This is a genomic window from Shewanella sp. BJSY2023SW001, from assembly GCF_047314685.1.
Taxonomy (GTDB): domain Bacteria; phylum Pseudomonadota; class Gammaproteobacteria; order Enterobacterales; family Shewanellaceae; genus Shewanella; species Shewanella indica.
On record NZ_JBKORF010000022.1, the window covers coordinates 57,407 to 115,077 of the forward strand.

The window sequence follows — 57,671 nt, forward strand, 5'->3', positions numbered from 1 at the left end:
ATTGACGATTTGATCGAAATTGAAGAATTGACAGAAGAAAAAGCAGGTGAGCTCATCATGGCAGCCCGCAACATCTGTTGGTTTGGCGAAGAAGCATAGTCGATCAACAGGGGGATTTAACTGATGGCAGAGACAACAGTAGAGAAACTGTCCACTGAAGTGGGAAAAAGCGTAGACCGATTGATCGAGCAGTTTTCCAAGGCCGGTATCAAGAAAGGCAAGGATGACAGTGTCACCGAGGCCGAGAAACAGCAACTGCTGGACTACCTGAAAAAACAACATGGTGCGGACAGTGCGCCCACCAAGATGACATTACAGCGTAAAACCGTATCGACTCTGAGTGTTGCCGGCAGCGGCGGCCAGTCCAAAGACGTCAAAGTCGAAGTACGCAAGAAACGCACCTTTGTGAAGCGTGACCCGGCCGAATTGGCCCGTCAGGCGGAAGAGCAGGCCCGCGCCGAAGCCGAAGCCAAAGCTCAGGCAGAAGCCGAAGCGAAAGTCAAGGCAGAAGCTGAAGCCAAGGCCAAGGCAGAAGCCGAAGCGAAAGCCAAGGCGGAAGCTGAAGCCAAAGCCAAGGCTAAAGTGGCTCAGGATGCCGGAAAAGCCAAAGAAGAGGTTAAGGCCGATCCCAAGACCAGCGCTGAGCAGGAAGCTGCCCGTGTTGAGGCCGAGCGTCTGAAAGCGGCTCAGGCTGAAGCAGTTAAGCGCAAGGCCGATGAAGAAGCCGCCCGTGCGGCAGCCGAAGCCCGTCGCCTGGCTGAAGAGAATGAAAAACGCTGGGCCGAAGAAGAGCGCCAGCGTCTTGAAGCCGAGAAGCGCAGCGATCACCATATCACCACCTCCAAAGTGGCCCGCGCCGCCGAAGATACCAGTGATATGGATGAAGAGAAGCGTGGTCGTCGTTCACGTCACAAGAGTGCCGGTAAGAAACGTACCAAGGACTCCCGTGACGGTCGTGAGCGCAACATCCGCAATCGTGCGCCTCAAGCCATGAGCCATGGCTTCAATAAGCCGGTTGCTGCGGTAAACCGCGATGTACGCATAGGTGAAACCATTACTGTGGCCGAACTGGCGCAGAAGATGGCCATCAAAGCCACTGAAATCATCAAGACCATGATGAAGATGGGCTCTATGGTGACCATTAACCAGGTACTGGATCAGGAAACTGCCCAACTGGTTGCCGAGGAGATGGGTCACAAGGTTGTGCTTATCCGTGAAAACGAGCTGGAACATCAGGTTCTGGCTGACCGTGACGGTGAAGATGTCAAACTGGAGCCTCGTGCGCCGGTTGTGACCATCATGGGTCACGTTGACCACGGTAAGACTTCGCTGCTTGACTATATCCGTCGCACTAAAGTCGCGGCCGGTGAGGCCGGTGGTATTACCCAGCATATCGGTGCCTACCATGTAGAAACTGATAACGGCATGATCACCTTCCTGGATACTCCTGGCCACGCCGCGTTTACCGCTATGCGTGCCCGTGGTGCCAAGGCCACAGATATCGTGATTCTGGTGGTGGCTGCCGATGATGGCGTAATGCCTCAGACTATTGAAGCTATCCAGCATGCCAAGGCCGGCGGTGTACCGCTGATCGTGGCAGTGAACAAGATGGATAAGCCTGAAGCCGATGTCGATCGCGTCAAGAGTGAACTGTCCCAGCACGGCGTGATGTCGGAAGATTGGGGCGGCGACAACATGTTCGTGTTTGTCTCTGCCAAGACAGGTATGGGCGTGGACGAGCTGCTGGAAGGTATCTTGCTGCAAGCTGAAATCCTCGAACTCAAGGCTGTACGTGACGGCATGGCCGCCGGTGTGGTTGTTGAGTCTCAGCTGGACAAGGGCCGCGGTCCTGTTGCTACCATCCTGGTTCAGGAAGGTACTCTGCGTCAGGGCGATATCGTTCTGTGTGGTCTGGAGTACGGTAAGATCCGTGCCATGAAAGATGAAAACGGCAAGAACATCACTGAAGCCGGTCCGTCGATTCCGGTTGAAATCCTGGGTCTGTCCGGGGTGCCTTCTGCCGGTGACGAAGCGACAGTTGTTCGAGACGAGCGTAAGGCCCGTGAAGTTGCCCTGTATCGTCAGGGTAAGTTCCGCGACATCAAGCTGGCGCGTCAGCAGAAGTCCAAGCTGGAAAACATGTTTGCCAACATGACCGAAGGCGAAGTGAAAGAGCTGAATATCGTGCTCAAGTCTGACGTACAGGGTTCTTTGGAAGCCATCGTCGACTCGCTGACTCGTCTGTCTACCGAAGAAGTGAAAGTGAACATCATCGCCAGTGGCGTGGGTGCACTGACCGAGACAGATGCGACTCTGGCCGCAGCGTCCAACGCCATCATGGTGGGCTTCAACGTCCGTGCTGACGCTCAGGCTCGTAAGACCATCGAAAGTGAGAGTGTGGATCTGCGTTACTACAGCGTGATCTACGACCTCATCGACGAAGTCAAGTCGGCCATGAGCGGTATGCTTTCTCCTGAATTCAAGCAGGAGATCATTGGTCTGGCTGAAGTGCGAGATGTGTTCAAGTCGCCTAAACTGGGTGCAATCGCCGGCTGTATGGTGACCGAAGGTATCGTTAAGCGCAGCGCACCTATCCGGGTTCTGCGTGAGAACGTGGTTATCTATGAAGGTGAGCTTGAGTCTCTGCGTCGCTTTAAAGATGACGTTAGCGAAGTTCGCAATGGCATGGAATGTGGTATCGGCGTGAAGAACTACAATGATGTTCGCGTAGGCGACCAGATTGAGGTGTTCGAAACCGTCGAGGTTGCCCGTACCCTGTAACGACAACATCGAAAAGGGCGGCTGAGGCCGCCCTTGTTGATTTTGGGGAAGAATACTATGGCAAAAGAATTTAGTCGTACCCGGCGTATCGCCCAGCAACTGCAACAGGAACTGGCGCAGGTACTGCAGCGTGATATGAAAGATCCTCGTGTAGGCATGGTCACAGTCAACGACGTGGAAGTCTCACGGGATCTGAGTTATGCAAAAGTGTATGTCACCTTCTTTGAAGAAGACCCGGTTAAGGTTGATGAGAAGCTGGCTGCACTCAACAAGGCAGCGCCTTATGCCCGCACCCTGGTTGCCGGCAGAATGAAGCTTAGGGTGATGCCTGAACTGAAATTTGTCTATGACAAGTCTCTGGTCGAGGGGATGAGAATGTCCAACCTGGTAACCGAGGTTATTAATAAGGACAAGGCCAAGCAGCAAACCTTTGGCACCGAATCTCAAGACAAGGATGAGGAAAACAACTGATGGCGCGTCGTCCCAAAGGCCGTTTGGTCGATGGTATCGTCCTGTTGGATAAAGACACAGGCATGAGCTCCAACTTTGCCCTGCAAAGGGTAAAGCGGATCTACAATGCCGCCAAGGCTGGCCATACCGGCGCGCTGGATCCACTGGCGACCGGGATGCTGCCCATCTGCCTTGGCGAAGCTACCAAGTTTTCCCAGCACCTGTTGGATGCCGATAAACGTTATCTGGTGACTGCCAAGCTTGGGCAGCGCACTGATACCAGCGATTCAGATGGTGAAGTGGTGCAAACCCGGCCGGTTGAGTTTTCCATGGCCCAACTGGAACAGGCGCTGGAGCATTTTCGTGGTGATAGCATGCAGGTGCCTTCCATGTACTCGGCGCTCAAGTATCAGGGTCAGCCCTTGTACAAGTACGCCCGGGAAGGTAAAGAGGTGCCTCGGGAAGCCAGGCCTATTCACGTCTATGAGCTCAAGTTCATCTCTTGGGAGAATGACGAGCTGACGCTGGATATTCACTGTTCCAAGGGCACTTACATTCGTACTATCGTAGATGACTTGGGTGAAATGCTTGGTTGTGGCGCCCATGTGATCATGTTGCGTCGTACTCAGGTGGCGGGTTATCCCTATGAACGCATGGTTAGTCTGGCACAGCTCGAAGCCTTGCTGGAACAGGCCATGACCGAAGAGCGGGTGCCTTCCGAGCTATTGGACCCTTTGCTGCTTCCCATGGATACGGCGGTTGCCGACCTTCCAGAGTGCAATGTCCCCGATGCCATGGCCGGATATCTGCTTAATGGTAACCCGGTGCGGGTTGCTAAGTTGGAAGCCGATACTCTGGTGCGGATCACCTTGGGTGACAGCAAACGCTTTATTGGTGTCGGCATGATGAATGACGATGGTTTGCTGGCTCCCAAGCGTTTGGTAGTGTTGCCTGAGGCAAAAAGCTGAGCTTGACTTGCGATCTACAGCCCTTGGGGTTATTATGTCGCGCCCTTGGCTGAGTTAGTGATCGGCTGGGGAAACTATCAAGACTATTTTGGAGAGACACATGTCACTAAGTACTGAAGCGAAAGCGAAAATCCTGGCTGAGTTCGGCCGTGGCGAAAACGATAGCGGTTCTACTGAAGTTCAGGTTGCGCTGTTGACTGCTCAGATCAACCACCTGCAAGGCCACTTTAAAGAACACACTCACGATCACCACTCACGTCGTGGTCTGCTGCGTATGGTTAGTTCTCGTCGTAAGCTGCTGGCTTACCTGAAGCGTACCGACGTTGCTCGTTATACCGCTCTGATCCAGAAGCTGGGTCTGCGTCGCTAATCGCGAACTGTACCAAAAGAAGAGGAGGCCCAGGCCTCCTTTTTTTGTGTCTGCAATTTTAGGGAAGCGTATTTTAGCTCGTCCCTTTTCACTTAATGTCAGTCCTCTAAAACCGATTGATTACAATTCAGCTCAGTTGGCCATCCAATTTGAGGATCCTGGCAGTATGGGGGGCTATGTATTTAGCTTCAAACTCCTCCAGTGACAGCGGCTGACTGAAATAAAAGCCTTGACCTATGGCGCAATGATTTTGCTTCAGCCATTCAAGTTGCTGCTCGTTCTCAATGCCTTCAGCGACAATTTTCAGATCCAATTGTCGCCCCAGCATCAGAATGGTGGAAGCTATTGCGCTCTCTTGCGGAAGATCGGTCACAAAACAACGGTCAATCTTCATGGTGGTGATTGGCAGGTGTCTTAGGTAAGAGAGGGATGAGTAACCCGTGCCGAAGTCGTCGACGGCAATACCAAAGCCTGCCGATTTAAGCTGTTCAAGCTTGCTGATCGCCAGCTCAATGTCATTCATCAATGAGGTCTCGGTGATCTCCACCTCCAACAGTTCGGGCCTTATTTGATAGCGCAGGGCCATCTGTTTGATATCCGGTACCAGGCTGGCGTCGGCAAACTGTTGTGAAGCGACATTGACAGCGATTGGAGGACTGAAGTTATAGCGTTTTTGCCAGCGCCGCAGTACCCGGCAGCTTTGCTCTATGACCCAGCGGCCAATAGGAATGATGATCCCGGTTTCTTCGGCAACCGGAATAAAGGACATGGGGCTTATCAAACGGCCGTCTTTTTGCCAGCGGATCAGTGCCTCACATCCCACCAGTTCACCGGTCTCGATATTAACTTTTGGTTGAAAGTGCAGCAGAAATTCGTTGTTGCGAATGGCATCGTGCAGCGAGGCTTCGGTGCGCAGTCTCACCGCCGCCCGCTCTGTCATCTGCTGCTTGAAGAAGGCCCATTGGTTAGAACCGGCTGCCTTGGCGCTGTACATGGCGATATCGGCGTGACGAATAAGATCTTCGGCACTCAGGCCATCTTCGGGATAGATGGAGATGCCTATGGATGCGGCCGGGTGAATGGTATGTTCATTGAGTTGCACCGGGGTGTTGAGCTGGATTAACAGCTTGTCTACAAAGTCGGCCGCCTGAGTTGGTGATTGAATCTCATCGGCCAGGATCACAAATTCATCCCCACCGAGACGGGCTACAGTTCCCTTGTCTCCGACCACCCGTTCCAGAATCCGGGCAATTCTTGCCAGAAACTGGTCACCCACCGCATGCCCCAGTGAGTCGTTGACGTTTTTGAATCTATCGAGGTCGATAAACAGCAGGCTGAAGTTGCGTTTATGTACCCGGGCACGCTGAATGGCAACGGCTATAGTTTCCAATAACAAGGTACGGTTGGGCAGGCCGGTGAGAGGGTCCCGGGTCGCCATTTTGCGCAGCTTGCTTTGGGTCTGGCTGAATTGTTTAAGGATCTGATTGAATTTGGAGGTTACCAGTCCCAATTCGTCATCTTTGTGGTTGGCTGATACCGGCAGCATGTTTTCATCCGGTGACTCAGGGTCAATTTTGTCTATTGCTTCACTGATCCGGGCGATGGGTTGGGTCAGGAAACGGTGGAACACTATGGACAGCACCAGTGTCAGAAACAACGCCCTGGCCAGGGTGGCGGCAAAACTGAACTGCAGTTGGCTGATCAGGCTTTGGGTCAACTCTCGGGTATCATAATTGATGGTGAGCGTGCCTATCAGTTGCTCTTTTTCCGCGCCTTCAAAATAAAAAGGACGTTGCAGTGGCCTTGATATCTGCTTGAGATCGCCAAACAGTTTGAGACTCAAATGTCCAAAAGTATCAGAAGGCTCAGGACGGCTGCTGCCGAGATTGACGAATAGGGAGTTGTCATCCAGGGTGATCCTGGCTGAACCGACATGCTCCACTTTCATCACGCCTTCCATTGTCTGACGCGCCAAATTGTCATCCAATGCCCAGACCGCATTGGCGGCCGGTTGTTCAACTGAGTCGAGTAACTCTTGTTGACTACTGAGCAACGATTGCCTTTCTGTGGTCACTACAATCAAAATTTCAATGATAAAAATAGCAACGGCAAAGAAAAGAGCTGTGAAAACCACCAGATTGGTTTGCTTCCAGGTGAGCGACTTGAACCTGGCGGTATTCATCTGCCTTTTCCTGCTATTATGGGGGCGAATTCTATATTCAAGGCTAGTCCAATTCGGTAGCAATGCAGCAACATGTGATTGATATAGTCCACTTTAGAAAAAAGAAGCGTCTTTGTCATCATCTGGCACTCTTTATCTATTCTAGAGGTTTGCAGTATACTTACGCGCGAAATTCAAGGTTATTAAATTAAGGAATGGGTCAAGTGAATCCAATTGTAAAAAGTTTTGAGTATGGTCAACACACAGTCACTCTGGAAACAGGGGTTATTGCACGCCAAGCCGATGCAGCCGTTCTGGCCAGCATGGGCGATACTACAGTTCTGGTGACTGTGGTTGGCAAGAAAGAAGCAGACCCAAGCCGTGACTTCTTCCCGCTGACTGTTAACTATCAGGAAAAGACTTACGCAGCCGGTAAGATCCCTGGTGGTTTCTTCAAGCGTGAAGGTCGACCATCCGAAGATGAAACACTGATCGCCCGCCTGATTGACCGTCCTATCCGTCCACTGTTCCCTGATGGTTTTACCAACGAAGTTCAAGTGATCATCACTGTGGTTTCTGTTGATCCACAGATCGAGCCAGACATCGTGGCCATGATAGGTACTTCTGCTGCTTTGGCTATTTCCGGTATTCCATTCAATGGTCCTCTGGGTGCGGCACGTGTCGGTTACATCAATGGCGAATATGTGCTGAACCCTGGTGCAGAGCAGCGTGAAAACAGCCAGCTGGATCTGGTTGTTGCCGGTACCCAGAGCGCCGTGCTTATGGTGGAATCTGAAGCCAAGGCCCTGCCTGAAGAAGTGATGCTGGGCGCCGTGGTATACGGTCACGAGCAGCAGCAGGTAGTGGTTAATGCCATCAATGAACTCAAGGCCGAAGCCGGTAAGCCTGCTTGGGACTGGACTGCTCCTGTTGCCAATGAAGAGCTGGTTGCCAAGGTTAAGGCGCTGGCAGAGGAAGGTCTTACCGCCGCTTACCAGATCATCGCCAAGCATGAGCGCCGCGATGCGGTAGTTGAAGTCAAGAAAGCTGCTATTGAAAAGCTGCTCGAGGAAAACCCTGAACTGGATCAGCGTGAGCTGGACGGCCTGCTGGGTAGCCTGGAGAAGAAAGTGGTTCGTAGTCGTATCATCAAAGGTATGCCTCGTATCGACGGTCGTGAGCCTGATATGGTACGTGCCCTGTCTGTGATGGCCGGCGTGCTGCCACGTACTCACGGTAGCGCCCTGTTCACCCGTGGTGAAACTCAGGCTCTGGTGACCTGTACTCTGGGTACCGAGCGTGATGCACAGAAGATTGACTCCATCATGGGCGAGCGTACCAACCGCTTCATGTTGCACTATAATTTCCCTCCATACTCTGTTGGTGAAACCGGCATGGTGGGTTCACCCAAGCGTCGTGAAATCGGTCACGGTAAGCTGGCATGGCGTGGTATCAACGCCGTAATGCCTTCTGCTGAAGAATTCCCATACAGCGTGCGCGTAGTATCTGAAATTACTGAATCCAACGGCTCCAGCTCTATGGCGTCTGTGTGTGGTACTTCTCTGGCGCTGATGGATGCCGGTGTACCTATCAAGACTTCAGTTGCCGGTATCGCCATGGGTTTGGTGAAAGAAAGTGATGATTTCGTCGTATTGTCTGACATTCTGGGTGATGAAGATCATCTGGGTGATATGGACTTTAAAGTGGCTGGTACCCGTGATGGTGTAACCGCACTGCAGATGGATATCAAGATTGAAGGTATCACCAAAGAGATCATGGAAATTGCACTGCAGCAAGCCTATGGTGCTCGTGTGCATATCCTTAATGTGATGGACCAGGCCATTGGCTCTGCCCGTGACGATATCTCTGACCACGCTCCACGTATCACTACCATCAAGATCAACCCTGAGAAGATCCGTGAAGTGATAGGTAAGGGCGGTGCAACTATCCGCGCGCTGACCGAAGAGACTGGTACTACCATTGAGCTGGAAGACGATGGCACTGTAAAGATTGCTTCAAGCAATGCCGACGCCACCAAGGAAGCTATCCGCCGCATTGAAGAGATCACCTCTGAAGTGGAAGTGGGTCGCATCTACAAGGGTAAAGTTATCCGCATCGTTGACTTCGGTGCCTTCGTTAACATACTGCCCGGTAAAGATGGTCTGGTACACATCTCTCAAATCGCTGAAGAGCGTGTGGCCAACGTATCCGACTACCTGCAACTGAATCAGGAAGTTGCCGTTAAGGTAATGGAAGTGGATCGTCAGGGCCGTGTACGTCTGTCTATCAAGGAAGCACAACAAGCCGCTCCAGAAGCTGCCGAGTAAGCTTTCATTGCATGAGAAAAGGAGACCTTAGGGTCTCCTTTTTTATGGTTAAAACTTAAATTATCTTGGATTTGCCACCGCAGGCGGATAGCGTAGGTACGGCTGTATTGCTATGATTGAGCCTGCATTGGGATATGACAAAGGATGGATTGAATGAGTTTTAATCTGCGCGCCGCTGTGTTTTCTGTACTGGCCGGAGCCAGTTTGCTGACTTCGGGATGCGCTTCCCTGCCGGCGTCTGAAGCCAACAGTGAATTGTTGGTTGCCCCTGTTTTGCCGGACTATAAGTTGGAAGTCACTCTGGCAAAACTCAATGAAATCCTGGCCAGGGCTGAACTCACTACCGAGCAACGGGCTCGTTTTCATTATGACCGCGGCGTTATATACGACAGCGTGGGCTTGAGGATCTTGGCTCGCATCGATTTTCATCAGGCGTTGAAACTGCAACCCAACTTAGCTGATGCCTATAACTTCCTCGGTATTTATTACACTCAGGAGGGGGAGTTTGAGAGCGCTTATGAGGCCTTTGATGCGGTTCTTGAGTTGTCTCCTGAATATGATTATGCCTTCCTCAATCGTGGTATTGCACTTTACTATGGCGAGCGCAAACAGCTGGCTGCCAAAGACATGGAAAGCTTTTATCTCAAGGATGAAAGTGATGGTTACCGGGCGCTGTGGTTATATCTGATCGAATATGAGCTCTCCCCCCAGGAAGCGCTGGCAAGGTTGCAGTTTAATCGTACCCGTTTGGATGACAATGCCTGGGCGACAGTGTTGGTCGACTATTACCTGGGAGCGGTTGATGAATCTCGGGTGTTTGCCATGGCCAAGAGCGGCCTGACTCACCCCAAAGAGTATGCAGAGCGCTTGTGTGAAACCTACTTTTATCTGGCTAAGGTGGCGGCCGAACAAGGCGATAAAGATAAGGCTGCTGATTATCTGCGCCTGGCATTGGCCACCAATATCTATGATTTTGTCGAGCACAGATATGCCCGAATGGAACTGGCATTGCTGGAGCAAACGCCGGAACCTGTGCAACAGACGGCTAACTGATCTACCTTTATCTGACAATCAAAGGCCTTGCCTAGCCAAGGCCTGAGTGAGGCGCTATAATTTGCGCCTTTTTCAAGCGTCATAAGTGTACGGAAGAACATGTCAGGTATTAAAGTCGAAGTGGACAAGCGCCGCACCTTCGCCATCATTTCTCACCCTGATGCCGTCCAGCCTTTCAACGCTTAAAATCACCTTTCATTGCACACCACAATCACATCTCTACGTACTGAATTTAAAGGCTTTTTGTCTTTTTCTCGTTTCTTTGCTTTTCAATGATGTTCAAGCGTAACCTCGGAAAGTGTGTACAAACTTGAGTACAAATTCCGTTTTAGAGGCCTTTTGCGAAAATTCCATGACACAAACCTGGCTGTAGGCCTTGTGGTTACTGGGTTTGGCGTAAAAAGTACTACCGTTAAAAAGAGTCTCTTTTTTTGGTAAATGTTTTCTTCTGTACCAAATTACAAAATTTAATGAGGGAGTTTATTGTTGGTGTGATTTTTGCTTTAGTATTTGTTTTTGAAGATGCTTGAAGCGAACCAATACGGTTATTTCTAATTGAGATATCAGACTTACCTTCAAATTTAGTTGCTGTTTACACCATCATTTTGCACTTGTTTTTCGACTTGTGTGTACAAAATTTCCTGTAACTGTGTACAAACTTCCTCTTTGTTGCACTTATCTTCTGGCGATTTGACGCGAGTTCTTCTGTAGCCCTTGCTGTATAAGGGCTGAGCTACAAAAGTACTTAGGGAGTTTGATGCGTCAGTTGGCGATTATCAGCGAGAGTATCGCTCTTTTGTCGATGACAAAAATCTCCTTCTACTTATATGTAATTATGTATCTGGTCATGGCTTTTGATATGTAATGGCTAATCAAATTTGTGTTCTTTGAGTTACTGTGATATGTTTTTGTATATAATTATTCTTAATTGATGCATTAAGGCGTATCGAAATGAGCTATGTAACAGAGCAGATACTAGAAAGTCTTCGAGAAGCTCGGGTACGAAAGGGGTTTAGCCAGAGAGAGTTAAGTGCTCGTTCGGGTGTGCCTCAAAGCCATATTTCGAAAATCGAGTCTGGCAGTGTTGATTTAAGAATATCCAGTTTGATTGCACTTGCCCGTGTACTAGACCTAGAGCTATTGGTTGTGCCTAAAAAGTCTGTACCTGCCATCAAGTCGATCATTCGAAGTGGCCAAGGTATTAACGGCATTAGCGATGAGGGTGAGTCAATGTCGCCCGCGTATCAGTTAGAGGAAGACGACGATGACTAACCATGTCTCTACGCTCAACGTGTTGCTGTACGGTGAACCCATTGCCACTATCACCAACGTGGGCAATGACAGAACGCTTTTTGCCTTTATGGATTCGTACATTCATGACGAATCGCGTCCTGTGTTAGGACTTGGCTTTAAAGATTCGCTAGGTGGCCTGCTGACTAGCTTCAAACCGACCCAAACTAAGTTAACCCCGTTTTTCTCTAACCTTTTGCCAGAAGAAACCATGCGAAATTACCTGGCAGAGCGTGCCGGTGTGAACCCCGCGCGGGAATTTTTTCTATTGTGGGTGCTAGGGCAGGATTTAGCTGGCGCGATCACGGTTGAACCGGCGGATGGTGAAGCGCTGCCGCCTAATGTGCATCAAGGCATTGACGATGAAACGAAAATTGAAGCGCCGATGCGCTTCTCATTGGCGGGTGTGCAGTTGAAGTTTTCAGCTGTGCAACAGGCTAACGGCGGCTTGACCATTCCAGCAACTGGTAAAGGTGGCTCTTGGATTGTGAAGTTGCCGTCATCTCGATTTGACGCTGTGCCAGAAAATGAATATTCGATGATGGAACTGGCTCGATTGCTGGGGATGGATGTACCAGAGACTCAGCTACTTCCCATTAATCGGATTGCTAATATTCCAGCAGGCATTGGCAAATATGGTGACAGTGCGTTTGTGATCAAGCGTTTTGACCGTGCAGATGGTCAAGATGTTCACATTGAGGACTTTGCGCAAGTGTTTGGCGTTTATCCTCAAGATAAGTACAAAAAAGCCAGTATGCGCAATATTGCTCAGGTTATCGGCATTGAAGGTAAAGACGAAGACATTGCTGAATTTACTCGCCGATTGGTGTTCAATACTCTAATTGGTAATGCTGATATGCATTTGAAGAATTGGTCTGTGATTTACAAAGATAAGCGCACTGCGTCTATTGCACCTGTTTATGACTTTGTTTCAACCATTCCTTATATCCCCGATGATAGTGCATCGCTGAAGGTGAGCCGTAGCAAGAAATTCAGCGATTTCACGCTGGATGAGCTATCACACTTAGCGGCTAAAGCCATGTTGCCTGAAAAATTGGTGTTAGATACTGCAAAGCAAACTGTAGCTGGCTTCCATGAGGTATGGGCAAAAGAAAAAGCGCATTTACCCCTCACTAGGTCAGTGATTGAAGCCATCGAAATGCACTTACGAAGTATACCGCTACGCTGAATTCCTAGTAGCTAGAGCGTGCATACCGATAAAGATGGTTTAACTTAATGCGATTTTACGGCGCTTTTCGCCGTAAACTGGAAATTTGGTAAACTGCACAATGATACCGGTGTCATGATAAGGCTGATCTTCTGAACAAATCATGCATCTTTCTGACCATCAACAAGTGATGAATCAGGCGATGATAGCTTTACATTGATTTTCAGGAGAATGCAGATGACAGCCGTAGCGCACCAGATAACCCCTTTTCTAACATCTTACGAAGTGATGGCTCGTTACCACATTAGCTATACGACGCTCTGGCGAAGAATAAAAGATGGCAGCTTGCCGCAACCTCGTATCAACCGAAATACACGAAACAAGCTGTGGCACATTGAAGATTTGGAGGAGTATGAGAAGAAAGAGGACTGAGCCTCTTTCTTTTATTTTATTGTCCGAAACGCCAGTTGAATGGAAAGCCTGTCGGCTCGATGATGGTCTCTAGCTGTTGATACCAAACGTCGTAAGCATGACGCATTTCATCCAGGTACTGATATTGGTTGTAGATAGCATCCAACCCTTTTTTGCTGTGGCCAATCATCAACTCGGCAACTTCTTGCGTGGTGATGGCAGACATTCGCGTTCGCATCGTTCTGCGAAGATCATGCATAGACCAATGTTCCATCTCAACACCAAGCGATCTGCGAGCCCAGATTTTCACATTATTAGGAATAGTGGTATCAAAGCCATTTGTGGCAAGCTCTTCTTGTCCGCTCGCGGGAAACAAGTAGGTTGATTTGCTCATCTGCATCGCCAGTTCAATCAGCTCAATAGCTGGCTTAATCAATGGCCGCATGATCGGCGCTCCAATTTTCTCACCTTGTTTGCGGATCTCTATGGGCACTGTCCACATTGCAGATTGCAAGTCAAAGTGATGCTTTTCAGCTTGAATGAGTTCTCCCTTACGACCGCCCAATAGCAGAAGCAATTTTATGTAGATGCGGTTCTTCTCAGTAATTTTTGACTCGTGCAAATAGCGCCAAAGTATCCTGATCTCGTTGTCATTTAGCACCCGAGTTCGTTTGCCTTTCTTACCGCCAACCTTTTTTGCTGTGATCCCAGCGGCAGCGTTAATTTCCAAAATTTGTTCATCAATCAGCCAGTCATAAAACTTGTGCAGCACAGACACCAGACGTTCTGTGTTTGAAGGGGACGATTCCGAAACCTCACGAAGACAGTTTCGCAAGGACAATTCATTGATGTCAGTTAATGGGTACTTGCCAAGTCGGGGCAACAAATATATTTCACTGCTGCGTTTTTGGTAGTGCCACGTTTTCTCCTTTAACCCTTGCTTACCGGCAGAGTCTATCCAATCTCGAAAAATCGATTCGAAGCTTTGGTTAGCGGAATACTTGGCCCGTTCTTGCTGTAGGTAGAGCTTGGGGTTTCGGCCTTGATCAAGTACTGCCCTTAACCTATCCAGCTCATTCCTGGCTTCAGCAAGCTTCATAAGTGGGTAAGTACCTATGTCTACCCGCTGTTGCTTGCCATCGAAACGATAACGAAACTGAAAAACAATTTTGCCCTTGGGCGATACCCGAGCACTTAGCCCATCTCGGTCGGCTTTTACTACGGTTTCTTTTGCTTCTTTATTTAACCTGGCATCGAGCCAGCTAACTGATAACGCCATGTTATAAGCCCAGCCCTAGTTTTGATTTTAATGATTGTTTACGTGATTCTGCTTTGGGTTCTGGCGCTGTACTCTCAGAAGTAACTTCACCATCTGGTGCAAGACCATCCACCGGTACAGATGTCGTGGATAGATTGGGTTGGCTCATGTGAATTAACCCAAAGGTGGCCAGCATCCGCAGACGCTCAGCGCGTTCCCGTGGCGGCGTCTTTTCTAATTCTTTGAGCAGTTCAGGGTGGCTCCCTGGGGGAATGTTGACGACAACTCTCATGATCAGGCCCCATAAAACCAGAAGCCTCGGACGTTCGCCAAAACAGACTGTTCCGGCACGATGATCTTGCTTCGTGAAAAAATCTCCTTGGCCGCTTCCTTATAAGCCATGGCTCCACCTCCGGCGATCAATACCAAGTCCGCATTGATGCTTTCGTCACGCATGGATTGGCGCATGGCTGTAAGAGCAACAGGCGCTACCTTTTTCATGGCAGCATTCAGATAAGGTGAAATATCGACTTTTTCTCCAAATAGCAGCACCTGCAAGTCGCCGGTTCTCATGGATTTTTCAAGTCGATCCATTCCGACTTTGGCACCATGATCTTCTGAAATCAGCTTATCAATCGTTTCCAGTAGCACGGACATTGCCTGAAGACTGGTTCCTGATGAGCTGTAGCGAATTTCTCCGGCCTCAAGGGCAACCCAGTCAACAGAAAAAAAGCCTGGGTCTATGACGACGACGCGACCTTCTTCAATCAAGCCCAAATCACCACCTGTTTGAACCAGATCCATATAGGCACCGGCAGGCTGCGGCAGCACTTTGACGTCATGAACAGTGATGCTGCGCTTAGGCGTCACTTGATGGACACCTTTTAAACGCTGCACAAGGTCAGACTTACGTTGTGGTTCATGAAACTGGGAAACCGGTAATCCAGTGACAACCAAATCGATGGATTCTGTTTCAGCCATTAACAAGGCAGCATGAAAAAGCGCCTTATAGGTTTTTGTGGTCGGATATTCCGGGTGGAGCTCTCGTTCCCAGCCTTGAAGGCGTCCAGCAGGCACACCAGCGGCCCAACGCTCATTATCGACTGACACATACAAACAAGTGTCATCATCGCCTCCACCGATACGCTCTGGCATACGATCCGCAGGACCGGCACCCGCAGGTAGAATAATGGTTTTCGGTTCACTGCCTGATTGGCCAATTGCCAGCTTCAGGTTTGAGTAACCGATATCTACGCCTAGTACAAACATACTTATCTCCTGTGCACTCAAAGTGCTCTAACGGTTTTCAATCAACCGCACTGGCCACGCTTGGGCATTTCCAAGTGCTCTGGCGGTTCACTCAAATGTCATTATCAGGATTCGGTGCACTGGCGGTGGGCAGAAAGGTGACAAATCCTTTCATCTATCTGCCTATTGCATTTTCGCAAAAGTATGAGAATAGGCTCTGTTTGGCGGCGGATGACTGAGCCAAAAAAATCGAGACGCCAAACGTCGTTTGCATTCTGGCCTGAACTCGCCAAACGGTTTGTATCTTCATGACGATACGTCTTTTTAGGCGTTTTTAAGTGAAATTGGGCTATATCCCTTGTCAGGTATGGGATTGCGCGAGTTGATTTATATCGAGACGCCAAACAGTGATTGTGACGGCAGTTTTACGTTTGGCGTTTCGATCCAAAAGCCAAACGGATAGTGGTTTTGGCTTTTGGGGTTAATTGGGTGGGGAAATTGGTTTGGTAGAAATCGTCAATGAACAATGGAAAGCAGAGGTGTCGGATTTACTTCAGCAAGAAACGAACAGGCTAAAAGCACTGGCACGAGCTGAAGTTGATGACTTTTGGGTTACCCATTACAAGGTTCGCGAGAATGCGCCCTTTAAAGACTGGGGCCTGCTTGGTGTCCGTATCAGAGACTTTAAGTATGGCTTTGGCATAGAGTGGTACATCAACAGCTTTCACGGTCAACGAGGCAAGCGCGTGGTCTTTAGCAAGGGACTGCGTATTTCAAAGACGAAGCTGAGATACTCATTTTTGGACTGCCAAGGTCTAGCCAAAGAGTGGGAGTTAGCGCTGGCTATGGAGAAAGAGGAATTTTTCAGTGATATTCGACGCCAGGTTGATAAACTCAACATGCTGCGTCGCAGAGTGAATGCCTACTGAGTTAACTGCGCTACTTAACTCGCGGTAATTGGTCCCAGCGTGTTGTATAAGCGGGAGACAAATACTCTCGCTTCATCGACCAATCTTTCTTCGTACCTTGTCCAGCAAAGAAAACCTTTCCGGCACCGCTTTGGTTAATGGTGTCCAATACAGACATTAACTGTTGGCTATTGGAGCGGGTCGATACGTCATCGAATAGTCCTGGTTGAAACATGCCGGGATCGTAAAAGTCAGATAGCATGACGCCCGCTTTAGCATAACGAAAACCATCCTTCCAAATTCGCTTGAGTAAGTGATTGGCCAGCTCGATAAAATCCCGCGTGTCGCAACTGGGGATTAGCAATTCACCCGATGCAGAGTTGCTGTACTGCGGCTCGTTGTCCTTAAAGGGGCTGGTACGTACAAACACGGTCATCACTTTGGCTTGCTGCTGTTCTTTGCGTAGCTTCTCAGTGGCGCGGGTTGCGTATTCACATACGGCCTCACGTAACAATTCAAATTGCGTTACTTTTGCGCCAAATGAACGGCTACAGACGATTTGCTTCTTAGTTGGCGGGATCTCTTCAAGTTCAATGCACGACTCACCATTGAGCTCTCTGACGGTTCTTTCTAAAACCACCGAAAACTGGTCTCTGATGGCTCTAGGAGAGGCATTGGCTAGGTCTAAGGCTGTGGTGATACCCAACGCATTTAAACGCTTAGAGAGCCGTCTACCAACGCCCCAAACATCATCAACCGGAACTAATGCGAGCAATCGACGTTGCCGATCTGGATTGGTCAGGTCTACAACGCCCTGAGTGGCTGGATACTTTTTGGCGGCATGGTTTGCCAGTTTGGCGAGTGTTTTAGTCGGTGCAATCCCTACACAGACGGTGATCCCAATCCAGTGACCTATCCGCTCTCGCACTTGTTGTCCGAACTCGACAAGGGATATGGCAGACTCAATACCGGTTAAGTCCAAAAACGCTTCGTCAATGGAGTAAACCTCTACTCGTGGTGCCATCTCCTCCAAAGTGCGCATCACTCGACCGCTTAAATCCGCATACAGCGCATAGTTAGACGAAAATGCCAAAATGCCATGGCGCTGCATTTCAGATTTGATCTGAAAGACGGGTACGCCCATTTTAATACCGAGTAACTTAGCTTCACGCGACCGTGCAACCACGCAGCCGTCATTATTCACCGTTACACGTTTTACACCCTAAAATGTTATGAAAAACCTTTCTGAACAAAGCCTGTAGCCTGATTTGTGTAATTCTCATCGATATGAAGCAATAAGTTGAGAATTTTTTAATATGGGGCTCATTAATTCTCAACAATTAAGTGTGGCATAACATTAATGTCTAAAACTTCTCAGTCTCGCATGCCAGATTGGTTCGTAGTCGTCGAGTGGTGATTGTGACAATAAAGATCGAAACTTATGCTTTATCAACATGGCTATCTTAGATAAGTGTGCCAACAAAGTTTGAAACACACTTTTGCCCCTTTATCATTTAGAGTAAAAGCTCATTCATACCTTGTTCATGACAGTTTGACATACATTTGCTTATGTAAGTAATGGGAGTAATGTGTCATTTCACCACTGCTCACGCGAATCTTATAGTGAGCCAGCTCCCCCCAATAATTGCCCTGTGCACGTAGCGAAGGTTATCTACATCTCAATAAGTAATACAATGTCATGCAGGAGGGTTAGATTTTACCAACCCTTTTGCTGGTATCAATAAACATTCGTATATTGATACCAGTTTTCCATATCAAAATGTGGTATCAAAAAAATAGGGTGTATCTTTTATGATACTTAAATAATATGATACCCCCATATTTGATACCACCTATAACAGAGAGTGACCAATGCGTATCTTTTCTTATTGTCGTGTTTCTACAACAGAGCAAACAACCGAGAATCAAATTATTGCTATTCGCCAGAAAGGGTATCAAGTAAATGATGCTCGTACTATCAGTGAAACGATTTCTGGATCTGTTGAAGCTATGAAGCGCGAAAAGTTCAAGATGCTAATCAATCACCAGATGGAAAGTGGCGATATGTTGGTTGTCTTAAAGCTAGACCGTTTAGGCCGAGATAACATAGACGTTCAAAACACAATTAAAATGCTTACAGATAAAGGCATCAAGGTTGCCTGCCTTGATCTCCCCGTAGCAGACCTTTCAAGCGCTGAGGGCAAGCTGATGCTGCAGATGTTTTCAGCCTTTGCGGAGTTCGAGCGAAACCGGATCAGAGAGCGAACAAAAGAAGGGCTCGAGCGAGCTAAAGCTCAAGGCAAGAAGCTGGGTAGGCCTCAAGCCCACGCCACAACTCTTTCAGTTCAAGCAAAGAAAACTGAGGGGTTATCTCAATCTAAAGCAGCAGAAGCATTAGGTTTGGGAATTGCCACCGTAAAAAGGCATTGGAATAAAGTGCATTAGTCTAAATGTAATCTATCAGTTGCGTTTCTACGATGTGACTAGTTTAGTTCTTACAACTTGCCCTAAATCGATTCTGCCCCATTGTGTTAACTCACAAGACTGAGTAGTCTTCAGCTAATTACGTTTGCCATACATGCGCTAATGGATAGGCAAAATACAAGACCTGACCCCGAATATTTTATTTATCTTATTGTTTGCTCATAATATTTTGTGGGGATTCGTCAGGCTCTGCCCCTATTTTTATCAATCGATTTTTAGCTCAAGGCTCTCAAGCTCACATTTAGTCATTGGCCAAAGTACCTTTCGACCAGAGACAAACCTGACTGTATTAAAATCCCATTTTTTTGGCTTCGATCCGGCTATCATCATTACAGTCACTTGAAGGCTTCACCAATTCGGTATTCCAGCTTATGGATGTGCCATTGTGCTCGCCAAGCTACAGCTGTATCAGTAAACGAGCTAAGACTGTTGAGGTTAAGTATCGAGCGCCAAGTCGTGGCACTGTGGCACTGTGGCGCATGTTGTCATCGATTCAACCGGTCTGAAAGTTTACGGTGAAGGTGAGTGGAAAACCCGTAAGCATGGCAAAGAGAAGGGTCGTACTTGGCGCAAGCTACACCTGGCAGTCGATAGTTGTACTCATGAAGTTGTTTCGGCTGAAGTCTCCTTAGTCAATGTCGCTGACAATGAAGTCCTACCCACATTGCTCAACCCGTTGAGGAGAGGTATTACTCAAGTGTCAGCTGATGGTGCCTATGACACTAATGCATGCCATAAGCTACTCAAACGCAAGGGTTGTAAGCCCACTATTCCACCTAGAAGTAATGCAGGGTATTGGGAGGAGGGGCACCCGAGAAATGAAGCAGTTAAAGCGCTCAAAGCTAATCAATTAGCACAATGGAAACAGGATAATGATTACCACGTAAGGTCACTCTCTGAGACTGCGATGTATCGATATAAGCAGCTGATTAGTCCTAAACTTAGCCTTCGTGATTACAACGCTCAGGTAGGCGAAGCTTTGGCTGGCGTAAAAGCAATGAACAAAGTCATAGGTCTAGGTATGCCAATTAGGAAACAAGCTGCCTAATTCGGTACAACCCTTGGGGTAGCTGCGTCTAGGGCCGTGATTTGATGAACAACGCCGCGCTTAGCCGATGAACTCGATGTACCTATAAATTATTTTCTGTAAAAATGATGCATCAGCAAAGCTCGCCTGATAAAAAAATTGCCTGAACAGGAAAATTAGCATTAATAGAAGAGCTTGAATATAAAATGGAAGAGTGATGCTATTTACATAACTTTATGAAGTGTCCACTTTATTATAAAAACCAAATAAAAGAGTGAGTTGATAGCCGATTACCATGTCATTTACAATTGAAGTTTGTATATCTTTACTCATCTCAAACTTTTAACTGACTAACGAAGAAGTAAATACATGGCAGATATTGTAATTAGAGCAAGGAGAAAAATAAAACATGGATTAGTGGCTATGCCCCTGAGATAGGTTGATCATTACCACACCAAGGGCAACCAACAGCATGCCAATCCAAGCTGTCATGTCCAGATGCTGACGATAGAAGAGTGCTGACAGAAGTGTCACTGTAACAATAGCCATTCCAGCCCAGAGCGCATGTACGACACCAACAGGCATTCCCTTCATCGCCTGGCCTAAGAAAATAAAAGCCGTCAAATGCCCCAAAATCACCATGACAGCAGGGAGTGGTCGCGTGAAACCATCGGTCGCCTTAAGCGCCACATGAGATAAGGCTTCAGCCATGACACCCAGTAATAGAAAGATCCAACTCATAATATAAGCCTTAAATTTAAAATGTTCGGCAGAATAAGTCCGCTGCTTTGAACGAAGTAATGATTTGTTGCGGCTATTATATTGATATTGACTCAGATGATAATCGGGTCAAATAACAAATCACTTTTACCCATTCGTAATAAAGATAGGTAGCCCAAAATAAAAAAGGTGTCGCCACAAATGACCACACCTTCTTCAGTCAGATCTTATTAGTTAAAATAAGTTACTGGTTTAAGTTTAATTACTTGCCCAGATGCTCGGCATGAAAACGCAGATGGTTTTCGATAAAGCTTGAGATAAAATAGTAGCTATGATCATAACCTTCACGATAATTAAGCTCTAAAGGGTAACCCTTAACCTTAGCTGCAGCTTCGAGCACTTCGGGCTTCAACTGCTCAACAAGAAAGTTATCGGCGTCACCTTGGTCTACCAGAGCCGGTACAAATTGGGTCGCCTGGCGCATCAAGACGCTGGCATCATATTCCATCCATGTCGCCGAATCTCGGCCTAAATAGGCAGTCAACGCCTTCTTGCCCCAAGGACAATTAATCGGGTTACTGATCGGGCTAAAGGCCGATACTGACTGGTATGCATCAGCGTTACGCAGCGCGATAACTAACGCACCATGCCCGCCCATTGAGTGGCCCGCAATAGAACGTTTATCACTGACAGGGAACATAGATTCAATCAGTTTTGGCAGTTCATCGACGACGTAATCGTACATACGGTAATGGCGATTCCACGGTGCCTGCGTCGCATTGACATAAAAGCCCGCCCCTTTACCAAGATCGTAGCCTTCATCATCGGCGACATTCTCGCCTCTGGGGCTGGTATCCAGTGCAACGATAGCAATACCAAGTTCGGCTGCCAGTGCTTGTGCGCCCGCTTTCTGCATAAAGTTTTCATCGGTGCAGGTCAAACCTGAAAGCCAGTACAGCACCGGGACCTTCTTACCATTTGATGCTTGTGGCGGCAGATAGATAGCAAATCGCATGCCGCAATTTAGCGTTTGGGAGTGATGACTATACTGCTTATGCCAACCACCAAAGCTCTTATTGACACTAATACTCTCAACGGTCATTTAATACCGACTCCTATAAAATTTTTTAATAGGGAGCCGGAGCTCCTCTAAAAATAACAAGCGCCCTAGAGCGCTTGTTATTTTGAACGACGATTTACTTATCGAAGTGAATAACAGTACGGATACTCTTACCTTCGTGCATTAGGTCAAATGCTTCGTTCACTTGCTCAAGGCCCATAGTGTGAGTGATAAAGTCATCTAGCTTGAACTCGCCTGCCATATAACGGTTAACATACTCAGGAAGTTCAGTACGGCCTTTAACACCACCGAACGCACTGCCTTTCCAAACACGACCAGTCACTAACTGGAATGGACGAGTCGAGATCTCTTGACCTGCTCCAGCCACACCTATGACGACAGACTCGCCCCAACCTTTATGGCAACACTCAAGTGCGCTGCGCATTAAGTGGACATTACCAATACACTCAAATGAGTAATCGACGCCGCCATCAGTTAACTCGACAATCACGTCTTGAATCGGCTTGTCGTAGTTCTTTGGGTTGATGCAATCGGTTGCACCAAGCTTAGTTGCTAAATCGAATTTAGCTTCGTTAATATCAATCGCAATAATACGACTTGCTTTTGCCATCGTTGCACCGATAACTGCCGATAGCCCGATACCGCCCATACCGAAGATAGCAACCGTGGCGCCTTCTTCTACTTTAGCCGTATTCATTACTGCGCCCATACCTGTAGTCACACCACAACCCAGCAAGCACACTTCTTCAAGTGGTGCATCTTTACGGACTTTAGCCAGAGAGATTTCAGGTAGAACTGTGTACTCAGAGAAGGTTGAGCAACCCATGTAGTGGAAGATCTGTTTGCCATCTTTCGAAAAACGGCTAGTACCGTCTGGCATCAGACCTTTACCTTGGGTTTCACGGATCTTCTGACAAAGGTTAGTCTTGCCAGACTTACAGAATTTACATTCGCCACACTCGGGCGTGTAAAGCGGGATCACATGGTCACCCACTTGAACGCTAGTCACACCTTCACCGATAGATTCAACGATACCGCCGCCTTCATGGCCAAGGATACAAGGGAAGATACCTTCTGGATCATCGCCAGAAAGAGTAAAGGCATCGGTATGACAAACGCCTGTTGCGATCATCTTGACGCGTACTTCACCTTTCTGTGGTGGCATGACATCTACGATTTCCATAGATAGTGGCTCGCCTACAGCCCAGGCGACTGCGGCTTTCGATTTGATTGTTTGTGCTGTCATCTTAATATCCTTAATTGATAATATTTGAATAGCGGTCTTACCTGAATAAGAGCCACGGTTAATATGCAACTATTATAGCTAACGCCCGGAGATTGATAATCCCACCTTTACGCAAATTACTTTTACCATATGGTAATAATTTATTGTTGCCGCCCCTACAATAAGTAATGGCATGGCAGACCTAAGCAGCTGGTTTGCGACAACAAACAAGCCAAACCAAACATTAACTTGTAAGCACTAAACCTCATGTTCAATGACTCTGAAATTCAGAACTTACCTCAACTGACTATCTTTACTGGCACGGCGATTAACCTTGCTTACCTCTTTTTGTCTCTTATCCGACTCACTCTGGCAGCCAACACAGAGTCGAACACCTGCAACGGCTTTTCTACGAGCCTCAGGAATTGGGCATTCACATTCCACACAAAAAAGTAGACTTTGACCGACTGGCAATCGACTCCTGGCTTGGGCGACGCCATCCTCAACACTATTGTCTATTTGATCTTGTACCGCGCCGTCTTTAGACCAACCACCAGCCATTCAGCCTCCTACTCTTTAAAACTTATTCGTGATGTAAATATATCTATCGATTTGATCTTGCACCGTCATCCAAACTCCATTCTCTCGACCAACCACCAGTCATCAGATTCTTCTACTCATTACCAACTAATCAAGCTTAGAGTCGCTTGAAGTCAATCACTCAACGGATGAATGAGACCGCTTAGCCGATACCGGCCAATAGGTAACACCCAACGCGATAATCACAGCAGCCGACGCCCATACATATTCCGGTCCCACCTCTTTAAAATCTAAGACGATAATTTTTCTTGAGATGGCCATCAGTGCGGTCGCAATGACTATCTGCAATAGTTAACGACAGTAGGGTTGCAACAATACAATATCGCCGGATAACCGGACATAACGTGCTGGAGCCATGATCTTTTAGACATAGAAGTGCCAGTGCACTTTATTATAGTATTTAAGTCAGATAGCACAGCCATAAATTTATGAAGTACAAGCGAACTAGAGGGCATATCAGCCTTACTTATAAAGCGTGAACTCTGAGGCTTAACTCATTATCAAGCTTCATTCATAGACAGTTATTGACTATTAAGCTTACGCTCGATGACACCCATCAGTTCAGCTGCTATATCCAGGTTGAACTGACTATCTAATTCCCGAATACAGGTTGGGCTGGTGACATTAATTTCGGTCAGGTAACCGCCAATCACATCCAGACCGACAAACATCAGTCCTTTTTCCTTGAGCACGGGCGCCACCTGCTGACAGATCCAGTGCTCTTTTTCGGTCAATTTCCGCCCCTCTCCCCGTCCACCTGCCGCCAGGTTTCCCCGTGTTTCGCCTTGTGCGGGTATGCGAGATAAGCCATAAGGGACTGCTTCGCCATCGATCATCAGGATGCGCTTGTCACCCTCGGTGATCTCAGGAATAAACTTCTGCGCCATTATCTGTCGATGACCATGAAGCGTCATAGTTTCGATAATTACGCCGATATTCGGATCATTTGCCTTAATTCTGAAGATAGAGGACCCACCCATACCATCCAGGGGCTTAAAGATGACATCACAGTGTTCACGGTGAAAGGCTCGCAATAGATCTGCCCGGCGAGTAACTAGTACCGGCGGACAACACTGTGGAAACTGGCTGGCAAATAGCTTTTCATTGCAATCACGCAGGCTCTGGGGCTTGTTAACGACCAAAGCCCCCTCCACTTCAGCCTGTTCCAGCAGGTAAGTGCTGTAGATAAACTCGCTATCAAAGGGCGGGTCTTTGCGCATCAGAATGACATCCAGTGAGCCCAATGGTTGCAGGCTTTCCTCTCCCAGGGCATAAAAATCATCTGGGTTGCGTCGTACTGACATTGGCCGCATCGCTCCCATGGCCTGTCCATTGAGAGAATAGAGATCGGCTTGCTCCATATAAAAGAGTTGCCAACCTCTATCTTGAGCAGCCCATAGCATGGCCAGTGAACTGTCTTTGTTGTAGTCGATGGATTCGATTGGATCCATCACTATGCCGAGGCGAATAGTCATAATGTGTGTTTTTATCTCAGGTAAATAGTACGTGTCATCGGATTCATTTAGGGCTTACGCCACAAGGTAAGCCTTGAGAAAGTGTTCAAACGAACTTTCCTCATTTAGCTCTAACGCATGCTGCTTTTGCAATGACTCCCGGGCCAGATTTTGAAAGAGGATATTCTCCGATTCGGATAACGCCTGCTGGCTAAGATGCTGCTTATGCTGCTTCGCCTGTATCAACATCTGCTCGGTAAAGCCCTGCCCCGATGTGATCGACTGTATAATTCTTGCTGATGGCGTTAATGAACTTTGCAATATCTTTTCTTGCTGAGCCGAAATGGCATCGCGATATCCCTGAGTTTCACCTAGTTCTCCATTTACGGAGCTGACTTTATGGGCCCTGTCCAGTAGCTCTGCGACAGGTATAAGCTTATCCAGTAATTGCTGAGCCATTTGTTGAAAAGCGATCGGCTCCCCAGCGTTTTTCAAGATCAATGAAGGCTTGCGTCCCTCCTCTATCACCCGACGCAGGTTAGCCTTTATTTCTTCATCTTCGGTCGCTGTGATCTCAGGGCTATCGGACAGCAGGCAGAAGAGCAAAAATGTATCCAGAAAACGGATCTGCAGTGCATCGATGCCCAGCGGTAAGAAAGGGTTGATGTCCAAAACGCGCACTTCGATATATTCGACGCCGCGCTCTTTTAACACTTGATTCGGCTTCTCTCCGGGGTTCATCACGCATTTTGGACGAATATTGCTGTAGTACTCGTTTTCAATTTGTAAAATATTCGTGTTTAGTTGACGATATTGCCCATTAATTTGGGTACCGATCTGCTCATAGGCCGGGTAACTCATATGGATAGCCTGATCCAGATCATCGAGATAAGTGTCTAAATTATTCAGGCTAACCTTTATCGAAGTCTGTGCCTCACTCTGATAGCCAAGATCGCTCATGCGTAATGAGGTGGCAAAAGGCAGGCCCAAGGTATGCTCGCCAATCTGGTTTAAATTATGGGGTTTGTCGGCTACAAAACTAGTATCGAGCACCGGAGAGGCGCCGAACAGGTAACTTAACAACCAGGAGTGACGATGAAAGTTGCGTATCAGACCAAAGTAGCGCTCCGATCTAAATGCTTGCAACTCACCCTGATCACCCCAAAGGGTTTGGGCAAGTGGCCAAAACGCCTCCGGCATGGAGAAGTTATAATGAACTCCCGCTATCGACTGCATAATCCGCCCATAGCGATGTGCCAATCCCTGCCTGTAGATATGTTTCATCTGACCCAAATTCGAATGCCCGTATTGGGCGATGGGAATACTGCTTTCCCCCTCTAGGCGACAGGGCATGCTGGACGGCCACAGATACTCCTCACCAATATTACTCTGCGTAAAACGATGCAGCAGTTCCAGATAGTCGATGCAATCATCCACCTGCTTGAATACCGGGGTGATAAACTCGAGCAATGCCTCGGAATAATCGGTCGTGATGCTGCCATGAGTTAACGCAGAGCCAAGTGCTTTGGGGTGGCAAGTTTGTGCAAGCTCGGCCAGTGGCGTGACTCTCAGCCCCTCTTTTTCTATACCACGTTGCATATTCGTCAGTAAGCTATAGTTGTTCACATCATCGAGCTTGTGCAAACGTGTATGGTATAAATTAGACAAGGAAGTCTTCCTTCATAAGAGAGGATTATAATCTTACTGATTATTCAGATCGCAGTAACCCGGAGCTCAAAGAGATTTAAGCGAGCAATTTTATCTACCCAGACCGCAATAACAATCCCCCTTAACGGTAATTCACTCTTACCACACGGCAATAATAAACCGCTCATCTGAAGAGTAAATCCATTGCATTTGGGTTACGTCGAGAAGCGAGAAAATGCTTAACGATCATTTTTCCAAGCCAATATTGTCAGGCCGGCATTTCACCATTTACATTATTACACCTGAGTAAAAGTAATTTGCCACGCAGACGGATTATGCTTTGACGGAATATGAATATAATACTCCCATCGAAGTGAATGTGATTTACCCCAAGTGCTACTTGGTCTGATGCCGATATCTAATTCTTGATTAGCCTGCTTGCCAAAAAAGAACAATCGAGAGTCGCTTAATTAAAGCTGCAATGCTCAGGATTTGGTCTTTTTACATTCGAAACGAAAACAAATAGGCGCAAGCCTGAGAGGTTCTGTGGGGCTAAATGCCCGGGACAATTTAACTATTTATTTGGAGTTTGTAATGACCAATATTGTTGTGATCGGTGGTGGCGCCGGTGGTATGGAGTTGCTGGGTAAAATCGGCAAAAAACTGGGTAAGCGTGGCAAAGCCAATATTACTCTAGTAGATATCAGCAGCCACCACATCTGGAAACCGCTCTTACATGAACTGGCGGCTGGTAGTCTGGATGAAGGGCTAAATGCCGTCGATTATCGCGTTCAAGCCGCTCAAAATGGTTATAACTTTGAGCAGGGTGCCCTGACTGGCGTCGACCGTGAAAATCGAAATATCACCCTAGCCGCCATGAAAGATCAGCATGGCAATGAAATTCTCCCCGAGCGCCATGTTGATTACGACTATCTAGTGATAGGCATAGGGGCGATCACCAATGATTTCGGCATTCCCGGTGTCCGCGAACACTGTGATTTTTTAGACTTGACCGAACAGGCCATGAATATACGTCAGAAAATCCTCAACAGATTCCTGCAGCATGCCAAGAAGTCTGAACAGGGCCATTTCGATATTACCATCGTTGGGGCTGGCGCAACAGGCACTGAAATGGCCGCCGAGATGCACCACGTTGCCGACACTCTGAGTGGTTATGGCTACGAGATCGCAGAAGATCTGCTGAGGGTTAACCTGATTGAAGCTGCCGATCGCGTGATGCCAAGCCTGAAGAAGGAGTGCCTGTACGGAGCCGTCGATAAACAGCTACGCGCCCTAGGGGTGAACATCATGACCAATACTAGTGTAACCCAAGTAACGCCAGAGGGAATGTACACTAAAGAGGGGCTGTTCATTAAATCAGATATGATGATTTGGGCGGCGGGAGTAAAAGGCCCTGACGTTCTGGGCACCCTGGGACTCGAAGTTAACAGGATGAACCAGCTAATGGTTTACGCCAATTGCCAAACTACCACAGACGAGCGTATTTTTGCCTTCGGTGACTGTGCCGCCTGCCCACAGCCGGATGGCTCTTTCACGCCACCCCGAGGCCAGACTGCCCGTCAGATGGCACTGCTGGTCGGTGACAACCTGATCCGCCTATTGAAAGATACGGATGCCGAGCTCAAAGAGTATCTTTATAAGGATCTGGGAGGATTTGTGAACATGTCTAAGTTCTATACTGTCGGCAATATGTTTTCATTTATCGGCGGGGGAATCGCCATTAAAGGCTGTCCGGCCCGGTTTGTCTATGCCTCCCTATATCGCAGGCATATGCTCGCCCTGCATGGCCCGATAAAGGGTTTGTTACTGATGGGACTCAATGGCATGCAAGGCTGGCTGCGCCCACAACTTAAGTTGTGGTAGGGAACGGCCTTACTACAAGTAGTCTACTCCTAAAATAAGTTGCAGGTCCTAAGAAGCCAGTTGGGTCTCCCAACTGGCTTTCTCATGTATGAGGTTTAAGGCATATCTGGAGATTTTGGGTGCAATAATATTTACCACGACAAACAGCTGTCGAGCCAACTATCAAAATCTTGACAAGGTAACCGCTTGGAGTCGATATGAAAGCAATTAAATGCTTTAGGTTAAGGCTAAGAAGTCCCAGGGTGAGATCACGAACGTTTTGTGAGTAAATATAGATCAACTTTGACCTATAAACATTGCAATGGTTTCATACTCCTTTTTAGGAGTATCACATGCATATTAACGAATTCGTCAAGCACTTCGCGATCGAATACCCCGTCATGTAGCTAAAGTTTCACACTCATTTTTTGACATTATATTCGTGACGATGTGCGCTGTTATCGCTGGTGCAGATGGCTGGAAAGAAATACAAGAGTATGCCAAAGGCCATTTAGATTGGTTTCAGGACAACGGCATCCTGTTTGGTAGCGCTCCAGTTGACGATACCATAGCAAGAATTAACTCACGTATAAAACCAGAGCAATTCAGACGAAGCTTCATCAGATGGACGCAATCAGTCAACGAACTCATGATGACGATTGAAGGTAACCCAAAGCCTCTATCGAACTCAGCCAAAATGCGCTTGTAGAACTGCTCTCGAGAGTATCAACCAGAGCTGTTGGCCACTGACGCGAAGCTACCATGTGCTACCAGCGGATGCTGTAGTCAAAGAGCACCCTGAATGGCAAGGACTAAAAAGTATTGGAGTAGCCGTTGATTATCGACAAGTTAAAGGTAAAAAACTTCGTAAGATTACCGTTTTTTATCAGTTTAGGAGAGTTAAGAGGAGAGCATTTTTCAGAGGCCGTACGTGGACATTGCCTGATAGAAAATCGCTTACACAGGGTACTTGATATAACAATGAACGGAGATGTGTACCAGATCTATCATGACAACAGTGCTGAAAATCTAGCCTGCATGCACATGCTTAGAGCGGAGTCTTCCACCAAGCTCACTACCTTGACGCACAGCCCGCTCAACATTTGGCAGTACACACTTCCAACACCGTGGTTAGTAAGCTCGCCGCATAACATTAAACGTCGCTAAAACGGGAGAAATCAACTGAGTGACAGTAAGGCTGACACCATCTATTGTGAGACAGGCTCCAACCTTCAATCGATCAGAAAAAACCACAACAATACAGCGTGTACGGCTATATTTATTTGATTAAATTAACCTTATTTTTAGCACCTGAATTCACTAAAAACACATCACCACCTTAATATGGTTTTCATTAGCAACTTTGACTTGCACATTGTTTTACCTTAGTACTTTCTTCACTATTACTAATTACATTCCTGGCATCATGATTAATACCATGAAACAAATTGTTATTAGTATTGGTATTGGTATGCGACGAAGATGTACAACCAGCAAGACCAATCAGTAAAACCACAACAGGTATAACCTTCACTTAAAACTCCTTTACACTTATTACAAAAATAAAAATTATTCATTGATAATGCGACCACAATAAAGCTCAAATATGACACCGTCACTTTTTAGGTGGGCAACAATGAACTTAAGCCACTTAAAAATAAAACAACCATATAGTTAAACCACCAACATGAGTGTAGTGGTCAACTAATATTTAACAAAATCTATTTACTATTTGAAATATGCGTTGCTATCGCATCCATCAAAGCAGGAGAAAGACAGTCATATGGCTCTAACCCTAAATCATTCAACTGCTTTCTAATTATATCCATGTCTTTAGGATCCGTGCCTGTTTCAATAATTGATGAGACAAATGCAGCAAACTCAGGAGCCGCCCAACCACTTTCAGTTGAAAGTTCGGTATGAACGAAGTCTAAACCAAAGAAGGGATGCTCTTTATTGTCAATGCGGCCATACATATGTACACCACATTTTTGACAAGCAAAACGCTTTATTGCCGCATTTTCATCTATTACATGCAACTTTGAGTTATTGCTTGAAACAGTTAGATTGTTTCTAGATACAACAGCGACTTGAGAGAAGGTTGCACCCTCAGGCTTCCAGCACTTTGAGCACCCGCAAACATGATTATGTGCAGTTTGAGCTGTAATGCGTACTGTCACTTTATTTTTATGGCAATGACATTTCAACACACCGCCAGAAAAGTTGTTAGATGAAGGTGTAATACCGTTATCAACATCAGGGTGAATACGAATAATGCTTGATGAGCTGAATAGGTTTTTGTATTTGTTTACAATCTTATTGAACATACTTACTTTCTCTATTTTATTTAGTAGAAGTCATCAATAAAGGTGGCTTCTATATTATTTGTATTTAGCTTTACATGCTGACTTAAAAGGTAGCCACAATCTCTTCAAGGCTTGCCTTTACCTAACGAGGTACTGAATATTGGCGGTAACCATTACTATGCTTGCGGGGCAAACTCTGAAGCGGCTTTACGGTGAGCGGTATAAATGGCTTCGCCATCACTTTCCGCATCAAAGATAACCGTAACATCAGGTGAAAAAAGAATAACATCACCTACTTCAGCAACATATTTGTTACCTTGCTGATCTCGCATAACAATTTTACCTTTTGTCACGACTTTATATTCTACAGAATCATAGAAGTATTCAAATTCGACACCTGGCTGCATGGCGAAGTGACCAATTGTCAGCGCGTTTGAATTATTGGTAACAGCAACTTCAGCCATTTGGCTTTGCAATCCTTCAACTTCAAGAAGTTCATTTAGTTCGTTCAAATTAAATGAACCCGCTTTAAATAGCGAAATCCCTGGCTTATCAGTCAATGTGGTCATATTCAATCTCTCCATTTAATTTAATATAAATCATCGATTTATATTGTTTATACATTCTTTGTGTTTTTTTGTATTTACATACGAGTTTCACACCTAGCAATTAAATTAGATGTTGGTGCATACATAAAACGTTGCTGAGTTATTCGTTGTTTAGTTGATATTGTTTATTTTACCTGTTGTGACAAGGAAAACTATACGTTCATAAAGAGAAACACTATTACAAGGCAGGAATAATAAAGTCTCGCTGATTTCATCGGAAAAGTGATATTTATCTATGAGCATCCCCACTAGGGGCGCCGTTTGCTATTGGACATAAAAAAAGTGCCGCAGCACTTTTTTAAACCTATACCTGCCAGAACAGGAATATATTAATGAAACAGTAACAAACTCTGCTTTTAGCCGTTATTCGCAACATGAGTAGCAATTGCGTCCATCAATACAGGAGACAGGCTGTCATAAGGCGCGAGTCCCAACTCTTTAAGGGTGTTACGCACATCCCCCATAGATTCAGGCGCTGAGCCCGACTCGATGATAGATGAGACAAACGCCGCAAATTCAGGTGCTGACCAGCCCTTTTCTGCTGACAGCTCGGTGTGGATGAAGTCCAGACCGTGGAAAGGGTGGCCCGTGTTCTCGATACGGCCAAGCATATGGGTACCGCACTCTTTGCAGGCATAACGCTGAATCGTGGCTTTGTTTCCTAAATCGCGCCAACACACAAAGCTCCCCCCTGCTGTTCACGTATTAGACAAAATACTGTGTTTCAGGCATACCTAGCTTAGTCAGTTTGTTTAATGCTTTTATCATGGCGTAAGCCTCCCCGACTTGAGCATTGTAATTTCTCATGCTCAAGCTGCCGCCGAGCAACTGCTTTATCCGATGCATGGCGGTTTCAGAGATTGAGCGACGATGGTAGCCATAGCGTTTCTTCCACTTTTTATTTGAGCCGTAAAGCTTTTGAAAACTCACGGCTAAATTGCGTGGATGCCCTTGTTCCCAATAGGCTGCACCATCGCGTGGAGGAATAAGGCTAAAGGCCCGTTTACGGCGGATAACCGTGTGACATTCTCGCGTATCATAGGCACCATCTCCTGAAATCGTATGGATTTTCCGGTAGGTTTGATTAAGCAAATTTGGCAGCACTTCAGCATCTGTCACATTCGATAAACTGAGCTCAGCCGCAATAATCTCGTGAGTATGAGTGTCAACGGCAATATGCAGTTTTCGCCAAACTCGGCGTTTGCCATCCGTACCATGCTTCTTCACTTTCCATTCTCCTTCGCCATAGACTTTTAGCCCTGTGGCATCGATAGCTAAGTGCTCAATAGCGCCCCTTGTCTTAGTTTTAAAGGAGATGTTAACTGTCTTAGCGCGTTTGCTGATACAGGTATAATGCGGGCAAACTAATGGTACGTTTGCCAGTTTAAATACCGAATTGATAAAGCCTTGTAGGGCTCGCAATGGCATAGAAAAAACACGCTTAACCATCAGTGCGGTAGTGATCGCCAAATCACTAAACACAAGTGGCCGACCTTTTTTGCTTGGCTCTGTTGTCGCTTTCCAAGTAGCGATCGCTTCCTCATCAATCCAGAAGGTCAATGAGCCACGGTTAATCAAGGCTTGATTGTACTGTTTCCAGTTGGTTGTCTTATAGCGAGGCTTTGGCACGGTTGATTAGTGGAGCTGTGAATGATGCCGATCTGATCACTGATTACAGATTTAGTTCCATCGATTTAGGAAACAAAGCCCTATGGCTTCGGTGTTACTGCCGATGTCATTTCGATGAGGAAATTATATTCATCTTTCAAAAGAATGATAATCCGTCAGTTTTGAAAATATCTTTTTCATGTGAGTAACAATGGGGAGGGCGTTAAGCCGTTGTTTAACATGGGCTTTAATAAAAAAGCGAAAACGTACCCGTTAAGTTTAAAGATTGAATTAATTTACAAATCAGCGATAATAAATAAATTCAACCAAACTACAATTACCAAGAGGTAACAATGTTCAACTGGGAAGGCGTAAGCGAATTTGTTGCCGTTGCAGAGGCAGAAAGCTTTACCAAGGCCGCAAAACGTCTTGGGATATCAACCGCGCAGGTCAGCAGGCAGGTCAGCGCATTAGAGACTCGGATGGCAACTAAGCTGTTTCACCGCACCACACGTAAAGTGTCGGTGAGCGAAGTGGGCCGGATCTATTATCAACACTGCAGACAGGTGCTGGACGGATTAGAAGAAGCTGAACGCGCGATTACTAATTTACAGAGTACACCGAGAGGGCTGTTAAAAATTACCGCCCCAGTAACTTATGGTGAAAGAACGCTTGCACCGCTGGTGAACGATTTTGTCGCTAAATACCCGGAGCTTGAAGTAAAGATAAGTCTGACGAATCAGAAGGTCGACTTGATCGATGAGGGGTACGATCTCGCCATTCGACTCGGACAGCTTGAAGACTCGAGTATGATGGCCAAAAGGCTGGGCTCCCGAACTCAATATGTCTGCGCCTCCCCGGGTTACGTTTCAACTTTTGGCATACCTCACTCACTGTCAGAGCTGGAACAACATAACTGTCTGCTGGGAACATTAGATTACTGGCGATTTCAGGAAAATGGTAAGACAAGAAATGCCAGGGTTAAGGGTAATCTGAGCTGTAACAGTGGCCACGCCCTCGTCGATGCCGCGATAAAAGGCATAGGCATCATTCAGCTGCCAGACTACTATGTTTTGCCTTATTTAGATGATGGCCAGCTTATTCCACTACTGGAGCAAAACCGCCAACCTGACGAGGGGATCTGGGCACTCTATCCCCACAACAGACACCTATCACCTAGGGTGCGCATGCTACTCGATTACCTGAGTGAAGCTCTAAGCTAAGTGCTGAGTCCGAGGGAACCCCACAAATTTAGTAGGATTATTGCGGAGCCAGTATTAAATTCTGCAGCATCTTAATGGGTGACTGACAATGCGATTTCAACAGCTTCAACTTCCTATCTTTGTATGCTCTCAAGCTAATAAATTGGTTTGAGAGCATGTGCGGTGCTTTATTGAGTTTGCTTGATATTACCTGTGTTTACCAGCAGCTTTGACTGCTAAACTAAGCAGGGGACATCAATTAAGCCCCTAGGGCATGGAATATGAACTCACGGATAGAGTAGCGACAACCTCCTCTCTCCGATTTTAAAGAACAATCTATTACACGAGACCTATGGCTCGTAAATTTCGGTCGTTATCGCATATCCGATCACCATACTTTCCCTAATGACTATAGTCATTTTAAGAGCTTAAGCTCTAAAACGTTTATGTCCAGAAACGTGTTTTATAAAATGGCAGTCCAAACACAAAAGAACCAGCCAAATGAACCCCGAAAAGTTTTAATCTTTAATGTAAAAGTTTCAGACATTGGTGTCAGAGTCACGATCTTATTGTCCACCGACATTAAGGCAATAGTTATTGAGAGATCTTCACAACATTTTGTACATTAAGTTGTTCTTGTAATTCATACAGCCTGAACATCAAAGAACTAATTTGTGTTTCTAATTCTTTGTTTATAGTTTTTAGATCATCTCGCTCTTGGCGGTATTGCTCTTTAAGTTTGACTTCTTTCTTCATTCTGGCTTTATGCTTTTCTTTCTCAGTTAGATTCTGCTTGTTTTGTAATAGTTTCGCTTTGACGGGATCGTAATTAGCGTTAAACGACTCAATGGCTGGGTTTGCTTCATTTTCAATAAAATCTTTAAATTTGTGTATGTAACTGTTACCAAGTCCAGCTTCGTTATTTATTTTATTAAGGGTTAATTTACCTGAAGGTGAAACATTTTGTGGCTTGCCCGAAATTAGGCGTTCTAAAGCTGCTCGCAATCTCGCTAATGCTTTTCCTGATTTTCTCATATTAACCTCTACTGGTTGCGATTATGCCTTTGATATTATCCTCAAAGGCTGTGACTTTAATTCCATGGTTGATAATCAATGACTCATTTATTTTTATCTTTTGCTTAACTCCGATAAGTATACTTTTCATCATAGGGTCGCCATTATTCAAATCTCGAAATGTATTTATTAGCCGCTTATTTTGACGTTGAGTTCTTTTGGCCTCCTTGTCTGTGATTATCTGATGTTCGCATGGTTTAATTTCAGCGGAGAACTCGCCAATACCACACACTCTACTGCAAGACGAATTAGTGCAGTATCCGCCTGTAGGTAGCTTGACAATAGAAAGCGTGCCATTGCGAACTAGGGACTCAATTTCAGTCCGCGTCATATATACCTTGTCTCCAGAGCGTAGTTTTTCAAACTTATCCTTGGCTATTCGTTCTCCACCTAGCCCACTTAGCGTTTCTGAAGCGTTGTATATTTCATCAAACATATCGACTGCAATGTTAACCCCTTCTTCATGCAATAGTTGGATTAAGTCAGAGTCTAACAAGACATCTTCGAAGTACTGAAGTTGGGCGTTTTTGCCGTAATATTCGGACATGTTTATATTTCTGTGTTTATATTGAAACTTGATTGTTGACGTTGTTCCAAATCCATAACGCTTAAAGAATACTGCGAATGTTCGTCTAAAGTCATGAGCACTGATCTTAGGTAAGAATTGACCTTCTTTGAGTTCTCCGTGCCATGAAGGGTTAAGGGTATTGAATGAATCAACATCTTCTTTTGTTGCTTTAATATTTAGTTGTTCCAAATAAGACTTGAGGTTTTTTGAGCGTGCAGCCGTTGAGCTGTAGTTGGTCTTTTTAGAGCCTCCTAGTGTTACTGGCAGAAATACAGACTCTAGCACCCGTAAGGTTTTTTTGTACTCATCTAAATTGATCTTTTGTTCAGTGTATTGCTTGTTCACATCATCTATGTAGGTTGTGCGAAGATATGCTGTGCAGTCATAGGCTAACTCAAGTGCATCTTTAGATATGCGGTGTGTTTGCCATACTTCTTTTTTAGGAATACCATTGACTGTTTTAGTAGTTTCACCTTTCAAAAAGCATATGTTATCGCCGTGTTCTCCTTCCCTTTCTTCGTAACTATCTTTAGTAAAGCTATTTAACTCTCCAACTCTTACACCGCTAAATGCCAGTAAAACTATCGCACAGGGAGTCAGAATATTAGAAATGTTTGTGCCGTCACGAGTAAGCTTAAAATCAGGAATGTTATGACCTATCTTCCGAATTCTATTACGAGTCCTGTCGTTTATCTGGCCTAGAGAAGACGATCTGTCTTTTCGATTTTTTTCTTCGTCGTATATAGTCTGAATTCGGTTCATAAGAGCCGATATTTCATGGCGATGGGGGTGCAGTGACTCTACTGTTGAGATAGCATCATTAAGTATTTGTTGGTAGATATTCGTTGGAATTGCAATGTATTGCTTGGTTGGCTTTATACTTTGTATGTTTAAGCTTTTTATCGTTACAATCCTATGGCACAGGTTCAGGCTATTTAGCAGACCAAAAGTGGTTACTACATTGTTGATTAGTGTTTGAGAAAGGCTCCTTTTAATTGCTAGCTCACTGAAAGATTTCTTGAATTGCTTGAATATTCTGTCGTCTGATAGAAGGTTCCAGTTACACTCGCCAAGGCTTTGAACAATATATTTCAGCCCATTCTTCCAGTGTTGAAGTTGTCCGATAGTTGGATGCGTTTTGTTCTTTTGTTTATATTCATCCATGATGTATGCGAGTGTGGACTGAATGTACTTGCGGTATTTCATGTCAATCCGTGAAAAAGAGATACCTGTTAGACCACCAACGCCTACTTGAATAGCGCCGCTAAACTTCCACTTTTTATCAAAAATGTAGCTTTCAACACTGCCATCACTGTAACTACTTACTGGTATGTTTTCGTCATAATCTGGTACTGAAGCTAAATTATGTTTTAATACTGAGATCATGAAAACACCTCATGCAGATCATTTAGACTGTAGATATTCGAATACAAGGGGTGTGATGTTTGTTTTTGTAGCTCATAGGCTTGCTTATAATTTTCTGGAGATTTATCTCTAAATCCTCCTAGAATAGTTTCAATGGTGTTTAATAGTGTATTCATTTTCTTAGGTGGCATTGAGTTAATTGCAGGTGTTACTTCAAGCTCTTGTAATGTTTCCTTGAATGACATCATTAGCCATATATCTGTTACATCAGAGACCAATGAATGGTGCTCACACTCAAAGCAATCAAGAAAGCTGGTGCAAGCTTCTTCATCAGAGTTCATTTCAACTCCGATACGCTCTAGCATTTTATTTATGGTTTTTACAGCACCTTGTTTATTATCATTACAACGTATCCCTGTAGGGGTTCTTGCTTCATGAGACCTGTTAGAGCCCTCTCTCAGTGCTTCATACTCATAATGATCAAGAATGTTTGAATGTTTGTATTTAGCCTCTTCAACTGCGGTGTTGATATCAACGCCTTTAGCGTTGGAAAATTTAGCATCCATTGCCGCATTTAATTTTTTTTCGTGCTCTCCAGATGTCCCATGTAAATACTGTGATGAAACAACTTTAATGCTGTTGTTTGCCGACATTGCAACAAGATAAACAGACTCTGTTGCTTGAAACAGAGTGTCCATTTTGGTTTTTCTGAGTATTGAAGGGGTTATTTTAGGGAAGTCCAGTCTGGTCAATAGTTTGTTGATGCTTGCATGGGGGGAACTACCTATTTCAGAGTAAAGCTTTATCTGACCATCTTTACTATAGTAGGGGAAGAGAGGGCTGTTGCTATCACCATTTGCCATGCTTTTAGCTACATTTAACCAGCTTTCAATGAAGTCCTTTGCGTGTTTACTGAAACCAAGTGCGTTATCTTGCTCTTGGTGTTGAGCTCTACCTTTCACGGAATCCAGAATGTACTTTCCACCCTGCACCTCTTTGAAATTAACGTCTGAAATTTTCATCTTAGCTAAAGGCGTTGTATTCATTCCCGTAAACAAATAGCACAGCATCATTGCTATTTTTGTGATGGGGTTGTTTTTATGCCCTGAGCTGGGTTGTACTGCTCTTGAAAACGCAGCAAAATGGGCAACTCTGTCACTGCCTTTTATCCCTTTTTTTTGGGCTATTAGTTCTAGCAATTCTTTATCATAAAGCGGATGTTTTTCAGGCATTGTGCCAGCATTATAGTGTTCTAAAAGCTTAAAGTACGAGTTAAACAACCTTTTTGTGATCGGTTTTAATTCTCTCTCAATATCAAGACTTTTGTGGGGTGTCGTGTGTCCTGAAACATTTGATATTTTAGGAAGTCTTTTGGTATCCTGCGTCCTATTTAATTGCTTTAAAAGCCATGAAATATTTGTTCTGTGCCTCCCCCAGACAGGTCGAGAAAGTAATCCCTTACTGTTTTGCCTCCCACACCATGTCATGAATCCATCAATTAGTTCCCAGTGAAACATGTCTTTATCGATTAATTCAGTGTCGTTACTATCATCCACCCACCTAACGTATTTTATTAGCGTTTCATATCTAGAGGCTGTGGTAGAGGTGGCGTTCTCACTTAGCAAAGAGTATATTTGACGCACAAAACTGCTTCGTTTCATGTCAGTGAACTGACTAGTTTCAACCTTTCTGAAACCTCGAAACAATACTGGACAGGATTTAAAAGCAAACCTTTCAAAACGAAGAATACTGCCGTTTACACATATAACCATATCGGCTAAATGTAAGGTTTTAACTTCGGCCTTGCCTTTTATTAAGTTTTTACCTGGAAGTAGATATTTTCTCTTTCTGGTATTATGTTTTGGCATTATTGGCTCTCCATACCACTTATATCAGCATCTTCAAATGCACCTATAAATTCAAGGATATCTTCATAAATTTCATCGCCTGTAGGTTCGTCTTGAGCGATTTTAAGGTATATTAACGTTACGGACTCTTCACCGTGCCCAAGGCACTCACTCACTAAAGCAAGTGCTTTGTCAGGAGTTACACGCCTCAAAAGGAGCCTAAAAAGTGATACCGCAAATGTAGCTCTAAGATTGTGTATAGTTGCTGTTAGGTTAAACCCAGACAATATATTTACAGTGGCTCTAATTTCATTCCATCTGGCGTTGGCCTCGGGAAGTTTAGTGAAAAGTGGGACACCAGTTTGGCTAATGAATAAATACTCTTTTGTATCATCTACTCCATCCTCCCCATCAAAGTATCCTAGTTCGCCTTTTTGACGCTTAAGTTCACAATGTTCTTTGAATTTCGAGATACGCTTCTTATATCTATCACTTCTAGTGTATTCGTACAAAAGGTGCATAATTCGGGTGGGGATGATTGTTTGCCTAGATTTATTACCTGATCCAGCGGTTTTTGTTAATGAGCCGTATTGACCGCCAACACCAAGCTTCATTGCTTTCTTATCTTCACCAGGCTTTGCCACTTGACCTTTGTGAAGGCTAGCCACTTCTTCCTTTCTAAGCCCTGTGTATCGTGCGACAAGAAAGAACAGGCAATATTCAATTGATAAGTTGGAAGTAGTTGTTTCACCAGCAACTTTTTTGATAACTCGACGTGTATTGGTGAGAATATCCTCTACGGCAAGCCATTCTTTATTTGTTAGGGGTTTTAAATCTCGTCTAGCTGATGATAGTGCGCCACCGTCATTACGTTTAGATTTTCCTAAATTCAACCGCAGATCTGTTGTGTGTATATCTTTACTCAAGTAGGCACCGATGCTTGTACTGCCTCCCTGATATTGTATAGAAACAACCTCGTGCTCAAAGGGAGGATTGTTAAACTTGTAGCCATTTCTGATGTGGAAAGAGTAAAACTTAACTACAGCACCCATATATGCAATTGCTGTAGTTCTGGCTATCGTATGGTTTGGGGTGTCAGGCTCAAGTACAGCCTTTATTAGAGCCTCTCGGTATTGGTACGTAGCTTTATCACTTTTTCTAAATGGGAATTTATCCCAGCTAGGTCTAGGCAGATCAATAAATTCTTCGTAAAGGTCTTCGTCGTATTCAGAGTCCCACAAGCGCTGTAATTCTAATAAGAATGAAAAGTAGTGAACTAAGCCTTTACTGTATTGTTCTGACTCTTGCTTATTGTCATTTAGGTGGTGTGCTAGTAAAAAGCGATTAACTTGTTCCATTGGTTCGTATGAGACTATATCGCCATTAGTGTTTCTACCAACCAAATTCAACAAAACAACCTTTTTAATATGCTTAGGTTGTTGTCGAGAGTATTTAATAGATAGTTCACCATTTTCATCAGGCGTAATTAGAGGGGTTCTATACGTGAATGGTTTTATTTCTGTTGTTTTGATCTCGTATACGATTGCCATGTGGTGATATCCAATTCATTCAGTCTGTAAACACAATAGTGGACATTCTCACATTGTCAAACGTGTATAGTTAGAGAGTGGAAGTAAAAGTGTATGGGTGGTTATTGGACAGCACCACAACCGGCGTATCTTTTAAATCAGGACGAAACAGCTTCTCACAACTGGCGTAAAAGTTGTTGCAGTCCACCAAGGCAAATACTGGCATGGGCTAGTCACGACTTGCGGCGCATGTTTCGCACCACATTGGTGACCACACCAAATATCTCTAACTCTGTCCCTTCAGGAATATGAATGGGCTCATACACCTGGTTTCTTGGGATCAGCATGACGCACGGCCTTAGTTGAAGCTCCTTTACCGTGAGTTCACCATGGATACCAGCGATGACAATGTCACCGTGTTCGGCTTGGACAGAGCGATCAACCACCAAAATATCATCTGGGTGAATCCCGGCATCAATCATTGAATCACCTTCAACACGCACAAAGAACGTTGCAGCCGGTCGCTTGATGCACAGCTCGTTGAGGTCGAGCGTTTGCTCAACATAATCCTGCGCTGGTGAGGGAAAACCAGCAGAAACACGTTCCATGAACAATGGAATACGAAGGCGCTTGGCTTTGATGAAGGCAAGTGCGCCGCTACGGCCTATCAGCGAGACACTCATGACGAACCTCGAAAAATCACAATTGATACTGTTTGTTTATACAGTATCTAATGCTATGCTGATTTCTACAAGTAAAATTGTAGGTAAAACTGTAGTTGTTCGAGTAAGACGCTGTGTTGTCGGTGATTTATTTTTTGTGTTGAAAAACTAGATGTGGGGGATCGCTCGCCCTCGTCAAAGCCTGCAAGGCTTGGACAATACTGCTTCTGCCTACTGCTCTTGTTTCTGTTACTGATCCTGTTACTGCTACTGGTTAACGCATGGGTCAAGTAACCGTCAGACAAGGCTTGTTGAACCCTTAGCAAAGGGTTTAAAAACAGTTAGTAAAATTCTGCTTCGTATTGAATTTACTGGCTTAAAGCGAAGTTAGGAGCACCATTAAAATGCTCAGTGGAACTCAGTTCAAGCCTTTTGCAACCGTTTGAAAAGGGGTTGGCTAAGCCATACGTAAAGGGTATCGGTAAGGGTTACCTAAAGGGTTTAGCTAAGGCTTTCTGAAAGGCTTAGCCAAAGCCTTCATACATGGGTTCACCCAGTAGAAAGATTAAAAAAACGCTTAGGTATCCAAGGTGCATTTAGAAAAACCTGTGGCACAGTGAAATCACCTAAAGCGAACAATAGAATTGAAGAGGAACCATCAATGACAAGAGCCCCAGCGCCATTTCCGCTAGAGCGCCTCGCGGATATCCCAGAAAGACCAGAAGATTTTAGATTGCTGGAGCGCATTCCATTAACGCGTGAATTGCAGTCCTGGCCACTTGAACTTTCTGCTATGGTCGGTGATGAACAGCCAATGGTGCTGCTCGATACAGAGACAACCGGACTGTCTGCCGATGATGAGTCCATTATTGAGCTTGGTATGGTTAAGGTGCTTTACAGCCCATCAGCTAAGCGGATTGTGTCGATTGTTGATGTGATCAGCTTGTATGAAGATCCCGGCAAGCCAATCCCCGAGCTGATTACCGAGTTAACCGGTATTACCGATGACATGGTGCAAGGCCAGCACATTGATGATGCAATGGTTGCGAGTTGGTTATCCGATGATCCGCTGGTGGTTGCACACAATGCACAGTTTGATCGTCCTTTCTTTGAAAAGCGGTTTGCTGCATTAGGCCATCTATCTTGGGCCTGTTCAGCCAGTGGCATAGATTGGAAGGCGCTGGGTTTCGAAAGTCGAAAGCTTGAGTACCTGCTGCTTCGCTTAGGTTGGTTCTATGAAGGACACCGAGCTGCAACCGATTGTTTGGCGATGGCCTGGTTGTTTCATTTGTTGCCCGAGTCCGTTGCAAACTTGTTGTCTGAAGCAGACAGGCGAACTGTGTTAGTTCGTGCGTTTGGTGCGCCGTTTGACGTAAAGGACTATTTAAAAGAGCGTGGTTACCGCTGGCATGACGGTGTTAAAGGTGCCAACAAACATTGGTGGCGCGAAATCAGCGAAGACGAGTTGCCGCAGGAACAAACTTACCTGGATGATTTGTATCATCGTGGCTCAGAACATGCCCACTATGACTACAAAGATGCCCGCAATCGATTTAAAGCTTTGTAGCTCTCTACAAGGTAAGCCTTGCATATTTGAAAACCTCTGGAAAATGGAAAGTGAACTTACGTTATACCCAAACTACTTGGTGTTGCAGCTAGGCGGCAAGTGAGCGAGTCCCCATGAGCATAGATCTTCTATGTGATTGGGGTGAGCGAATGCAGGTAACACCGCTGCGGCTGCAAGTAGGAAGGGTATATAACCAACAAGAGGAATCTTTCCATGTACCAAGACACCTACATTGAATACTGGGGCGAAATCTTTGTCTCTGCCCGCATCATTGAATTTGGCATCACGTTCGAGCGCTTTCTTAAAGATCCATGGAAGCATTTGATGTCCTGTGGCCAAGAGTCTGCCCCAGACGCGATTGCTGAAGGGATGCGGCCATTGCTACCAGCCCAGGCAGAAGTTGCTAGGCGTGTTCGGGAGAGTGAGCAACGAGCCTTGATGTCTACAGAGACGGACAAAGGGGTATCGCTTCGCGGTAACATCGTGGTGCCATTGATTCGGGTAGCGCATTGATAGCGGCTATCAGCATTGGCACAAAACAAGGACTTCACGCTCATGACTCAGCGGCAATTGTAATCCAGATCAAAAAGTTGCCGCTTAGTCTTCCCTACAAAATAATTTGTGATAGGATGACACCTAATAAAATTAATTAGGTTGAAGCCTATTCAGTGTTTTATGGCCATCAGTTCAGCTTCAACCGGTAGAGATTGCTAAGTCATTGCGGATAAAGAGCAGCATTGAGTGACACTATTCAATGTGATTACGCGATGTCTGACCGTACTTTATAAACAGAGTTTTAAGAATCTGGTTGAATTGGATAAACAAGACGCATGACAAATGATGGTCTGAAACAAACGGTAGTGGCGAAGCCAGATAGGCTTTCGCAGATAGCGCAGTTGCCACAAGCAACCAGGGATCGCATTGCACACATCGATTTCACCTTATTGTTTAAGGGAGAAGCGGTACGGGCGGACTTAGTCGATCGCTTCAGCATAGCCGCTGCACAAGCAACGAAAGACTTCACCATGTACCGAGAGCTTGCGCCAGGCAATATTGAATATGACCAAAAGCTCAAATTGCATAAGCGTGGTGAAGCTTTTGCCCCATTGTTCGAGTACGACGTTGTGAGAACACTGGCAACCATTAGCCAAGGGTACGGAGATGGCTTCACTGGAAAGGTAAAACCACCACTGGCTTGTGAAGCGCCTTATCACTTAAACAAGCCGAGTTTATCGATAGTGGCGAAAGTCACCGAGGCCATTCACAAAGGCAAAGCCTTGAGTATCACCTATGTGTCGTTATCGAGCGGTGAAACCACGCGTGAAATTGTGCCGCATACGCTTGTAGACAATGGCCTGCGTTGGCACGTTCGTGGTTTTGACCGCAAGCATGGTGAATTTCGTGACTTTGTACTGACCAGAATTAAAGCAGCGTTTGTGCTTGAAGATTCCACTTTATCTGAAACCGAGCTCGAAACCCAAGACCGGCAATGGAACCGCTTTGTAGAGCTGGAGTTAGTGCCGCATCCTCGTATTGAGCACAGCGAAGCGATTGAACTGGATTATGGTATGGCGGGTGGCGTTCTAAAGGTTGAGATTAGAGCGGCAACGGCAGGCTATTTACTCAGACAATGGAATGTGGATTGTTCTTCCAACGCCACACTAAAAGATGGTGGAGCTCAATTGCATTTAAAGAACAGAGCAACACTTTATGGAGTTAAAAACATCATGCTAGCTCCAGGGATTGAAAAAGAACTTGGTAACTAATGCACAAAAACGAACTTGGCGCAGGGAATAAATTTTGATGAAAATAATCGATAACCTTAACAACCTATTAGGTGACGAGCTTCAACAGACGCTGACACCGAATACAAAGTTAAAGATTGCTGCGTCTTGCTTTTCTATTTATGCGTATGAGGCTCTCAAAAAGGAGTTAGCGAAGATAGACTCACTTGAGTTCATCTTCACATCACCTACTTTTGTCGCAGATGAAGTTACCGATAAATTCAAAAAAGAAAAACGAGAGTTCTTTATTCCCAAAGCAGGGCGTGAACGCAGCCTTTACGGAACTGACTTTGAAATACAGTTAAAGAACAAGCTCACTCAAAAGGCGATCGCCAAAGAGTGTGCAAACTGGATCAGAAAGAAAGCGACATTCAAATCAAACAAAACTGATTCTCCAATGCAGTCGTTTGTTGTGACGGAAGCATCTAGACAGCAAACAGAGACAATGAGTGCAGTTTTTGCTCCGGTTAGCGGGTTTACGGCGGTTGATCTAGGGTATCAGCGAGGAAACGCTATTTCGAATTTTGTGCAAAAAATCGATGAGCCAAATTTCACAGCGCAGTACTTACAGTTATTCGACCAAATTTGGAAAGACCCTGCGAAGCTTCAAGATGTTACTAAAACCATTTGCGAGCATATAGAGTCTGTCTACCAGGAAAACTCGCCTGAAAAAGTCTATTTCATTATTTTGTATAACATTTTTAATGAATTCCTTGATGATATTACAGAGGATGTATTACCAAATGATCGAACCGGCTATCAGGACACCTTGATTTGGAACAAGTTATTTAACTATCAAAAAGATGCTGCGACCGGGATCATCAATAAGTTAGAGACCTATAACGGCTGCATTCTGGCTGATAGTGTTGGTCTTGGTAAAACATTTACAGCGTTAGCTGTCATCAAGTATTACGAGCTCAGAAACAAATCAGTGCTGCTTCTATGTCCGAAAAAGTTAGCGGATAACTGGCTCAACTTTAATCGAAACCTAAAAACAAATATCTTTGCTAAAGACCGTTTTAGTTACGATGTTTTGTGTCACACAGATTTGAGCAGAACCTCTGGCGAATCCTTCGGTACTCCGTTAAATAGAATCAACTGGGGTAACTATGACTTGGTCGTCATTGATGAGTCGCATAACTTTAGAAATAACGATGCAGTGAAAGATCGAGAAACTCGATATCAGAAACTGATGAATAAAGTTATTCGCGCTGGCGTAAAAACCAAGGTGCTGATGCTATCAGCGACACCAGTGAATAATAGATTTACTGACTTAAGAAACCAGCTTGCGCTAGCTTATGAAGGCGAGTCGAGCAATCTCACAAAGCATCTTAAAACCACAAAAAGCGTGGAACAGATATTCAACCAAGCACAAGCCGCATTTAACGCTTGGTCCAAACTAGACCCAGAGACGCGAACAGCTAAAGCCATTCTCGATGCCTTGGATTTTGACTTTTTTGAACTGCTTGATAGCGTCACTATCGCTCGCTCACGAAAGCACATCACAACATTCTACGACACAACAGATATTGGCCATTTCCCTGAACGTAACAAGCCAATCTCGTTTCATTGTCCGCTTACTACTCGTTCGGATGTAGTTAGCCTGAATGAGATCTTTGAACAGCTTAAGCTACTCAAACTATCTGTTTATGCGCCAGTGAGTTATATCCTCCCGAGTAGATTGAAGAAATACGAGGAGATGTATGACACGCAAGTTGAAGGCGGAAAAGGTAAGTTAAAGCAAAGCGACCGTGAAAAAAGCTTAGTTGCACTGATGACAACCAACCTTCTAAAGCGTCTTGAGAGCTCCGTATACTCGTTCAGAAGCACCTTGCAATCTCTCCATGATAACCATGTTCGTGTTCTAGGTATTATCGACGAATTCTATAAGCGAGACGGGCAAACCGAAGTGAGCAGTCTCGTTGAAGCGCTAGAGTCTATTGAAGCAGATGAAGACGATTTGCCTTCTTATCACGATATGGAAATCGGTAACAAAATCAAAATTAAGCTAATGGATATGGATCTTCCATCCTGGCAGCAGGATTTAGATGGCGATTTGGAGCTGATCAAAGGGTTACTAGATTCTGTTAGCAAAATTAAGCCAGAAGAAGATGCCAAGTTGCAGCATCTGAAATCACATATTGCTGCAAAAATAAATAATCCGATAAATCCTGGAAACAGGAAAATCATTGTGTTCACGGCGTTTGCGGACACCGCTCAATATCTGTACGAGCAGTTGTCACCTGTGATGTTAAGCGAGCATAGAATCCATACTGCGATGATCACTGGTGGTTCCAGTTTACCTAAGACCACCTTAAAAACCGGACGAAAAGGTTACGACACACAAGAAGTGCTCACCTTGTTTTCGCCAGTTTCCAAATCGAAAGCCAGTGTATTACCCGATGAACCCGCTGAAATCGATTTGTTGATTGCTACAGACTGTATCTCTGAAGGGCAGAACTTACAGGACTGCGATTACTTAATTAACTTTGATATTCACTGGAATCCAGTTCGGATTGTACAGCGCTTTGGGCGAGTTGACCGTATTGGCTCGCCGAATAAATGCATTCAGTTAGTTAACTACTGGCCTGATATATCGCTGGATGAGTACATCAACTTAAAAGAACGTGTTGAAAGTCGAATGACGATTGTTGACGTGACAGCGACCGGTGATGATAACGTCTTAAGTAGTCAAGCTAACGATGTGTCGTATCGTAAAGAGCAGTTAAAGAAGCTGCAAGAAGAAGTCATTGAGCTTGAAGATTTAAAAACGGGGGTTTCTATCACCGATCTAGGTCTAAACGAATTTCGGATGGACCTACTTAATTTAATGAAACTCTACGGCGAACCAAGAAACGCACCAAGTGGCATGCATGCGGTGGTTGAAGCTAAGCCAGAATTAGGGTTATTGCCTGGCGTGGTGTTTGCGCTGAAAAACGTCAATAACAGTATCGATAGAGATCTGCAAAACAGGCTCCACCCTTATTACCTTGTCTATGTATCGAATGAGGGGCACATCGTCGCTAATCATTTTGAGGTAAAGAGATTATTAGATTTAATCCGCAGTAGCTGCAAAGGGCAAACAGAGCCGCTCAGTGATATTTGTGCGTTATTTAATCGCCTAACACAAGACGGTCGAGATATGCAGCGTTACTCTCACCTTCTAACCGATGCCATAAAAAGCATGGTTGAAGTTAAGGAAGAAAAAGATATTGATAGTTTGTTCAGTGGTGGCGCTACCTCTGCTTTAGTGAATACATTTGCCGGGCTTGATGACTTTGAATTGCTGGCATTTATTGTGATCCAGCAAAAGCATCTGATGGAGAATAGTGCTCAGGATGAGGTTAGCTAGTTTATGAACTCACCTTGGATATTTCCTGACAACGCAAAGTTCGGTCGAGTCGTGCCTAAGAACAAAATATATGAGCACAGCGCGGCAACCACTGGGTTGAAGTCACTTTTTGTAGAGCAAGTAGATCAAATTCTTTGGGCTTACAAGCTATCGCCTAGCACGCTGAATATTCCCCAAACCAGTGAGGTCAGTGAAATACAGGTTTTCAGTGTGAAGCTTAAAGGTGACTCGATAGACGACAGCGTACTTAAAGCGATTGATTTGGCCATACCTTTTCCCATTCTATTTGAGGTATGGGGTGCTAGTGGTGAGCAAGGCCATTACGCCGCTTGCTATAAGCGTAAGGCAGAGAACGATCAGGCCAAATGGGTTTGTAGCCGTTATTTGTTCTCAGAAACGTTCTATTTAGTTAATGCATCAACAGTAACTTCTGAAGTTTTGGTTTTGCCAACTGCAATCGATATGGCGCAGCTGTATCAAAAGCTTCTTACACGTTTGTTACCCATACCCAAACGAACCGCCGAGAGTATTGAAGAGGTCATTGAACGCTTGATGGCAATTCAGGCATTGGAAAAGCAAATCTCGCAATATAAGAAGAAGGTTCATGCTGAGAAACAGTTTAACCGCAAGGTTGAGCTCAATAAGCAGTTAAAGAATTTAAGGTGCGAGCTTGAAGAGTTACTCGCATAAAGAATATACAGATAAACAATTTTAATCAGTTAAATAGTGCCCGCTTTCATTATGGCCTAAATAGTTGGTGTGGTAGCTAGGCGACAAGTGAGTGAACCCCTGAGCATAGTTTTTCTATGTGATTGGGGTGAATGAACGCAGTTAACAACGCTACCGCGACAAATATGACGGCGATAAATGTAAGGCATCACGCAAAAGGTAAAACACATGGATAAATTAAAGATGCACAGCCCCGACATGACGCAGCAAAACATAGAGAAAATTCAGGCGTTGTTTCCGAACTGCGTGACGGAATCAAATGGTGCTAACGGAGAGCTAAAGCTGGCCATTGATTTTGACCAACTTAAACAAGAGCTATCAAATTCAATCGTTGAAGGCCCGCAAGAGCGCTATCAGCTGAACTGGCCTGGTAAACGAGAGGCACTACTAACAGCGAATGCACCTATCGCAAAAACATTAAGACCTAGTCGAGAAGAAAGTGTCAATTTTGACACCACTGAAAACCTCTTTATTGAAGGCGATAACCTCGATGCGCTAAAGATGTTGCAAGAAACTTATTTAGGCAAGGTTAAGATGATCTATATCGACCCTCCTTACAACACTGGAAACGATTTTATTTACAACGACGATTTCTCTGAGAGAAATGATCTTTTTTTAAAGCGATCAAACCAAGTAGATTCAGATGGTAATCGCTTAGTCGCAAACAGGGATACAAATGGTAGGTTCCACTCTGATTGGTTAACTATGATGTATTCAAGATTAAAGTTAGCCAGAAATTTGTTATCTGATGACGGCGTTATATTCATCCATATAGATGACAATGAGGTAGATTCTCTAGGGAAAATCTGTAGCGAGATATTCGGTGAGCAGAATTTTATAAATATTATTACCGTTAAAACTAAAATAGGTGGAGTATCTGGAAGCTCTGAAGGAAAGAGCCTGAAAGATGCTACTGAATTTATTTGGGTGTATTCAAAAAATAAAGAGTCAACGTTCCTTAACCCAGTTTATATAAAAACAAAACTTTCAGACCGTATCAAGAGTTACGAAGAAGAAGGCAAAAGTTGGAAGTACACATCAATAATCACCAACTTGGAAAACAAAGTTCTTATCAAGGAAGATAAAACTAAAAAAATCAAATTCTATGGATATGAGAATTTGCAAACAATGTCTCTATCAGCATTTGCCAGATCGAAAGGGATCACGATAGATGAAGTTTACAATCAGTTCGCAGATAGGATATTTCGCACTACAAATGCCCAGAGCAGTGTAAGGCAAACTGTAATCAGAGAAACGTCCGGACATGACTTTCCAATGTATAGTTGTGTCTATACACCAATAAAAGGACGTAATGAAGGAACAGAGATTGAAGTTTTTTATAAAGCAGGGTCAACATCAGAACAACGTAACATGGTTATGTTTTTAGCTGACGTAGTAGAAAAAGTTGATAATACCTATTACTACATGGATCGTATTACTACTCTTTGGGATGACATTGAGTACAACAACCTCACAAAGGAGGGAGACACTGAATTTTCTAATGGTAAAAAACCAGTAAAACTACTCCAAAGGTTAATTTCTTTATCGACTGATAAAAGTAGTATTGTATTAGATTTCTTCGCTGGAAGTGGTAGCACTGCCCACTCAGTAATGGCGATTAATGCTGAAGACGGCGGAAACCGAAAATTTATTATGGTTCAGTTGCCGGAAGAGTGTGATACAAAGTCAGCAGCGTTCAAAGCTGGCTACAAAACTATTGCTGAGATTTCTAAAGAACGCATCCGCCGAGCTGGTGCAAAAATATTAGCAGGCGAGTGCCACAAAGACTGGAATAAAGACGTTGGATTCCGAGTACTTAAAGTGGATACCTCGAATATGGCGGATGTTTACTACTCTCCAGATCAAGTTACTCAGGGTTCGCTAGACTTATTGGTAGATAATATTAAATCAGACCGCACTGATGAAGATTTACTCTTTCAAGTACTGCTGGATTGGGGCGTCGATTTAACCTTACCAATCAGAAAAGAAACGATTCAAGGCAAAACAGTTTTCTTTGTTGATGATGATGCATTAGTGGCCTGTTTTGATCTGCGTATAAATGAAGTATTGATTAAAGAGTTAGCCATAAAAGAACCACTTCGCGTAGTATTCCGTGATGACGGCTTTGAGTCTGATGCAGTAAAAATTAATGCCGAGCAGATTTTCAAGCAAGTTTCGCCACATACTGAAGTTAAAGCGATATAAGGAGGGATCATGACAAATTTTACCGGATTAAAATTTGCACACAGCCTTGTCGCAGACAAGGTGTGCCCGAAGGGTTGCGTACATGGAGGTGCGCAATGAAACTTAAGTTCAAAGTCCAACCTTATCAAACTGTTGCCGTAGAGTCGGTTGTTGACTGCTTTGCGGGACAACCTAATACCTCCGGCGTAACCTACCGAATCGATCCTGGCGTTGCCAAAGATAAATTTGGCAACGCTGGCTGGGATATGAGCGACCAGGATGGTTTTAAAAATGCTGAACTCGCGCTCACTGAATCGCAGCTATTGCAGAATATCCATGGTGTTCAAAGTAGGCAGAACCTCCCTGTTTCAGAAGCGTTAATAAGCAATTCCAGCTCTAAGATTAATCTCGATGTTGAAATGGAAACCGGTACTGGTAAGACATATTGCTACATCAAAACCATCTTTGAGATGAATAAGCGCTATGGCTGGAGCAAATTTATTATCGTTGTGCCTAGCATCGCCATTCGTGAAGGTGTTTACAAGTCGCTGCAAATCACAGGTGAGCATTTTGCTCAGAATTACGACGGTAAAAAGGCACGGTTTTTTATCTATAACTCAAAACAATTGCACCAGTTAGAGAGTTTTTCTTCTGACAGTGGCATCAATGTGATGGTCATCAATATTCAAGCCTTTAATGCGTCAGGAAAAGACAATCGACGAATTTATGAAGAGTTGGATGACTTCCAGTCTAGGCGTCCTATTGACGTTATTAGTGCAAACCGCCCAATCCTGATTTTGGATGAGCCGCAGAAGATGGAAGGCAAGAAGACATTAGATGCCTTAGCCAAATTCAAACCACTGATGGTACTTCGATATTCGGCCACGCATAAGACAACACATAATAAAGTGCATCGCCTGGATGCGCTTGACGCTTATAACAATAAGCTGGTTAAGAAAATTGCCGTTCGTGGTATTTCAGTAAAAGGCTTGGCGGGAACGACAGCCTATCTATATTTGGAATCCATCGAGATCTCGAAAAAAATGCCAGTGGCTCGCATTGAGATCGAAGTTAAACAACAAAATGGCATTAAACGCATACCCAAGAAGGTCACTAAGGGCGATAATCTTTTTGATCTTAGCAATGGTCTGGACCAGTACCGTGACTTTGTGGTTACTGATGTCAACGCGATTAACGACACGGTTGAATTCAAAAATGGCCATGTTTTAACCGCGGGCGATGCCACGGGAGATGTGACCGAAGAGACCATTCGCCGAATCCAGATCCGCGAGACAATTAAAGCGCACCTTGAAAAAGAAAAAACACTTTTTAACCAGGGTATAAAGGTTCTCTCTCTATTCTTTATTGACGAAGTCGCAAAGTATAGAGACTACTCTCAAGCCGATGAAAAAGGTGATTATGCTCGCGTCTTTGAAGAAGAGTACTCTTTGCTTGTACAGGAGTATCTTGATGAGTTGTCCCTTTTGCCAAGTGAGCAGACTGATGCCTATAAAGCCTATCTATCAGCCATTGAAGGCTCTAGAACGCATAATGGTTACTTCTCAATTGATAAGAAATCAAATCGTCTTCAGAACCCCGGCTTTAAAGTCCGTGGTGAAGATGCCGGGCTATCAGACGATGTAGATGCCTATGATTTGATTTTAAAAGATAAGGAAAAGTTACTTTCTTTTGAAGAGCCTACCCGATTTATCTTTTCACACTCGGCCTTACGCGAGGGTTGGGATAATCCAAATGTATTTGTCATGTGTATGTTAAAACACAGCGACAACACTATCTCTCGTCGTCAAGAAGTTGGGCGTGGTTTACGTCTGGCCGTCAATAAACATGGTGACAGACAAGACCATCCGGCAACTGTGCATGAAATTAATGTTTTGTCGGTGATTGCAAGTGAAAGCTATAAAGACTTTGTCACGAATCTGCAAAAAGAGATCAGCGAGTCTCTTTCAGCGAGACCTAGAAAAGCAGATGAAGCTTATTTTACGGGTAAGACAATTACAACTGCTGATGGACCTGTAGAAGTAACACCTGTCATGGCTAAGCAAATTTATAAGTATTTGCTTAAAAATGATTATACCAATGAAGCTGACGATTCAATTGCGCCATCATTCCACAAGGCTAAGGCTAGTGGACAGTTAGCGCCAATGCCCGCTGAGTTAGAGCCGTACCGAGAACAGATTTTGACGCTGATTGATGGTGTTTATAGTGAAGCGCAATTGCCAGGTGTTGGTGATGATCGTAAACCTAAAAACAATCCGTTGAATGCTAATTTTGATAAGAGAGAGTTTCAGGAGCTTTGGCACAAAATCAATCGCAAAGCGGTTTACAAGGTTGATTTTGATTCGTCTGAGTTGATTAAAAATTGTATTCAGGTACTCAATAAAGAGCTTAAGATCACGCCTCTTCAGTACACCATTCAAGATGGTGTTCAAATGGATGGCATTACCGACGAACAACTCAAAGCTGGACAAAGTTTCAAGGTGAGGAATACTGAGACTGAAACTCATCGATCGAGCATTCATTCTGCTGTTCGTTATGACTTGGTTGGTAAGTTGGCTGAAAATTGTGTGCTGACTCGCAAAACAGTCGCCGAAATACTGATGGGTATAGAACCTGTAGTATTTGCACAATTTAAGCAAAACCCTGAGCATTTTCTCGCTGAGGCTTCACGTCTTGTGAAAGAGCAAAAGGCATCTGTGATTATCGAGAAGCTATCATATGATCCAACGAACGAATCTTATGATGTTGATATATTCACGGCAGAGCAAAAAATCACTGATATGACAAAAGCCGTTAGTGGCGTTAATAAGCATATTTATGATTATGTTGTCGTTGATTCACAAGGCATTGAACGAGACTTTGTTACCGAGCTTGATACAAGCAAAGAAGTCGTGGTTTATGCAAAACTGCCTCGTGGTTTTCTGATACCGACGCCTGTTGGCGACTACAACCCTGATTGGGCGATTTCTTTCAAAGAAGGAAGTGTTAAACACATTTACTTTATTGCTGAGACTAAAGGAACGATGTCTTCGCTTGAATTGCGTGGCATAGAAGATCGCAAGATTGAATGTGCTAGGAAATTCTTTGAAAAAATTAATGCAGAGATAACGAGTGAAAACGTCAAATATGATGTTGTAACGAGTTACTCGAAATTGATGGAAGTCGTAAGCGGCTAGTTGTTTCCGTTTTTATATCGGGCTGTCAGTTCATCTGGCTGACAGCTCACTTTTAGTTTCATAACAATAATTGGAAGATTCAGCCAGCAGATTTAGTCTAAATGTCGCACACTCATGCGGTTATATTTTAAGTATGGCTTTTTACATGACGGAGAAATAGCATGAATCCTGAAAAATACAATAGAAGTATAAGCTTGCTTTGCCCGACTTGTGGTTGTTCGGACTTTTCCTACGAAGACGGTTGCGATGAAACAATACAAGTAATGACTTGTGCATCTTGTGGTAGAGAGTTCAATAAAGATGAGCTTATTCAAGAGAATAGCGAAAATATTGATGAGCACCTTTCTGAAATCAAGGAAGAAGTTTTAAAAGACGTTCAAGACGAACTACGTAAATCTTTGAAAAAGGCTTTTTCTGGTAGCAAGAATATAAGGATTAGGTAATGCCAGTAACTATTGATGCAGGTGATGTGATAGCCGGATTAGCTTTCCTTTTATCTGGCTACGCAACATGGCAAACGGTCAGCTTTAATAAGAGGCAGAAGTCACTTGTCGAAAGCCAAGAAAAGCTAAACACCATTCTCTTGGAAAAAGAAAATGAAGATGCTCTGAAAGGAAAGCAAGCTGACCTTGGTGCATCAATTATAAAACTTGGCAGCAGTAAGTATCGGCTTAAGGTTTGGAATAAAGGAGCTGCTACTGCAAGAAACGTCAGAATTGAGTTCCCTGAAGGTAACGATTTAGTTATTGAATCAGAAGTGACTGACAAATTTCCGATGGAAAGCCTCGAAAAGTATCAAGCCGTTGAGCTAATAGCCGCTGTTCATATGCAAACGAAACGAAAGCATGTTGTTCGGCTAGTTTGGGAGGATGATGCCCAGTCTTACAATGAAAAGCTGTCTTACCCCACACTGTAATGTAACTGTCGGTTTTCTCACTAGAACGAAAACAACTACAGATAAATGCATATTTCTTTCGGCTATCTAACATCTTCAGTTGCTAAAGAACCTTCACACTATCGTGTCGGAGGTTCACTATGTTCAAAAACCTATTTTTTCAAACCAAAGCACTACCAGAGCTGTCATCGCAACTGGATACAGAAATTCCGCGCTATCCGCCATTTCTGAAGGGGTTGCCAGCAGCGTCACCCGAGGATTTGCAGTCCACACAAGACGAGCTAATAGCCAAACTGCGTCAGGTACTTGGCTTCAACCAGCGTGATTTTCAAAGGCTAATTCAACCCTGCATTGATCATCTGGCGTCCTATGTTCACTTGTTGCCAGCTTCTGAGCATCATCATCACAGTGGTGCTGGTGGTTTATTACGTCATTCGTTGGAAGTTGCTTTCTGGGCGGCACAAGCAGCTGAAGGGATCATCTTTGTTGCCAGTGGCACACCGGTTGAGAAAAAAGAGCTAGAGCCAAGGTGGCGTGTTGCGGCGGCATTAGGCGGTTTGTTCCATGATATTGGTAAGCCTGTTTCAGACTTGTCCATTACAGACGAAGATGGACGCTATCAGTGGAACCCATTTTTAGAAACCTTATCCCAGTGGGCCACTAATAACCGCATTGAACGCTATTTCATTCGCTGGCGCGACGGACGGTTCAAACGGCACGAGCAATTTTCAATTCTGGTGTTAAACCGGGTGATGATGCCAGAGTTGCTCGCTTGGTTAACACAACCTGGCCCTGAAATTTTGCAAGCCATGCTGGAGGCAATTGGCAATACCGATCCCGAGCATGTCCTGTCTAAATTGGTTATTGAAGCTGACCAAACCAGTGTCCAGCGAGACCTGAAAGCTCAACGAATTTCCGTTGACGACAATGCCCTTGGTGTCCCAGTCGAACGCTATCTACTTGATGCCATGAGGCGATTGCTTGCCAGTTCCCAGTGGTTGGTCAATCAGCGAGATGCCAGAGTTTGGATACGAAAATCGAATCAATCAACCAATCTTTACCTGGTTTGGAAAAGCGCGGCTAAGGACATCATTGAGCTATTGGCCAAAGACAAGATACCTGGCATTCCAAGAGATCCCGATACCCTTGCGGACATCCTCATTGAGCGAGGATTGGCCACTAAATCCGCCTCCAATGAGCGATATGAAAGCCTTGCCCCTGAAGTACTGATCAAAGACGGCAAGCCAATCTGGCTACCCATGCTGCATATATCTGAGGCCGATTTATTGTTCAGCTCGAATGTACCAAGTGGTGTGACACTGTTTAACAAATCTGAGTGGGAAGCAACACAGCAAACAGAAGCAGAGCCTCAGAGTCGCTCCAGTGAGCATTTAGACTTGCCTGAAGCGTCATCATCAATTGAACACAGCAATTCGTCTGAGTCGCCATCGACAAAATCGTCCGACCAAGATAATGAACTTCGTCATGCCAGTGATGTTAGTCACCTTCAGGAAAATGAAAACGTTCCGGGTGATGGATATGAAAAGCCTAACAATTCATATGATGGCGCTAGCTCAAATAACGTAAACCAGCACGATGCAGAGGCATTGAATCTGCCTGAATCTTTGGCGTGGCTCCCAGAGGCCAGCAGTGCGTTGGTTATGGTTGGTGAACAGATACTGATCCGCTATCCCGATGCCGTAAGACCTTGGTGTGCTCCCCGAAAACTGCTTGCTGAACTCAGTCGATTAGATTGGCTTGAATTAGATCCAGCAAACCCGACACGTAAAGCCAGAACTGTGACTACAAATGATGGAGTTCAGGAGCAAGGGTTACTGCTGAAAGTATCGATTTCTAAAGGGCTTACTGCACTGATAGACCTTTCCAAACAAGACGCAGAATCAGTGACAGCAATTCAGAACGAAGAGGCTTCACCGCGACCGAGTCGAACTGAGACAACCAATGCCCAAGCAAAAGAACCCGCCACAAGAACGGAGCGAAAGCAAAAGCCGATTGCGGCCAATGCGAACTCAAGTACCGACCCCAAACACGCGCAGCGGCAACAGATGGTTAATTTTGTGAAAGATTTGCCCATCTTACTGACCGATGGCAATTACCCAGACGTGGATCATAGTGCCGATGGTATTCGCGTCACGATTCAAACCTTACGCCAAGTCGCTAATGCGCATGGCATTCCAGCCGGACAGCTGCTTCGGGGGATCTCGGCCAGTGACCAATGCCAGTTTGATGAGGGGGAAACGGTTCTGTTTACCGCTCACGCTAAACGTTAATCAATTTGAAATTAAGCGGATTGTATACGGTTATTTCGCGGAGCATGAATGAAAGAAAACGCATATGAGATGCCCTGGCGCACGAACTATGAAGCCATGGCAGCAGCAGGTTGGCTGGTTGGGGCCACTGGGGCGATTGCCGCAGAAATGCTGACTGAGCTACCACCTGAGCCATTTTGGTGGATGACAGGGATTTCCTCGGGCATGGCGTTGTATCGCCTGCCTGAGGCTTATCGTCTTCATAAGTTACAGAAGGGATTAAAAGGCAAACCTTTGGCTTTCATGGAGCTGTCGCATTTGCAAAAAGTGATGGCAAAACATCCTGATGAATTGTGGTTAGGATATGGCTTTGAGTGGGATCAACGTCATGCTCAACGCGCTTATGAAATATTAAAGAGGGATAAGCAAACCT

At 45.0% G+C, this 57,671-nt stretch carries 45 protein-coding genes and 5 pseudogenes (2 of these 50 running past the window's edge); 27 read left to right on the forward strand and 23 right to left on the reverse strand.

What is annotated here, in order from left to right; genetic code table 11:
* From nusA to rpsO, 5 genes are all read left to right on the forward strand, one after another.
* A protein-coding gene (gene nusA, locus ACMHXH_RS05255; protein WP_039033638.1) for a transcription termination factor NusA crosses the window boundary here: on the forward strand, positions 1–99 show its 3' end. It extends 1,401 nt beyond the left edge of the window; 99 of the gene's 1,500 nt are visible here — the last part of the coding sequence; the start codon falls outside the window, past its left edge; the stop codon is at positions 97–99.
* A gap of 24 nt (positions 100–123) precedes the next feature.
* Positions 124–2,781 (forward strand): translation initiation factor IF-2, encoded by a 2,658-nt coding sequence (infB, locus tag ACMHXH_RS05260; protein ID WP_335912257.1) that lies wholly within the window; start codon positions 124–126, stop codon positions 2,779–2,781.
* 57 nt (positions 2,782–2,838) lie between these two features.
* Complete coding sequence (gene rbfA / locus ACMHXH_RS05265) at positions 2,839–3,252, forward strand: 30S ribosome-binding factor RbfA (RefSeq protein WP_039033640.1); 414 nt, start codon at positions 2,839–2,841, stop codon at positions 3,250–3,252.
* On the forward strand, positions 3,252–4,199 hold the full coding sequence (gene truB, locus ACMHXH_RS05270; RefSeq protein ID WP_039033641.1) for a tRNA pseudouridine(55) synthase TruB: 948 nt from the start codon (positions 3,252–3,254) through the stop codon (positions 4,197–4,199). Before rbfA ends, truB begins: the two co-directional genes overlap by 1 nt.
* A 100-nt stretch (positions 4,200–4,299) precedes the next feature.
* Positions 4,300–4,569, forward strand: coding sequence for a 30S ribosomal protein S15 (rpsO, locus tag ACMHXH_RS05275; protein WP_039033642.1), 270 nt, complete (start codon positions 4,300–4,302; stop codon positions 4,567–4,569).
* A gap of 127 nt (positions 4,570–4,696) precedes the next feature.
* Here the strand turns inward: rpsO and ACMHXH_RS05280 are convergent, their stop codons facing one another.
* A complete protein-coding gene (locus ACMHXH_RS05280) occupies positions 4,697–6,751 on the reverse strand; it encodes a putative bifunctional diguanylate cyclase/phosphodiesterase (RefSeq protein ID WP_039033643.1) in 2,055 nt (684 codons plus the stop codon).
* Between the two features lie 203 nt (positions 6,752–6,954).
* Between ACMHXH_RS05280 and pnp the strand changes: the two genes are divergently transcribed.
* The 5 genes from pnp (at position 6,955) to ACMHXH_RS05305 (ending at position 13,000) form a co-directional block, all read left to right on the forward strand.
* A complete protein-coding gene (gene pnp / locus ACMHXH_RS05285) occupies positions 6,955–9,057 on the forward strand; it encodes a polyribonucleotide nucleotidyltransferase (protein ID WP_413737710.1) in 2,103 nt (700 codons plus the stop codon).
* 153 nt (positions 9,058–9,210) lie between these two features.
* Entirely contained in the window at positions 9,211–10,110 is a 900-nt protein-coding gene (gene nlpI, locus ACMHXH_RS05290) for a lipoprotein NlpI (protein ID WP_071475603.1), read from the forward strand.
* A gap of 951 nt (positions 10,111–11,061) precedes the next feature.
* Positions 11,062–11,382 carry a helix-turn-helix domain-containing protein gene (locus ACMHXH_RS05295; protein WP_029627949.1) on the forward strand — a complete coding sequence of 107 codons (321 nt, stop codon included), beginning with the start codon at positions 11,062–11,064 and terminating at the stop codon, positions 11,380–11,382.
* Complete coding sequence (locus ACMHXH_RS05300) at positions 11,375–12,589, forward strand: type II toxin-antitoxin system HipA family toxin (RefSeq protein ID WP_413737713.1); 1,215 nt, start codon at positions 11,375–11,377, stop codon at positions 12,587–12,589. Before ACMHXH_RS05295 ends, ACMHXH_RS05300 begins: the two co-directional genes overlap by 8 nt.
* Positions 12,590–12,805: 216 nt before the next feature.
* Positions 12,806–13,000, forward strand: a complete 195-nt coding sequence (locus tag ACMHXH_RS05305) for a helix-turn-helix transcriptional regulator (RefSeq protein WP_012368405.1) — start codon at positions 12,806–12,808, stop codon at positions 12,998–13,000.
* Positions 13,001–13,016: 16 nt separating this feature from the next.
* Here ACMHXH_RS05305 and ACMHXH_RS05310 read toward each other — a convergent pair whose 3' ends face one another.
* The 3 genes from ACMHXH_RS05310 to ACMHXH_RS05320 are packed head-to-tail and all read right to left on the reverse strand — an operon-like array spanning position 13,017 to position 15,506.
* Positions 13,017–14,258 carry a tyrosine-type recombinase/integrase gene (locus ACMHXH_RS05310; protein WP_251767246.1) on the reverse strand — a complete coding sequence of 414 codons (1,242 nt, stop codon included), beginning with the start codon at positions 14,256–14,258 and terminating at the stop codon, positions 13,017–13,019.
* A 1-nt stretch (position 14,259) separates the two neighbouring features.
* Positions 14,260–14,529, reverse strand: coding sequence for a hypothetical protein (locus ACMHXH_RS05315; protein WP_067206377.1), 270 nt, complete (start codon positions 14,527–14,529; stop codon positions 14,260–14,262).
* Positions 14,530–14,531: 2 nt separating this feature from the next.
* Positions 14,532–15,506 (reverse strand): ParM/StbA family protein, encoded by a 975-nt coding sequence (locus tag ACMHXH_RS05320; RefSeq protein ID WP_413737716.1) that lies wholly within the window; start codon positions 15,504–15,506, stop codon positions 14,532–14,534.
* 464 nt (positions 15,507–15,970) lie between these two features.
* Between ACMHXH_RS05320 and mobI the strand changes: the two genes are divergently transcribed.
* Entirely contained in the window at positions 15,971–16,414 is a 444-nt protein-coding gene (mobI, locus tag ACMHXH_RS05325) for a conjugative transfer protein MobI(A/C) (RefSeq protein ID WP_025516079.1), read from the forward strand.
* 10 nt (positions 16,415–16,424) lie between these two features.
* On the opposite strand, the pseudogene umuC reads toward mobI, so the two are convergent.
* A pseudogene (gene umuC / locus ACMHXH_RS05330) lies at positions 16,425–17,603 on the reverse strand (translesion error-prone DNA polymerase V subunit UmuC); the annotation flags it as partial.
* Between the two features lie 662 nt (positions 17,604–18,265).
* Between umuC and ACMHXH_RS05335 the strand changes: the two are divergent.
* Positions 18,266–18,838 carry a recombinase family protein gene (locus ACMHXH_RS05335; protein WP_413737718.1) on the forward strand — a complete coding sequence of 191 codons (573 nt, stop codon included), beginning with the start codon at positions 18,266–18,268 and terminating at the stop codon, positions 18,836–18,838.
* 365 nt (positions 18,839–19,203) lie between these two features.
* Positions 19,204–19,925, forward strand: a pseudogene (locus tag ACMHXH_RS05340) (IS5 family transposase); the annotation flags it as partial.
* A gap of 393 nt (positions 19,926–20,318) precedes the next feature.
* Here ACMHXH_RS05340 and ACMHXH_RS05345 read toward each other — a convergent pair.
* The 7 genes from ACMHXH_RS05345 to gshA all read right to left on the reverse strand — a co-directional run bounded on the left by ACMHXH_RS05345 (position 20,319) and on the right by gshA (position 26,652).
* Positions 20,319–20,645: a DMT family transporter gene (locus ACMHXH_RS05345; protein ID WP_011638858.1), complete on the reverse strand. Its 327-nt coding sequence runs from the start codon at positions 20,643–20,645 to the stop codon at positions 20,319–20,321.
* A 241-nt stretch (positions 20,646–20,886) separates the two neighbouring features.
* On the reverse strand, positions 20,887–21,726 hold the full coding sequence (fghA, locus tag ACMHXH_RS05350) for an S-formylglutathione hydrolase (RefSeq protein WP_413737720.1): 840 nt from the start codon (positions 21,724–21,726) through the stop codon (positions 20,887–20,889).
* A 94-nt stretch (positions 21,727–21,820) separates the two neighbouring features.
* Complete coding sequence (locus tag ACMHXH_RS05355) at positions 21,821–22,951, reverse strand: S-(hydroxymethyl)glutathione dehydrogenase/class III alcohol dehydrogenase (protein WP_413737722.1); 1,131 nt, start codon at positions 22,949–22,951, stop codon at positions 21,821–21,823.
* A 273-nt stretch (positions 22,952–23,224) separates the two neighbouring features.
* Complete coding sequence (locus ACMHXH_RS05360; protein WP_413737724.1) at positions 23,225–23,491, reverse strand: TraR/DksA family transcriptional regulator; 267 nt, start codon at positions 23,489–23,491, stop codon at positions 23,225–23,227.
* Positions 23,492–23,647: 156 nt separating this feature from the next.
* Complete coding sequence (locus ACMHXH_RS05365; RefSeq protein WP_413737726.1) at positions 23,648–23,818, reverse strand: phosphate-starvation-inducible PsiE family protein; 171 nt, start codon at positions 23,816–23,818, stop codon at positions 23,648–23,650.
* A gap of 233 nt (positions 23,819–24,051) precedes the next feature.
* Positions 24,052–25,005, reverse strand: coding sequence for a glutathione synthase (gene gshB / locus ACMHXH_RS05370; RefSeq protein ID WP_413737728.1), 954 nt, complete (start codon positions 25,003–25,005; stop codon positions 24,052–24,054).
* Between the two features lie 54 nt (positions 25,006–25,059).
* Positions 25,060–26,652 carry a glutamate--cysteine ligase gene (gshA, locus tag ACMHXH_RS05375; protein WP_413737730.1) on the reverse strand — a complete coding sequence of 531 codons (1,593 nt, stop codon included), beginning with the start codon at positions 26,650–26,652 and terminating at the stop codon, positions 25,060–25,062.
* Positions 26,653–27,225: 573 nt separating this feature from the next.
* On the opposite strand from gshA, the gene ACMHXH_RS05380 reads away from it, so the two are divergent.
* Together ACMHXH_RS05380 and ACMHXH_RS05385 are read left to right on the forward strand one after the other, a co-directional pair.
* Positions 27,226–28,515 carry an NAD(P)/FAD-dependent oxidoreductase gene (locus ACMHXH_RS05380; RefSeq protein WP_413737732.1) on the forward strand — a complete coding sequence of 430 codons (1,290 nt, stop codon included), beginning with the start codon at positions 27,226–27,228 and terminating at the stop codon, positions 28,513–28,515.
* Positions 28,516–28,885: 370 nt separating this feature from the next.
* Complete coding sequence (locus ACMHXH_RS05385; RefSeq protein WP_413737781.1) at positions 28,886–29,203, forward strand: transposase family protein; 318 nt, start codon at positions 28,886–28,888, stop codon at positions 29,201–29,203.
* A gap of 1,012 nt (positions 29,204–30,215) precedes the next feature.
* Here the strand turns inward: ACMHXH_RS05385 and gfa are convergent.
* The 4 genes and pseudogenes from gfa to ACMHXH_RS05405 all read right to left on the reverse strand — a co-directional run bounded on the left by gfa (position 30,216) and on the right by ACMHXH_RS05405 (position 33,037).
* Complete coding sequence (gene gfa, locus ACMHXH_RS05390) at positions 30,216–30,821, reverse strand: S-(hydroxymethyl)glutathione synthase (RefSeq protein WP_413737734.1); 606 nt, start codon at positions 30,819–30,821, stop codon at positions 30,216–30,218.
* A 155-nt stretch (positions 30,822–30,976) separates the two neighbouring features.
* A complete protein-coding gene (locus ACMHXH_RS05395) occupies positions 30,977–31,369 on the reverse strand; it encodes a hypothetical protein (protein WP_413737736.1) in 393 nt (130 codons plus the stop codon).
* Between the two features lie 395 nt (positions 31,370–31,764).
* Positions 31,765–32,061, reverse strand: a pseudogene (locus tag ACMHXH_RS05400) (glutathione-dependent formaldehyde-activating protein); the annotation flags it as partial.
* Between the two features lie 52 nt (positions 32,062–32,113).
* The gene (locus ACMHXH_RS05405; RefSeq protein WP_071238722.1) at positions 32,114–33,037 is read right to left on the reverse strand and encodes an IS5-like element ISSpu20 family transposase; all 924 of its coding nucleotides are present in this window, start codon (positions 33,035–33,037) and stop codon (positions 32,114–32,116) included.
* Positions 33,038–33,369: 332 nt separating this feature from the next.
* Here ACMHXH_RS05405 and ACMHXH_RS05410 point away from each other — a divergent pair, with 332 nt between their 5' ends.
* Positions 33,370–34,239 carry a LysR substrate-binding domain-containing protein gene (locus tag ACMHXH_RS05410; RefSeq protein WP_413737738.1) on the forward strand — a complete coding sequence of 290 codons (870 nt, stop codon included), beginning with the start codon at positions 33,370–33,372 and terminating at the stop codon, positions 34,237–34,239.
* Positions 34,240–34,276: 37 nt separating this feature from the next.
* On the opposite strand, the pseudogene ACMHXH_RS05415 reads toward ACMHXH_RS05410, so the two are convergent.
* The 7 genes and pseudogenes from ACMHXH_RS05415 to umuD all read right to left on the reverse strand — a co-directional run.
* Positions 34,277–34,467, reverse strand: a pseudogene (locus tag ACMHXH_RS05415) (IS4 family transposase); the annotation flags it as partial.
* 345 nt (positions 34,468–34,812) lie between these two features.
* Positions 34,813–35,253 carry a hypothetical protein gene (locus ACMHXH_RS05420; protein ID WP_011264070.1) on the reverse strand — a complete coding sequence of 147 codons (441 nt, stop codon included), beginning with the start codon at positions 35,251–35,253 and terminating at the stop codon, positions 34,813–34,815.
* A 1-nt stretch (position 35,254) separates the two neighbouring features.
* On the reverse strand, positions 35,255–37,246 hold the full coding sequence (locus ACMHXH_RS05425; protein WP_281089249.1) for a hypothetical protein: 1,992 nt from the start codon (positions 37,244–37,246) through the stop codon (positions 35,255–35,257).
* On the reverse strand, positions 37,243–39,093 hold the full coding sequence (locus ACMHXH_RS05430; protein ID WP_099458585.1) for a hypothetical protein: 1,851 nt from the start codon (positions 39,091–39,093) through the stop codon (positions 37,243–37,245). Before ACMHXH_RS05430 ends, ACMHXH_RS05425 begins: the two co-directional genes overlap by 4 nt.
* On the reverse strand, positions 39,093–40,622 hold the full coding sequence (locus tag ACMHXH_RS05435) for a tyrosine-type recombinase/integrase (RefSeq protein WP_099458586.1): 1,530 nt from the start codon (positions 40,620–40,622) through the stop codon (positions 39,093–39,095). Before ACMHXH_RS05435 ends, ACMHXH_RS05430 begins: the two co-directional genes overlap by 1 nt.
* Positions 40,623–40,722: 100 nt before the next feature.
* Positions 40,723–40,827: pseudogene (locus tag ACMHXH_RS05440) on the reverse strand (hypothetical protein); the annotation flags it as partial.
* Positions 40,828–40,834: 7 nt separating this feature from the next.
* The gene (gene umuD / locus ACMHXH_RS05445) at positions 40,835–41,284 is read right to left on the reverse strand and encodes a translesion error-prone DNA polymerase V autoproteolytic subunit (protein WP_007105028.1); all 450 of its coding nucleotides are present in this window, start codon (positions 41,282–41,284) and stop codon (positions 40,835–40,837) included.
* A 640-nt stretch (positions 41,285–41,924) separates the two neighbouring features.
* On the opposite strand from umuD, the gene ACMHXH_RS05450 reads away from it, so the two are divergent.
* The 11 genes from ACMHXH_RS05450 to traD all read left to right on the forward strand — a co-directional run.
* On the forward strand, positions 41,925–42,830 hold the full coding sequence (locus tag ACMHXH_RS05450) for a 3'-5' exonuclease (protein WP_413737742.1): 906 nt from the start codon (positions 41,925–41,927) through the stop codon (positions 42,828–42,830).
* A 213-nt stretch (positions 42,831–43,043) separates the two neighbouring features.
* Complete coding sequence (locus ACMHXH_RS05455; protein WP_222763270.1) at positions 43,044–43,343, forward strand: hypothetical protein; 300 nt, start codon at positions 43,044–43,046, stop codon at positions 43,341–43,343.
* A gap of 317 nt (positions 43,344–43,660) precedes the next feature.
* Positions 43,661–44,596: a WYL domain-containing protein gene (locus ACMHXH_RS05460; RefSeq protein WP_222763272.1), complete on the forward strand. Its 936-nt coding sequence runs from the start codon at positions 43,661–43,663 to the stop codon at positions 44,594–44,596.
* 37 nt (positions 44,597–44,633) lie between these two features.
* Entirely contained in the window at positions 44,634–47,966 is a 3,333-nt protein-coding gene (locus ACMHXH_RS05465) for a helicase-related protein (RefSeq protein WP_413737744.1), read from the forward strand.
* Between the two features lie 3 nt (positions 47,967–47,969).
* A complete protein-coding gene (locus tag ACMHXH_RS05470; protein WP_210853285.1) occupies positions 47,970–48,656 on the forward strand; it encodes a DUF4391 domain-containing protein in 687 nt (228 codons plus the stop codon).
* A gap of 207 nt (positions 48,657–48,863) precedes the next feature.
* A complete protein-coding gene (locus tag ACMHXH_RS05475; RefSeq protein ID WP_210853286.1) occupies positions 48,864–50,900 on the forward strand; it encodes a site-specific DNA-methyltransferase in 2,037 nt (678 codons plus the stop codon).
* A gap of 95 nt (positions 50,901–50,995) precedes the next feature.
* Positions 50,996–54,073 carry a type III restriction-modification system endonuclease gene (locus ACMHXH_RS05480; protein ID WP_413737747.1) on the forward strand — a complete coding sequence of 1,026 codons (3,078 nt, stop codon included), beginning with the start codon at positions 50,996–50,998 and terminating at the stop codon, positions 54,071–54,073.
* Positions 54,074–54,234: 161 nt separating this feature from the next.
* Positions 54,235–54,516 (forward strand): ECs_2282 family putative zinc-binding protein, encoded by a 282-nt coding sequence (locus ACMHXH_RS05485; protein WP_161729450.1) that lies wholly within the window; start codon positions 54,235–54,237, stop codon positions 54,514–54,516.
* Positions 54,516–54,989, forward strand: a complete 474-nt coding sequence (locus ACMHXH_RS05490; RefSeq protein ID WP_001145412.1) for a hypothetical protein — start codon at positions 54,516–54,518, stop codon at positions 54,987–54,989. Before ACMHXH_RS05485 ends, ACMHXH_RS05490 begins: the two co-directional genes overlap by 1 nt.
* Before the next feature lie 119 nt (positions 54,990–55,108).
* Positions 55,109–57,259 (forward strand): MobH family relaxase, encoded by a 2,151-nt coding sequence (gene mobH / locus ACMHXH_RS05495; RefSeq protein WP_413737750.1) that lies wholly within the window; start codon positions 55,109–55,111, stop codon positions 57,257–57,259.
* Positions 57,260–57,307: 48 nt separating this feature from the next.
* Positions 57,308–57,671, forward strand: the start of a protein-coding gene (traD, locus tag ACMHXH_RS05500; protein WP_413737752.1) for a conjugative transfer system coupling protein TraD. It continues 1,457 nt past the right edge of the window; 364 of the gene's 1,821 nt are visible here — the first part of the coding sequence; it begins with the start codon at positions 57,308–57,310; its stop codon lies off the right edge, out of view.

Bases quoted from the DNA above. Each gene is read 5' to 3' on its own strand.
- rbfA (WP_039033640.1), top strand. From the start codon at position 2,839: ATGGCAAAAGAATTTAGTCGTACCCGGCGTATCGCCCAGCAACTGCAA.
- ACMHXH_RS05295 (WP_029627949.1), top strand. From the start codon at position 11,062: ATGAGCTATGTAACAGAGCAGATACTAGAAAGTCTTCGAGAAGCTCGG.
- ACMHXH_RS05360 (WP_413737724.1), bottom strand. From the start codon at position 23,491: ATGGCTGGTGGTTGGTCTAAAGACGGCGCGGTACAAGATCAAATAGAC.
- ACMHXH_RS05280 (WP_039033643.1), bottom strand. From the start codon at position 6,751: ATGAATACCGCCAGGTTCAAGTCGCTCACCTGGAAGCAAACCAATCTG.
- ACMHXH_RS05315 (WP_067206377.1), bottom strand. From the start codon at position 14,529: ATGAGAGTTGTCGTCAACATTCCCCCAGGGAGCCACCCTGAACTGCTC.
- ACMHXH_RS05465 (WP_413737744.1), top strand. From the start codon at position 44,634: ATGAAAATAATCGATAACCTTAACAACCTATTAGGTGACGAGCTTCAA.
- ACMHXH_RS05355 (WP_413737722.1), bottom strand. From the start codon at position 22,951: ATGACAGCACAAACAATCAAATCGAAAGCCGCAGTCGCCTGGGCTGTA.
- ACMHXH_RS05425 (WP_281089249.1), bottom strand. From the start codon at position 37,246: ATGATCTCAGTATTAAAACATAATTTAGCTTCAGTACCAGATTATGAC.
- infB (WP_335912257.1), top strand. From the start codon at position 124: ATGGCAGAGACAACAGTAGAGAAACTGTCCACTGAAGTGGGAAAAAGC.
- ACMHXH_RS05305 (WP_012368405.1), top strand. From the start codon at position 12,806: ATGACAGCCGTAGCGCACCAGATAACCCCTTTTCTAACATCTTACGAA.
- rpsO (WP_039033642.1), top strand. From the start codon at position 4,300: ATGTCACTAAGTACTGAAGCGAAAGCGAAAATCCTGGCTGAGTTCGGC.
- ACMHXH_RS05475 (WP_210853286.1), top strand. From the start codon at position 48,864: ATGGATAAATTAAAGATGCACAGCCCCGACATGACGCAGCAAAACATA.
- ACMHXH_RS05450 (WP_413737742.1), top strand. From the start codon at position 41,925: ATGACAAGAGCCCCAGCGCCATTTCCGCTAGAGCGCCTCGCGGATATC.
- ACMHXH_RS05380 (WP_413737732.1), top strand. From the start codon at position 27,226: ATGACCAATATTGTTGTGATCGGTGGTGGCGCCGGTGGTATGGAGTTG.
- ACMHXH_RS05395 (WP_413737736.1), bottom strand. From the start codon at position 31,369: ATGACCACATTGACTGATAAGCCAGGGATTTCGCTATTTAAAGCGGGT.
- ACMHXH_RS05345 (WP_011638858.1), bottom strand. From the start codon at position 20,645: ATGAGTTGGATCTTTCTATTACTGGGTGTCATGGCTGAAGCCTTATCT.
- umuD (WP_007105028.1), bottom strand. From the start codon at position 41,284: ATGAGTGTCTCGCTGATAGGCCGTAGCGGCGCACTTGCCTTCATCAAA.
- ACMHXH_RS05320 (WP_413737716.1), bottom strand. From the start codon at position 15,506: ATGTTTGTACTAGGCGTAGATATCGGTTACTCAAACCTGAAGCTGGCA.
- ACMHXH_RS05455 (WP_222763270.1), top strand. From the start codon at position 43,044: ATGTACCAAGACACCTACATTGAATACTGGGGCGAAATCTTTGTCTCT.
- mobH (WP_413737750.1), top strand. From the start codon at position 55,109: ATGTTCAAAAACCTATTTTTTCAAACCAAAGCACTACCAGAGCTGTCA.
- ACMHXH_RS05420 (WP_011264070.1), bottom strand. From the start codon at position 35,253: ATGAGAAAATCAGGAAAAGCATTAGCGAGATTGCGAGCAGCTTTAGAA.
- ACMHXH_RS05470 (WP_210853285.1), top strand. From the start codon at position 47,970: ATGAACTCACCTTGGATATTTCCTGACAACGCAAAGTTCGGTCGAGTC.
- ACMHXH_RS05430 (WP_099458585.1), bottom strand. From the start codon at position 39,093: ATGCCAAAACATAATACCAGAAAGAGAAAATATCTACTTCCAGGTAAA.
- gfa (WP_413737734.1), bottom strand. From the start codon at position 30,821: ATGTTCAATAAGATTGTAAACAAATACAAAAACCTATTCAGCTCATCA.
- ACMHXH_RS05480 (WP_413737747.1), top strand. From the start codon at position 50,996: ATGAAACTTAAGTTCAAAGTCCAACCTTATCAAACTGTTGCCGTAGAG.
- ACMHXH_RS05485 (WP_161729450.1), top strand. From the start codon at position 54,235: ATGAATCCTGAAAAATACAATAGAAGTATAAGCTTGCTTTGCCCGACT.
- ACMHXH_RS05310 (WP_251767246.1), bottom strand. From the start codon at position 14,258: ATGGCGTTATCAGTTAGCTGGCTCGATGCCAGGTTAAATAAAGAAGCA.
- fghA (WP_413737720.1), bottom strand. From the start codon at position 21,726: ATGACCGTTGAGAGTATTAGTGTCAATAAGAGCTTTGGTGGTTGGCAT.
- ACMHXH_RS05435 (WP_099458586.1), bottom strand. From the start codon at position 40,622: ATGGCAATCGTATACGAGATCAAAACAACAGAAATAAAACCATTCACG.
- ACMHXH_RS05460 (WP_222763272.1), top strand. From the start codon at position 43,661: ATGACAAATGATGGTCTGAAACAAACGGTAGTGGCGAAGCCAGATAGG.
- ACMHXH_RS05335 (WP_413737718.1), top strand. From the start codon at position 18,266: ATGCGTATCTTTTCTTATTGTCGTGTTTCTACAACAGAGCAAACAACC.
- ACMHXH_RS05410 (WP_413737738.1), top strand. From the start codon at position 33,370: ATGTTCAACTGGGAAGGCGTAAGCGAATTTGTTGCCGTTGCAGAGGCA.
- ACMHXH_RS05300 (WP_413737713.1), top strand. From the start codon at position 11,375: ATGACTAACCATGTCTCTACGCTCAACGTGTTGCTGTACGGTGAACCC.
- truB (WP_039033641.1), top strand. From the start codon at position 3,252: ATGGCGCGTCGTCCCAAAGGCCGTTTGGTCGATGGTATCGTCCTGTTG.
- gshB (WP_413737728.1), bottom strand. From the start codon at position 25,005: ATGACTATTCGCCTCGGCATAGTGATGGATCCAATCGAATCCATCGAC.
- nlpI (WP_071475603.1), top strand. From the start codon at position 9,211: ATGAGTTTTAATCTGCGCGCCGCTGTGTTTTCTGTACTGGCCGGAGCC.
- ACMHXH_RS05490 (WP_001145412.1), top strand. From the start codon at position 54,516: ATGCCAGTAACTATTGATGCAGGTGATGTGATAGCCGGATTAGCTTTC.